Below are 57,671 nucleotides of genomic sequence, written 5' to 3' on the forward strand. Positions count from 1 at the left end.
ACAGCAAATAGAAAGCGAACACCTGATGAAAGCGCTGCTAGAACAAGATGCTCTAGCAACAGGGATTCTCACTAAGGCAGGTGTTAACCTCCAAAAACTGCGCGATCGCACTGAACAATTTTTTCAACGTCAGCCAAAAGTATCCGGTAGTAGCAGTTCTGTCTACTTAGGACGCAGCTTGGATACACTTCTAGATCGGGCAGACGGATATCGCAAAGAGTTTCAAGACGAATATATTTCAATTGAACACTTATTGTTGGCTTACGCTAAAGATGACCGCTTTGGCAAAGCTTTATTCCAAGAATTCGGTTTAAACGAAGGCAAGCTAAAAGATATTATTAAACAAGTTCGGGGGAGCCAAAAAGTGACCGATCAAAATCCAGAAGGCAAATACGAAGCACTGGAAAAATACGGGCGTGACCTTACAGAAGCCGCACGTAAAGGTCAGCTCGATCCAGTGATTGGGCGAGATGATGAGATTCGTCGCACTGTGCAAATTCTCTCTCGCCGCACTAAGAATAATCCTGTGCTAATTGGTGAACCAGGTGTTGGTAAAACTGCGATCGCTGAAGGGCTAGCACAGCGCATTGTCGCCGGTGATGTACCCCAGTCTCTCAAAGACCGCAAACTAATTGCTTTAGATATGGGTGCTTTGATTGCAGGGGCAAAATTCCGGGGTGAATTTGAAGAACGCCTGAAAGCAGTATTAAAAGAAGTTACTGAATCTGGCGGCAATATTGTTTTATTTATTGATGAAATTCACACTGTTGTCGGCGCTGGTGCAAGCCAAGGCGCGATGGATGCTGGTAACTTGTTAAAACCGATGTTGGCGCGGGGCGAATTGCGCTGTATTGGGGCAACAACTCTAGATGAATACCGCAAACATATCGAAAAAGATGCGGCACTAGAAAGACGCTTCCAGCAAGTTTATGTCGATCAACCTAGTGTAGAAGATAGCATTTCGATTTTGCGCGGCTTGAGAGAGCGTTATGAAAACCACCACGGGGTGAAGATTTCTGATAGTGCTTTAGTTGCCGCCGCCGTATTGTCGAGTCGTTATATTAGCGATCGCTTCCTTCCTGATAAAGCCATTGACTTGGTAGACGAAGCCGCCGCGAGATTAAAAATGGAGATTACCTCCAAACCTGAAGAACTCGACGAAATTGATCGCAAAATTCTGCAATTGGAAATGGAGAAGCTTTCGCTCAAAAAAGAAAGTGATGCAGCTTCTCGTGAACGTCTAGAAAAATTGGAAAAAGAAATTGCCGATCTCAAAGAAGAACAAAGAACCTTGAATAGTCAATGGCAGTCTGAAAAAGATATCATTGACAAAATTCAGTCTGTGAAAAAAGAGATTGAACGGGTCAACTTAGAGATTCAGCAAGCAGAACGCGACTACGACCTTAACCGCGCTGCTGAGTTGAAATACGGTAATTTAACTAGTTTGCATCGTCAATTGGAAGCAGTAGAAGCTGAATTGGCAAGCGCTCAAAGAAGTGGTAAATCACTATTGCGGGAAGAAGTCACAGAAGCTGATATTGCCGAAATTATTTCTAAATGGACAGGAATTCCCATCAGCAAGCTAGTGGAATCTGAAAAAGAAAAACTGCTGCATTTAGAAGATGAACTGCACCGCCGCGTGGTTGGACAAGAAGAAGCAGTCACAGCTGTAGCGGATTCAATTCAGCGATCGCGCGCTGGATTGGCTGATCCCAATCGTCCCATTGCTAGCTTTATTTTCCTTGGCCCTACAGGTGTGGGTAAAACTGAGTTAGCGAAAGCGCTGGCGGCGTATATGTTCGATAGTGAAGATGCGCTGGTGCGAATCGATATGTCGGAGTATATGGAGAAACACGCCGTTTCTCGTTTAATCGGTGCGCCTCCAGGATACGTAGGTTATGAAGAAGGCGGACAACTTACAGAAGCGATTCGTCGCCGTCCTTATTCAGTGATTCTTTTCGACGAAATCGAGAAAGCACACCCCGATGTATTTAATATCTTCTTGCAAATTCTCGATGATGGTCGCGTCACTGATGCCCAAGGTCATAAGGTGGACTTCAAGAACGCTATTATCATCATGACTAGCAACATCGGTTCGCAGTACATTCTTGATGTCGCCGGAGATAACACTCACTACGATGAAATGCGCCGTCGGGTAATGGAATCGATGCGGAATAGCTTCCGTCCAGAGTTCCTGAACCGGATTGACGAAATCATCATCTTCCACGGTTTAGATAAGAAGGAATTGCGGCATATTGTGCTGTTGCAAGTGGAAAGATTGCGCCAAAGATTGAGCGATCGCAAAATATCTCTCAAGCTCTCGGATGCTGCACTTGACTTTTTAGCAGAAGTAGGGTACGACCCAGTATATGGGGCACGTCCACTGAAGCGGGCGATTCAGCGAGAGTTAGAAACTCAAATTGCCAAAGCCATCTTGCGCGGCGAATTCACCGACGGCAACACCATCTTTGTAGATGTGCAAAATGAGCGTCTTTCTTTTAGTCGCTTACCTGCTGAGGTATTTACCAGCTAATTGAAGCTCATTTGACAAAAAAAGAAAGCATAAAGAACCCCACCCCGCCAAAGCTACCCTTTGTCTCCCCTCCCCGCAAGCGGCTACGGTGTACACACATCTCTGTACAGACCCAAAATCGTTGGAGATCCCCCTAAATTCCCCTTAAAAAGGGGGACTTTAAGAGACTTTTGCCCCCCTTCTTAAGGGGGGTTGGGGGGATCAAAAGGCTCTGGGGCAACTCTATAAGACTTGTGTGTACACCGTAGCCGCAAGCGGGGAGGGGTTGGGGGTGGGGTTCTCCGGGTTTGATAATCAAGCGGACATGATATTACGAATTATTTTGTCCCTTACAAAGTACTTGTCGCATTTTACGCATATTTGCAGGTAACTCTAAGTTCATCGCTTGTTGAATGAAAATTGATGGAATTGGAATCAGAGGTGTAGCTTGCACAGTATAAGAAAGTAAAGTGCCATTACCGCAATCTTTGAGTTCTAAATTAGCGTTAAAGTCCTCAAAAGTTCCTTTTTCCATGCGAAATTGAATTTTTTGCCCCAGCACTTCTACAACGTTGAGGTAAATTTCAACTTGAGCTGTGAAAAAGAAAAAGGCTTTTTGTGCTGCTTGGTACAGGCGCTTGACTTCGCCTCTATGTAATATTTCGCTTTTAGTAATATCGGGAAAATATTGTACCCAGCGGGGGTAATCAGTTAATTGCTGCCAGACTTGCGATCGCACCATCGGCACATACATCCAGGCAGTCACCGCGCCACCCCAGCTTTTGTGCGATCGCGTTTCTACTAAAATTTCACCCTCTACCAGCAACTTTTGCTTGTCTTGATTCCAAGCCATATCTGAACCTACAATAATTGAGTCTGATATATAAGATGCAGACATAATGATTTTAGTTACTCCTCAACTCATCCACCTAATAAAGTTGAAACTACAAGCCATAAAACTTGATTTAGATCCAACCCATTAAATTTTAGTTCCAGTGTAATACCTATCTTTCCCGGAAAGGGTTATTTTTTGGTAATTATTTCAGTCACTTTACTGGAAAAACTATATTTCTTATCAGAATTAACATAATTAGTACTTAAGTGAGTTTTATCAGAGGAATACTTGTAGATGAAAAACTGCGTTGTTAACAGTTAAGATTGCAGAAACACCAACTAATATCAAGCACTTTACCCCAACGTTTGGATAGCGTCTCTTGATTTTTACGTGTTATTTTTGATAAAACTGCAACTTCATCGTAAATTCATATTTTATTTATCTGTAATGTCTGTTGAGGTGAGAGAAAGAATAGGTGAGTCAATCTTCTTTAAATCGTAGATTAATCCAGATTTTCGGTATACTTCTCGGCATTAGCGTAGCCGTCTGGTTACTGAGAGGCTTTGGTATTCTCACTTTTATTCCAAGTGGAATAATTTGGCTACTGCTACTAGGGGCGATCGCGATCGGAGTTATCAGTTATGCCCAAAGAACATGGTGGCGTTTATAATTTCAGAAATCTACCCTTGGATAGATGCCATCCTAGATACGCTTTTTTCTGATGATTTTTATGTGGTAGCCCCGTTTAAGAATTGTAGAGTGCCTATTTTGACTCGCTGTCAAAAGTATTTAATACTGAAGCAATGGCAACAATTTACTAGGGGAAACGAGCATGGCAAAGTATATATGTACTCTTTGTGCCTATGAATATGACCCAGAAGTAGGCGATCCAGATGGCGGTATAGAACCAGGAACAGCTTTTAAAGATATACCAGATGATTGGGTATGTCCAACTTGTGGTGCGACAAAAGAGGACTTTGAACCTGCTGAAGAGTAAAGAGAACAGCTAGCCTAGAGAGTAGGTGCTGTAAAAGAGATATTTTTGAAATTGTTACCGTTACAAATTGTAGTTATTGGGGGCGGGGCAGCCGGATTTTTTGGCGCGATCGCTTGTGCTAAAGCCAATCCTCATGCAGAAGTTACTTTACTCGAAGCCAGTCGTCAACCACTGGCGAAAGTGCTAATTTCTGGTGGTGGACGCTGCAACGTTACTCATGCTTGCTTTGAGCCTGAAGAGTTAGTGCAAAATTACCCCAGAGGTGCAAAAGCTTTGCGGGGTGCTTTGACTCGCTTTGGCCCTCAAGAGACAGTAGCTTGGTTTGCTGCTGGTGGAGTCTATCTAAAAACTGAAGCTGATGGTCGGATGTTTCCTGTCACCAACAGTTCAGAAACCATTGTGGAATGTTTGATTAAAGCGGTGGCGAAATCTGGAGTCAAACTCCGTATCGGTACACACGTAACTTCAGTTACCACAGCAGATAAGGAGTTTGATATTCTTCTGAAGTCAGGAGAGACAATTAAATGCGATCGCCTGCTTCTTGCTACCGGCAGCAGCCTTGTGGGTTATAAAATTGTCAGAGAGTTAGGCCATAAAATTGAACCGCCAGTACCCTCGTTATTTACCTTCAACATTGTCGATCCTCAATTGAGGGAGTTAGCTGGAGTTAGCGTTAATCCTGCCCAATTGCGGTTATCGGCGGGCGGAAAATCCCAATTACAACAAACTGGGCCATTGCTAATTACCCACTGGGGTTTGAGTGGCCCGGCTGTTTTGAAGCTTTCTGCTTGGGGTGCGAGAGTTCTGCACGAAAGCCACTATCAAGCCACATTATTGATTAATTGGCTACCTCATTTGCAACAAGAACAAGTGCGAGAAAAAGTTTTAGCAGTTAAGGATGAATGGGGAAAGAAAGCGATCGCATTGCATCGCGGCGTTGATTTACCCCATCGTCTCTGGCAATATATCATTGCTCGTGTAGGTATTACCACAGAAGACCGTTGGGCAGAAATATCTAGTAAAACCTTAAATCGACTGCTGCAAGAACTTACTCAGGGACAATACTTAATCAATGGAAAAGGAGCCTTTAAAGAAGAATTTGTTACCTGTGGCGGCGTTAATCTCAAAGAAGTCAACTTCAAGACGATGGAAAGTAGATTAGTTCCTGGTCTTTATTTTGCCGGAGAAATCTTAGATATTGATGGCGTGACCGGTGGGTTTAACTTCCAAAGTGCTTGGACAACTGGGTATTTAGCAGGCGTAGCAATGGCGACTAGTAAATAGTCCTGCTATAGAAAGCGACACGAAGAGGAGTAATTTCTCTTTGTGTCAATTTGAACTTGACCAAATAATTACTAATTCGTAATCCGTAATGGGAAAATTGTCTTGCCATTGCAGATCAATTTTGAATACACCCAACAATGAAATTCAGCGAAATTCTCCGCCAATTTGGTGAAGCAGTCACCAATCATAGCCTGACTAGCAACCCAGACCATGACCCAGAAATTACAGGGGTAGCAGCCATTGATGAAGCTAGCATTGGTACTCTCAGTTACGTAGAAGGGGCAAAATTTGCGTCTTTTATCGGTAAGACTGATGCTAGTGCTTTAATTTTGTCCCAGGACGAAAAATTACAGGTGCTTGCACAAGAAAGCGGTATTGTCTGGATAGCGACCTCAGATCCGCGACTGTTGTTTGCCAGAGCGATCGCACTTTTTTACCAACCACATCGCCCCATCCCAGAAATTCATCCCACTGCTGTGATTCACTCTACGGCAAAAGTTGGTAATGATGTTTACATTGGCCCCCATGCTGTGATTCAACAAGGGGTAGAAATTGGCGATGGCGCAATTATTCATCCCAATGTGGTGATTTATCCAGATGCCAAAATAGGCGATCGCACCACCTTACACGCCAACTGTACCATCCACGAACGCACCCGCATTGGTGCAGATTGCGTGATTCACAGTGGTGCTGTCATCGGTGCAGAAGGCTTTGGTTTTGTTCCTACCCGGACTGGTTGGTTAAAAATGGAACAATCCGGCTATACAGTCTTAGAAGATAGCGTAGAAGTTGGCTGTAACAGCGCTATTGACCGCCCAGCCGTCGGGGAAACACGAGTAGGACGTAATACAGTAATTGATAACTTAGTGCAAATAGGCCACGGTTGCCAAATCGGTTCTGGCTGTGCGATCGCAGGTCAGGTTGGGATGGCAGGAGGTGTTAAACTAGGAAATCGCGTTATTTTAGCTGGACAAACAGGAATAGCCAATCAAGTGAAGATTGGAGATGGGGCGATGACATCTGCTCAAGCTGGAATTCACAGCGATGTTGCACCAGGAGAAGTTGTCTGCGGAACTCCAGCCATTCCTTATAAGCTATATCTCAAGGTATGTGCTGTTTATAGCCGCCTACCAGATATGTATCAATCACTAAAACAATTACAACGTAAATTTAAAGATAGCCCTGGCGACTAGAAGTCGCGGCTACACAGACAAAACCCACGCAGGTGGGTTTAAAAGTTTTTATTAATTATTCTTTGTTGGGAATTAGACCGCGCTGTAGGGGCAATTCATGTAGCCGAAGGCTTCCCGCAGGGTATTGCCCCTACCTTGCACTTGATAAACTAGAATCCTAACTTTTCCAGCACTGGCTTGGTGGAAACAACGTGGCGTTCTAAACCCAGTTCTTTTGGACTAACCCCAAGTGCCAAAGCAATCAACTGAGATAAATGCAACACTGGTAAACCTAGCTTCTGCTCAATAACCTTTTCTACCTCTGGCTGACGCGAATCTAAATTTAAGTGGCACAGTGGACAAGGTGTAACTATACAGTCAGCACCAGAAGTCAAAGCGTCTTGAATATGCATCCCCGCCATTTTGAAAGATTGGGTAGTGGCGTAGCTAGCAAGGGGCCAACCACAACATTGTGTCCGACCTCGGTAATAAATTGGGGTTGCACCCACTGCCCGAAACATATTTTCCATCGCTTCCGGTTGGAAAGGGTCATCATAAGGCATAGATTTTTGGGCGCGGAGGAGATAACAGCCATAAAAAGCCGCGCATTTTAATCCACTTAACTTCCGGGTGACACGTTTGGTAATTTCCTCTAAGCCGTAATCTGTTACCAAAGCGTAGAGAAGATGTTTAACATCGGTACTGCCGCGATAAGGCGAACAGCCTTCTTTATGCAGCAAACCATTAACCTGTTCAATGTAAGCAGGGTCAGTTGTTTGGCATTCTTTCAGGTGTTCGTTCACATGACCGATAACACCTTGACAAGTGCTGCAATGAGTAAGTAAGGGTAGATTTAATTCTTCTGCTAAGGCAATATTTCTGGCGTTAACTGTATCTTCTAGCAGTTGAGAATCTTCTTTAAATGTGCCAGAACCACAGCAAGCAGCCTTTTTAAGTTCAATCAGTTCAATACCCAGTGCTTGGGTAAGCGCTTGAGTTGACTGGTAAAGTTCCCGACAAGCCCCTTGGGCAACACAGCCAGGGAAGTAAGCGTATTTCAAGGTGTGAGGTAGCATAGAGATATGTTTGGGTTAGAGCGATCGCTCTAAACAATAACTGTTTTATCATTCCTTGTTAGCACCGAAGTTCTGATGTTTGACGTTCAGCGACCCTTTAACCATCTAGGTTCAAAGCCGCAGCATCTACATATTCTTATTGCTAGCAAGGCTTTAAATACTGATCGAGACATTGTAAAAAAAATTAGCAATAATTAGGCAACTGAAGCATCTACACGTATCGGCGATGGCGTAAACCGCTCCACTGCCCAAGTGTTCCTAAAAAACTTAGGCAATTTTTTTTAGAAGAAAGGTTTTCTAACAGAAAAACCCTTGGTAGTATACGGGCGATCACGCTTGACGATAAGATGTATATGCTCAAAACAATGTCTCCTCTAAAGAGTAGATCCTAGCAACTGGTTAAGGAATTTTAGTATTTATGAGCCAAACGGAACTTTTTGAAAAGGTCAAGAAAATCGTCAGTGAACAACTGAGTGTTGATGATGCTGCCAAAATCACACCCCAGTCAAAGTTTATGGACGATCTAGGAGCAGATTCCTTGGATACCGTTGAACTGGTGATGGCTTTGGAAGAAGAATTTGATATCGAAATTCCTGACGAAGCTGCCGAGCAGATTATCTCGGTTCAAGACGCAGTAGATTACATCAATAACAAAGTTACCGCATCAGCTTAACTGGGGATTGGGGATTGGGGATTGGGAAGATTTTTCTTTGTACCTAGTTACCCTTTGGGTGATGCTTCTAACGTCGCTAAGTCAGTCGCTCATGGGGCAGCCCTGCGGTCTTCTCTTTGAGACGATACGGGAAGGGTTTCCCCAAGTGCAATAACTGGCGTGTCTCCTAAAGTGATCTTGTGGCTTGGAAATCCCCAAAGCCATGCTGGCTCACCATTACCTACTCGCTAACCCCGAATTTTTTGCCTGCTGCTTTTTCGCCATTTTTAACTGAATCATGACAGATCATACACGTAAACGCGTTGTTGTAACTGGTGTTGGCGCGATTACACCTATAGGTAACACAGCAACAGAATATTGGAATGGATTATTAAGTGGACGCAATGGCATTGACTACATCACATTTTTTGATGCGTCTCGCCATGATTGCCGCATTGCTGGAGAGGTGAAAAACTTCGATCCACATGAGTACTTGGAGCGCAAAGAGGCCAAGCGCATGGATCGATTTGCCCAATTTGGGGTTGCGGCAGCAAAACAGGCTCTATCTAACGCGCAGTTAGTGATCAATGACCTGAATGCAGACCAGGTAGGTGTCATGATCGGTTCTGGCGTTGGTGGCATTAAGGTACTAGAAGACCAGCAAACTATCTACCTCAACCGTGGCCCCGATCGCTGTAGTCCATTCATGATCCCGATGATGATCGCCAATATGGCCGCAGGATTAACGGCAATTCACACGGGTGCTAGAGGCCCAAATTCCTGCCCTGTAACTGCCTGCGCTGCTGGCTCCAACGCTGTAGGCGATGCTTTTCGCTTAGTTCAAGGGGGATATGCCCAAGCGATGATTTGCGGGGGAACAGAGTCAGCTGTGACACCATTATCAATGGCTGGGTTTGCCGCCTGCAAAGCCCTCTCTTTTCGCAATGATGATCCGGCTCATGCTTGCCGTCCCTTTGACCGCGATCGCGATGGATTTGTCTTGGGTGAAGGTTCAGGAATTTTAATTCTAGAAGAACTCCAACACGCCCTAAGTCGCGGCGCTCACATTTATGCCGAAATGATCGGCTATGGTATGACCTGTGATGCTTACCATATCACTTCCCCCGTCCCTGGTGGACTTGGAGCCGCTAGAGCGATAGAACTAGCACTCAAAGACGCCGGGATAACTCCCGAACAGATTAGCTATATTAATGCCCACGGCACTAGTACCCCAGCTAATGATTCAACTGAAACCTCAGCAATCAAAAAAGCTTTGGGAGAACACGCCTATAAGGTGGCAATTAGCTCCACCAAATCGATGACAGGTCATTTATTGGGCGGTTCTGGAGGTATTGAAGCAGTCGCAACAGTATTAGCGATCGCTAATGACCAAATTCCACCGACAATCAACCTGGAAAATCCCGATCCAGAGTGTGACTTAGATTACGTGCCTAATTACAGCCGCGCCCAAAAAGTTGAGGTGGCAATATCCAATTCTTTCGGGTTTGGCGGTCATAATGTCACACTGGCCTTTAAGAAATACGTTTAAAACAAGTCAAAAGGCAGAAGATAGGAGGCAGAAGACAGGAGCCAGAATTCAGAATTCAGTAGTTTAATCCAACTCTGCTCGTTTGCTCAATGCCCCATGCCCAATGCCCAATGCCCAATGCCCAAAGTATCAGAAATATCATTCCGATATAAAGTAAGCGTTCAGCATGACCCAATTATCAGCTTGATTTATCACCAGAAACTCAGAAGATCCCGCTTGTCCATCGACAAGCGGGAATGGGATGATGAGGATACGTGGGGAATTTAAAATAACCCCAGGAAGAGAAACTACGAAGAGTGCTAACCCGTCGTTAAAAACAAGAGATTATGACTGTTGCAACCCAATCCCTCAAAGAATTGTCCCTCGAAGAACTTTGTATTAACTCGATCCGCTTTTTGGCTGTTGATGCCGTAGAAAAAGCAAAATCGGGACACCCAGGACTGCCAATGGGTGCGGCTCCTATGGCTTTTGTCCTTTGGGATCGCTTCATGAAGTTTAATCCCAAGAATCCCAAATGGTTTAATCGCGATCGCTTTGTCTTGTCTGCCGGTCATGGCTCGATGTTGCAGTATGCGCTACTGTACCTAGCAGGCTACGATAGCGTCTCCATTGAGGATATCAAGCAATTCCGTCAATGGGAATCCAAAACACCTGGACACCCCGAAAACTTCATGACTCCAGGCGTGGAAGTCACAACTGGCCCCTTGGGCCAAGGAATTGCTAATGGAGTTGGTTTAGCGATCGCCGAAGCCCACCTTGCCGCTAAATTTAACAAACCCGATACCAAGATTGTTGACCATTACACCTACGTAATTTTAGGTGACGGTTGCAACATGGAAGGGATTTCCGGTGAAGCTTGTTCTTTTGCGGGACACTTGGGATTAGGCAAACTCATCGCTCTGTACGACGACAACCACATTTCTATCGACGGTTCCACAGATGTGGCATTCACCGAAGATGTTTCCAAGCGCTTTGAAGCTTACGGTTGGCACGTTTTGCACGTTGAGAACGGTAATACCGATTTAGAAGCGATCGCCAAAGCAATTGAAGAAGCTAAATCTGTCACCGATAAACCTTCAATGATTAAGGTGACAACCACCATTGGTTATGGTTCTCCCAACAAACAAAACACTGCTGGCGTTCACGGCGCTGCTTTGGGTGCAGACGAAATTGCCTTGACTCGCAAAGAATTGAAATGGGAATATGAACCTTTCGTAATTCCAGAAGAAGCCCTCAACCACACACGCAAAGCAGTTGAGCGCGGCGCAGGTTACCAAGAGGAATGGAACAAAACATTTGCCGACTACAAAGCTAAGTATGCCCAAGAAGCGGCTGAATTTGAACGCTACCTAAACGGCAAACTCCCCGACGGTTGGGATAAGGTACTACCTACCTACACCCCAGAAGACAAAGGAATACCCACCCGTAAGCACTCAGAAACCTGCCTCAACAAACTAGCGGCAGTTTTACCTGAATTGATTGGTGGTTCGGCTGACTTAACCCACTCCAACTTAACCGAAATCAAGGGCAAGGGCGACTTCCAAAAAGGAGAATACCAAAACCCCAACATCCACTTTGGTGTGCGGGAACATGCTATGGGCGCAATCTGTAATGGTATAGCGCTGCACAGTTCAGGATTAATTCCCTATGGTGCAACCTTCTTAATCTTCACAGATTATATGCGTGCTGCCATCCGCTTATCCGCCCTTTCTCAAGCTGGCTCGATTTGGGTGATGACTCACGATTCCATTGGACAAGGTGAAGATGGGCCGACACACCAACCCATTGAAACTCTAGCTTCTTTGCGTGCCATTCCTAATTTATTAGTGTTTCGTCCCGCAGACGGTAACGAAACCTCTGGCGCTTATAAAATAGCGATCGAGAAAGCGAAGCAAAACGCTCCATCTCTGTTGGCGTTCACCCGTCAAAACGTCCCCAACTTGGCAGGTACATCAATTGAGGGCGTGGCAAAGGGCGGATACACCGTGGTGGATAGCGAAGGTACACCTGATATCATCTTGATTGGTACTGGTTCAGAATTGAGCCTCGCCGTTGGCGCAGCCGAAAAACTTAAAGCCGAAGGTAAGAAAGTTCGTGTCGTCTCGCTACCTTCATGGGAACTGTTTGAAGCACAGGATGCGGCTTATAAAGAGTCGATTTTGCCGAAAGCTGTCACCAAGCGTTTGTCTGTAGAAGCTGGCGCTAGTTTCGGCTGGCACAAATATGTGGGTACTGAAGGCGATTGCGTTAGTATTGATCGCTTTGGTGCTTCGGCTCCAGGTGGTGTTTGTTTAGAGAAGTTTGGCTTTAGCGTTGATAATGTGTTAGCTAAGGCTAAACAATTGTTGGGTTAATAGCAACAGAATATTCTCAAAATTTTGTAAGGTGGGCTGAAAGGCCCGCCTTTTTTTATGCAAAGGAGGACTGGGGGAGATTGTTTATAATTAAGATAATTAGTTAAATATTAGTAGGAAGTTATGCAAGAAGTTTTTAGCTATCATCAGGAACTTATCAATCGGATATCGCCAATTGTAGAAAATTTATTTAAAGGTAATAATTTATATTAAGTAAAGTTAAACCAACGGGAAATGATCCAAATGTTAGTTGAACTATTTAGAAAATTTTCACCAAAAGAAATGAGTGAAATTAAAGATGATGATTTGACAGACAGAATTGATAGTATTTTAGTTTTAGAGGCAGTTTTAGGTACGTTAAATGATTTAACACCGGAGCAAATAGCTATTTTTGACGCAGCAGTAGAAGGAAGATCAATAAGGTGAGTTATTTACTAGATTCAAATATTGTTAGTTATATCTTGAAGAGAAATGTAATTGTAGATCAGAAGTTTAAGGAAGTTCGCCGTCTGAAATAAGATGTGTTTATTAGTTGCATAACTTACTATGAAGTCAAACGAGGTCTTTTAGCTATCAATGCTACTAGACAGTTAGCTGAGTTTAATAAGTTTTGTCAAACCTATAAAATTTTATTAATAGATCATTTAGAGATTATTAAGCTAGCGTGTGAAATATATGTGGACTTACAACGCAGGGGCTTTACTATCCAAGAGCAAGATATATTGATAGGAGCTACAGCGATCGCAACGCTTGTCCGCTAAACTAAGGGAATTAAATATTAACCCCACCAGTTAGTTTAATTATTTTGTCAACTATCTTTAGATAGATACGGTAAACAATACACGATTTTTCATTACAAACCGCTTGCTAGTACTGGAAAAATAAAACTTTTATACCTAAAAATCTATAGTCCATCTTTAGTTTAATTTGTCAATGTGTAATCTCTATTATCGCCTAATGAGTCAGCAAGGCCTTCTGAAGACTTAATTTATATTCATGCTTTCAGGTGATGCAGTTATGACTTTATAAGTGCGATTATGTATATGTCCTCAAACAATAGATAGTTGCTGCTGTTCAATTGAAAAAGTATGATTTTCTATGACTCCAGTAACTTTGTCTTTATGCAATTGTTTGATGTTTTAAGAAGGTAACACAATGAATAATATCCTAAAACACACACTTCTACCTAGCCTCATGGCTGCAAGTTTAGCTGGTGTCACATTAGTTCCTGCTAAACCAGCTGCTGCTGATGACCAAGTATTAAGAGATGCAGGTATTGGGGCTGTTACCAATGTGGTCACCGGAGCAGTTAGAGGAAAGCGTAATGTATTAAATAATGCTGTAAGAGGTGGTGTCACTGGTGCAGCTGTTAATGGTGCAAATGGTCTGAGAAAGAATCGCCGTAACCGGAGCGTTGTTCAAGATGTCGGAGTTGGTGCAGGCGCTAGCGCAGTAACTGGCGCGATTACTGGTAATAGCAAAGATACCCTTGGAAATGCTGTTGATGGCGCAGCTGTAGGTGCAGCAATACATCTGCTCACTAATGGCAAATAATTTATAAATTCATCGGTTAAAATATTCCCAACCGCTAATGGGTTTCACTTGTAAACACTAGCAATTTATCCTTCCCCTAATCCCTCTGCTTTTTGGATGAGGAAATCCAACCCCCTTTACCTCGTAGGTAAAGGGGGTTGCTGGGTTAGATTTATATTGGGATGTATGCCATCATTAGGTTCAGATGACTTTATACTTAATAGTAAACTCTAGCCCTTCAACGCTTTTCTAAAGTTTCGGCGATAGGATTGATTTGTAATAAACAAAGCAGGCCATAGCAAAGATAAACCAATGCGATTGGTCAAAGTTGGATTAAAATTAGTCCGCGTAAACCCATTCCAAAACTTCCAAACGCCGCCTCCGTAAACTACTATCAAGGCAAAAATAATAAAGTTACCCATTCCTATCAACTCCGTTAGTAACTGACAGAATTTAAGTTAAGTTTTACCACACGAGGTAAGCACTTCATAACTAACACCGAGAAGGTATGACTAAGCTCCTCAGTCTTGAACATCTGAGTTCGTTAAACATACATTCTCTTATTCCAGTGTAGATTAGCCTCACGCATCGCAGCTAGTTCTCACTCGTGATATATTGGCTCAAAAGGCGTAAAAGCGTTATTTTTGCGGTGTTTTGGCAATATATGGTGCTTGTAAAAAATTGCTGTAGTTTTAACGAGATGTTTTTTTGCTATTGATTGCCACTCGATAACCCAAAGATTCATGGCGATATATATCAAGTGTAAATGTTGATTGCTTCAGTACAAAAAAGCCTATCTCATATTAAACTGCAAAATTATGTAACGCATTATCCTTATGCTTCATCTACCCAATAAAGATAATATCGTTCACTATCCACCCAGCCTCTCTGAAAATCTGTAAGCGGAGAAATCTTCAAATCATTACGGTTGACAGTAAGTTGATGATTTAAAATCAGCAAAATTTTCTTTTGCTCATCTTGATTTTTGAATATAGAATTAATTTGATTTAATATTTCAGCTTGCTCGACATCTTTGCGACCTTTTTTAAATAGGGTAAAGCTTCCCATTCTTTGAAGCTCAGGATAGTAAAACTTCCGATTAAGATAACCTGATAAAGGAGCCATATTTGCATCTCGACTGGCAACAATAAACTCATTATCTAATCCAGATTTTTTAATATATTGTGCTGTTTCCCGACTGGCAGAAAAAGGTACAACTAAATCTCTTGAAAAACTATAAATACCTCCCCCAAACTGGACACAAAAAATAAGCATCAAAGCGATATGATGCCATTTTTGAATAAATATAATTGAATTTGGACGAATAGAAAATTTATTGAGTAAGACGGTAGACTCTTGATAATAACTTCCCAGCCATAAAGCCGCTATCATAACTAAATAAAAATGCCCAAAATGCCGAGGCATACCTGTAAATCTCAAGTATGTAAAAGCAAATATTACACAATTACCTATAATATAGAAAAAGAAAGGAACTGGCTTTTTAGATAATTTAATTAATGTTAAAATCACAATAAATAAAGTAATTATTGCACAAACAATTAAATCCAGCCATTTTTTGTGTTGAGGAATAATTAATAAATAACTACCAAATATTCTACCTATACTTCTCAGGAAATGACGGATATCTAATTGCATTACCCAACCATTATTTAACCCACCATGAAGATAACTGTCTGTTGGAGGACTAATAATATAAATCGATAAAATAAACGAAAATGCGATAATTACAATACTTAAAAATAAATCGTATTTTTTGCTTTGATTAAAATACTGCTGGCGATGTTCACTATCAAAACAAAATTCAGCTAGCAAAGTCAATGACAAAGAAAATGATACTAGCAAACCATAAGCACTACTATTTGCTAATAAACCCAATAAAATTGCCAAATAAGCATAAGTTATTTTTCTTGAAGAAAAAAGTGTACAGAAGGCAAAGACAAATAACATACTAAAGGCATAGTTCCGAGAAATCAGAAGATATTCGTAAAAAGGAAAGAAACCAAATGAAAACAGAAACTTTTGTTGATAGTTAAAAGGACTATATAAGCAAAATAGAGTAACCGAGGCAACAGTAATTGCCAAATGAAAAATTTGCATAATAATAGGGTTATCAACTATTCTGATCAGAATTGCCAGAGAAAAATACCATAAGACAGGATGACCTTCATAACGAATATTTGCAATCAAATCCCCAAAAGACTCACTATCTCTGACAATAAGCCAGGGATTTAGTTCATCTCGCCACATTGAATGGTTGAGAATACCTATTAAACCAAGAACAGAAAAAATAATGATAATAAACCAAGGAGAATGAAAAGGTAATCTCGAAGTAAATTTGATGATTTTTGTGTTTAGCATTATTAGTTCAAAATGAGATTGATTGCATAAAAAAAATTTTAAAGATACTATCAAAATTTGAGGATAAACTTATTTATAAATGTTATCCTGATTATTGAACTATTAAAATCGATGTATTCTTCCTCATTTCTACTTATAAGTTTCTGGCATACCCACTGCTGATAAACCTGCGATCGCTCGTAAGTTTTGGCAACGGATCAAGTCGGTAAAATTTAAACTGGAACGCCCTTCAATTTTGGCTACTGCTTCAATTCCAGATAACAAGTGTTCCGCTGCTTCAGCTTCTGAATAACCACGCCGTTGTGCTATACGAATTGCTGCTGCATCGGCATTTAACTCTGACTCTTGAGATTTATTAGTCCGCCAGATCCGAAAAGCAGCGATCGCAGTTAATCCCCCGGCTACGGCCACACCTACCACATCTGACTGTGCTGCTTCCAGTAATCCGCCTAACAGCCCTGCCAGTACTACACCTTGATAAATGTTAGGTTTAAACCACTTTACGCCCGTTAACCAGCTAACCATCTGTAACAGCAGCAAGTCTCGTTGCGGCTTTGTCAGGCGACGCCACAAATCGAAATTAATATATATCGGTCGCGCCTGATTCCAGGGTTGGGGAAAGGAGGCGTCAATCACTTTTGCCTGTTCTGGCTTACTAACGATTTTTGTCGTCATTCGACCAGAAGCAGGCATCACATCTAACAAACGGCGAATTTCAACATTTGGCTCCATAAATTTAATTATTAGCCATAATGTGCATGGGAAGTATTTTAGTTATCATTAGTGTTAACCTTTGATTTGTGACATGCTCTGGCAATCTTTACTAAATGGTTATTTTATTAGTAAATGGCGGTTTGTGAATAGATTCAAATCAAGCTATAAGAATATTGATCAAGCAGTTTGATAGTGTGGCGGGATTTTATAGTATCCGTTTGCCGCTAAATTCAAAACCTCAAAGTTTTGGATAACCATTGCAACTACACTTGTAACTACATGGACGCTTTTGCTACCCTTCCGCCTGAATGGACGAATAAGGCAATACATGCCTATGAATTTTGCTGTCCTAATTGCCACTCAAGTAGCCGAGAAGCTGAAAAAGTTTGGCTAAATCGGCGATCGCCTGTACTTACAGAAAACCGTCGTCGCAAATGGCAAGAGTTTTACTACTGTCACTGTGGTTCTGCGTGGTGGGCTTGGAGTAGCGATCGCCCCTCAACAGATATATCTAGTCAGCCAGATTATAATCCCACATAGTTAATTTTCTTCCTGAACAAAAGCCCACCTCAAGGTGGGCTTTTGTTTATCTAATTTTGAACTTTATTTCTCATCACCAATTTTAGAAGCTAAAGGTAGTACGTAGAGTACCTACGTATTCAGTATCATTAGCATCGTTGTGCTCTGGATTGAAGATTACCAACAAGCCAGGTGTGACTTGAATATTATCAGAAACCTTGAACTTGTAAAGACCTTCTAAGTGATAAGATGTGCTGTCATCTAATTCAACATTGGCGGCGACATTTTTTATACTACCACCAGTAACTTTGGGTGGTTGACCAAAAATAACACCTAAGACGTTGCCTTTTCCACCAAAGTCTCTCAAAGCAAGTGCTCCAGCCCAGTACCAAATATCTGCGTCTGCACCCGCATTAGCACCATTCCTAGCATCGGCAGTTGTGTAACCTCCCCAACCACTAATAGCCAACGCAGAGCTAAGTTGGAAGGTAGCTTCTACACCGTAATTATTGGATTCAGTAGCAGTGTTATTCCCAAAAGGATTGTTTGCAAAAGTACTACCTGTACTTTGGAAGAGGTTGTTGGCAACAGTATTACCTTGATAAGTGCGGGCGTAAGTTAGACCAATATTAAAGGCTTTGGTGGGTTGGAAAGATAACTGACCAAAGATGGCATTATCGCCCTCCACCAACCCATTATTAAGTGTAGGATTATTAGCAGTCCTAGCTAGATAAGCACCACTCAAGCTGATAGCGCCGGTAGGATTGAAAGTAACTGTCAAACCAGCGCCACCTTGACCTTGACGATATATGGGGCTAAAACGTCCATAGCGAGATAAAGCACCTCTACCAGAGCTAGCAAAGTCAGGGTTGAAGTTATTAACGTTTTCATATAACTCAGCACCAGTAGCATCAACCTTGACACGCACTGCATCAGTCAAGTTGAAAGCATAGTTGACTTTATCGATCACAACAGAGTTGCCATTATCACCGTCAAAGCCCAAGCGGGTCATGTTAGTACCGCTCACACCATTATTAGGGACGATGTTGGCAGCATTCAGACGGATTTGCAACTGGTCTTTACCAGTGAAACTGCTGTACAAGTTCAAACGAACGCGGTCAGAAAAAGTGGTATTACTATTTAAATCTTCAGTAGGTTCGCCAGCAGGAACTGCTCTATTTTCACCAAAAACATCAGACACAGCGAAAATTGCTTCCCCAACCAGCTTTGTGGTAGTAGAGAACTGGTTCGCTTCCAACTCAGCAGTACGGGCTTCTACCGCATCAACACGACCGCGTAGAGTTGCTAGTTCAGCAGAAAATTCTTCTTGTAAGCGCTGTAAAGTAGCCAGGTCTTGTTTGCTGACCAAATCGGCAGTAGCGGTAGCAATCAGTTCGTTAACCCGATCTAAACAGGCATTCAAACCTGCGGCAAATTCATAACGGGTTAAAGCACGGTTACCACGATAGGTTGCGTTGGGATAACCTGCAATACAGCCGTAGCGTTCAACTAGGGATTGTAAAGCTTGGAATGCCCAATCTGTGGGTTGCACATCCGAAAATTGCGAAACTGATGTTACCTGACTCATGTTGTTATCTTGAGCTTCAGATAACTGGGCAACATTTGTTACTTGTTCGTTAACTTCAGCAGCTAAGGCGCTATTGGCAGCAAAAAATGTCGCAGCTACAATAACCGGACTAACCTTAATAAGATTCCAGAATTGTTTTGTCATGTTATTACTCTCACTCACACCTACATTATCCAGTAATAATAAAATGCTTATGGCACTTTATTTTCGGGGATTATACACACAATCACAATCATGATTATACTTTATCACCTGTGATTATTACAAGCAAGTCGGTTAGCATAGTGCTGAATCATAATTTTTAATTAATTTATTTGGTAACCGCAAAATAATGCGGCGTTTGTGACGTAAAACTGTTCCTTCTTCTTCCAATTGTTGTAGGAGTCGGGTAACTGTTACTCGCGTGGTATTTAACACTTCAGCAATATCTTGATGAGTAACATTTAGATCAATTAGCTTGCCCTTATCTACATCACGTCCAAATTTTTCACTTAACCACACTAAAAACTGCCATAAGCGTAGCGAAACTGGTTTTCGATGCACAATGCTTAGTAGATTTTCTGCCTGTTGAATATGAGATAACAAAGCATTAATATCTTGATGCCACAAATCAGGTGGCACAATGCTTATTTCCACACCTGTGAGACATTCAATCTGGTAGGGCTTGACTTTAGACAAAGGATAACCAATCAGATCCCCCAATCCCCAATAACCAAGAGTGATGAATGTTCCATTTTCACTCCACGTTAAGGTACGAACTGCACCGTGCTCAATCCGCCAAAGTACATCATCTTGAAGTGGAATTACTTCCCGACGAGTAAATATCTGCTGGGGTAATTGTCCGCTCAAAGCAGAGCTATTTGACACAGCAGAAGAGTTTGAAGTAGGAGTTGTGGAATACATCATTAACCGTAACTACATAATTATCAGGGAATCTCGCTATTTACAATGATTAAGAAACTCTAATAATTTGTATCAAACTTTACCTATATATCTGAAGGTGTCTTTTTTTCAACCAGAGCTAGAGACTAGCTCAAAATTTTCTGATGGAAACAACTTATGCTTTGAGGGATTTATTAGCTAAGATAGAGCAGAATTTTTAAGTTATTTATCTCCTAATTTTAATTGTGCAAGTTTAAGAACAGGTAAGCTTTTAGTAAAATATTTAGTAAACTTACTTTTTAATTACTTAGTATTTTCTTAAGGCTTAGTAAGTATTTAGGCACACATACAGTAGTTTTCCTTTGCATGAAATACAAAGCTACGGGTTTTAAGACAGTCGCTACAGTTCTATTTTTACTTTCTAAATGACCCTTGTATGATGTCCGCTTGATTACTTATTAAACCTGAAGAACCCGACAACGTGAGGTTTTGGAGGACTTTTGGCTAATCGGATAACTTATGTGTACACCGTAGTCCGGCGGGGAGGGGTTCTTTTATGATGGGTAGTTTGGCGGACATGAAATAAGGCGTGGTAAAAGCCACGGTTTTACGCAAAGCTGTGCTAAGTAGCTTGAGTCGTCAGCCTTTATTTTGTAGAGATAGTGGCTTTAGCCTAAGGACTGATAAACCGTCAATTAAGAGCGTTGACCGGTGACAATATATGATACCCTTTGACCAATATTAGTTGCATGATCTGCCATGCGTTCCAGACAACGAATTGCCAGTGCTAACAGCACAATTGGCTCGACTACGCCTGGTACATCGCGTTGTTGGGCTAAAGTCTGATAAACGCGATCATATGCATCGTCTACGGTATCATCTAAGTGCTTTAAACGACGTCCACCGCCTTCATCTAAATCTCCCAAAGCCTTCAAGCTAGTTGCTAGCATCGACTGCGCGTGAAGAGACATAGCTTCAATGTCGGGCATTGACGGATGAGGCGCATAAGGAAAAATTTTAATTGCAATCTCAGCTAAATCCTCAGCATAATCGCCAATGCGCTCTAAGTCTCGCACTAGTTGCATAAAGGCACTCAAACAGCGCAAATCTTGAGCTGTAGGCGCTTGCAACGTCATAATCGCCGTACAGTCTGATTCGATTTGACGATAAAAGCGATCAATCTTTTTATCTAATCGAGGAAGTTCCTCAGCTGCTGTTAAGTTACGAGCAAATAACGCTTGGTGGCTGAGGCGAAATGATTGTTCTACCAAAGCACCCATGCGTAATATATCGCGTTCTAAGCGCCTAATGGCGCGTGCGAGTTGAGGTCTTTGAGGATTAGGACTATGATGGACAGCTTTCACACTTGTTGTCTCAAAGGTGAAGAGAAGAAGATACTATTAACTATAGTCTTGGCTTAAAGAGTTTGCCATAACTTCACAAAATTGGATTTGCATCCACGCACCACCAGTTTCTGGATGGTTCATAGCTTTGATTGAACCACCGTGGGCGAGAATAATTTGCTCAACGATCGCTAAACCTAAACCATTGCCAACGATCGCCCCTATAGAGTTACCATCTTGTGAAGAATGGGTTCGAGCCTTATCTCCTCGATAAAATCGCTCAAAAATGTGAGGTAAATCTGCCTCAGAAAACCCAACTCCAGAATCAATAAGATTTATTTCGAGGATTGAAGAAGCGGCATCATTATCCTTTGTTGATAAGATTTTTGCTTCAACGCGAATACTTGTACAAGGCAGACTGTACTTAATGCTATTGTCTAGCAAGTTGAGAAAAACCTGATAAATACGGGCTTGGTCTGCCTTAATCCAAAGATTTTCTGGGCCAGAATAAGAAAGAGACAGATGTTGACGCACTGCCAAGGGTTCTAATGTTTCCCAAACAGATGTAATTAGCGATCGCAATTCTACAGCTTTGGTTTGCAATTGCATGGTTGGGTTTGCCTCCATTTGGGTGAGGTCTAGCCAGCTTTGCACTAAGTTAATCAGTCGATCAACTTCTTGCATCAAGCGGTTAACCCAGCGATTTAGAGGTGGTTCCAAGCGCGTTTGTAAAGTTTCCGCAACCAAGCGAATTGAAGTCAAGGGCGTTCTAAGTTCATGCGCTAGATCAGAAAAAGAGCGATCGCGTACTTTATTTATATCTAATAGGGGTTGACGATTTTCTAAAAAGACTCCTACTTCACCATTAGGTAAAGGCAAGCTAGATGCCCGCAAAGCCAAAGATTTTATTGTTTGCATCTCTGCCGCATCATCACGAGATGGATGAAATATCCACTCGCCTATCTGTGGTTTTTGACAATCACGAGTTTGCTCAATTAAATGATCAAGTTCATAAGACCTTACCAACTCCAGTAACAAGCGCACCTGTTCTGGTTGCCACCTTTGCAAATATAAAATTTCCTGCGCCTGCCGATTGCACCACAGCAGTTGATTTTCCTCATCCACCTGCAAATATCCCAGTGGTGCAAAATCTAAAAGGTCTTTGTAAGTTTGCAACGACTGCTGCAAATCTTGCTGTTGCTGCTTCACCATCGCTATTTTCTGCCGCAACCCAGGAATCAGTAGCAGTCTCATCTTGTGATAATGCGAGGTTAACGGTTGGAGTAAGCGCCTCAGGTAGCGGTTAAGTTGAACCTGTTGCCAAACCCAAAACCCAATGCCTACCGCTAAACCTAGAAAAAATCCCAATAAAAGCATTTGAGTTGTTAGTTTTTTGGTGATTACTAAAAACTAACAACTATCTAAACTAATTATCCAAACCTATAGCCAAAACCTCTTACAGTCACAATATATTCGGGATGACTGGGGTCTTGCTCTAATTTTTCGCGCAACCACCGAATGTGAACGTCTACGGTTTTACTATCACCGACGAAATCTGGACCCCAAACCTGATCTAGCAATTGCTCCCGTGACCACACCCGGCGGGCATAACTCATAAATAATTCCAGCAGGCGGAACTCTTTGGGGGAAAGACTCACCTCTTGACCACGAACCAACACACGACATTCTTGGGGATTCAAGGTGATATCCTTAAATTTTAATACTGGGAGTTGTGGTAAATTACTTAGGCGTTGGCGACGGAGTAAAGCACGACAACGAGCTACTAACTCGCGCATACTAAAGGGTTTAGTCAGGTAGTCATCTGCTCCGACCTCTAACCCCAGGACGCGGTCAGTTTCACTACCCTTAGCACTGAGCATTAAAATAGGTACTGGGTTTCCTTGATGACGCAGCAAACGGCAAATATCTAGCCCATTGATTTGAGGCAGCATCAAATCAAGAATGAGCAAATCAAAGGGAAGTTCCCCTGAATTGGTTTCAAAACTTTTGAGATACTCTACAGCAGACCGTCCATCGGGTGCTGTTGTCACCCCATAACCTTCCTCTTCCAGGGCTACAGCTAGCATCTCCTGGATTAATTCTTCATCTTCTACTACTAGAATCCGGCTGGCTTGTCCAATATCGGTTCTAGCAGAATATTTGGTCGATTCAGTGGTATACATTGATATCACAAAAGTCTGGGACTGTGCTTGTATCAATTGGAATGATTGAATCTATTATCTCGCCTTACTGCAACCGTGCTTCCACTAGGGTTAATTCTTTTAGATTTTCTTTACAAAAAGTAACATACGTCACAGCACCCTTTTAAGCGGCTTCCAAAAATCAAAAATCAATGTGGCTGCAAACTTCTAATAGTCTGACGCAATTACATGAAGGGTTGTCTTGACAAAAGCAGATGAAGTTGAGTATATTTTCTTTAGTACAAAAATACTACACTTAATCAAAGGAAAACTATACAGCAGTTTTCTTTTGCATGAAGTACAAAGTTATGGATTTTGAGGTAGGAGATAAAAACTCTTTATATTCAGATGCGTGAATCCTGCATTTTGTACCTCACTTACTTGCAATCTGCTATATCTGAAAAGCATAAAGACATATATGTGGAAAATTTGTACTTCCTAAGTGTCTTATGGTGATGATTTCCGTATTTACACGGCGTTAAAAATGTTGATTTAAAAGCTACTCTGATGTCTGCATAGGGTAGTTCTTGGTATGGCTTGCTACCCAATATATCATTGCCTATTGAAGGGAGTTGGAAGATGACTACAGTTGGAGTCAAGGACAGCAAACAACAACTAATGCAAGCATTTCAACAAATTATTATTCAAAGAAAAAAGCTGGAATCCAAAATAGCAACCAAACAAGAGCAAGCAGAAAAGGCAAAAAGTCAAGAAATTCTGTAAGCAGCCTCTGCATATACAGTTGATAGTATTGTTAAAGGTTTAGCTGATTTACAATTAGAGTTTGGCAGTATTCTCAATGCATTATCTGAAAAACTAGCTCAGGAAAATTCCAAGTTAGATGAATTGAACCGAGCTATAGAAATTGAAACTCAACGTCTACAAGAGCTTCAACAAATCAGAGTTGTAGCAGATACTCTAGATATTTTAAGTCAAGAACACCAAGAAAAATTAAAAACCCTAGAACAAGATATTATCAGCAAAAGAGAAACACTAGAGAAAAAAATTACAATCAGGCGCAAAGAATGGCAAAAAGAGCAAGCAGAGTATGAAGAACAACTCCAAGCATATAACGATTTATTAGCTAAAGATCGCCAGCAAGAACAAGAAGAATCCCAGTACAAGTTAGAAACTACTTGGCAGTGAAAGCTATTGAAGGTACTTCAAATGTTAATTCATATCAGCCAATTAAAGAGATAGCTTTAGAACAAGCAAAGACTCAAGCTAAAAACAAATAAGCTGATTTATTTTTGATAAAAATTGTAGAGACTTAATTTAAGTCTCTACAAGGAGCTATAACGCTTTTTATTCAGTTTTATCTGGTTTGTTGATATCCACTGGAGGTTGTGCTTTCTTCTTCTTTGTTGCGTTAACCTGTGTTTGCTTAAATGTCTGATTGGAATTTTGTTTTTGACTAGACATAATGCTATACTAAATTTTAAAATTTTCTACAATGTTATCTACATTACAGGTATTGTGGATTACGGAAACATATTGTAGAAAATTTCAGGTCTGTACTTATCCTTTAACTCAATCTCTCTGGTTTTCCTCGTCACTAGCCCTTTCTGGGCAACTTGAAGGCGCTGACGCTTAGTTAATTCAGAACCAGCAAAAGGCGAAATAGCTCTGCGAATGGTAATTTCATCAGGATTGGCACTAAAGTCAATTACTTCCAAAGAACACATAGCATCTGCTTTTGTCCATCCGTGACTTTCAAGTAGCTTAATAGACTCTAATTTATCGAAGGTAGGAGGCGGTGTTTCGACTACGCTCAACAACAGGGCAGGGGTCATTAAGTGCAGATGAAGTGACTCCCTGCCTCCTGTCTCCTACAATCAGGTTTGCTGAAGATAAATTATGTATCATATATTACTATATTATTAGTACATTATCTTTCTAGCAAGAAACCGGATTCAAGCATAACGGTAACTTTACTAAACTTATCAATACTGGAGACTACCTAGTTTTTTGTAGTGGGTGATGGAGATTTAACAAACATCGCACCGCAATACAGGTTTTCTCTTTCTAAAACAAAGCAGTCTCATTATGTACAGTGTATAAGGTCAGTTGTTTAGATAATTTTTTATTGAAAACCCCTTGCTTACCTAGCCAAAAAAAGCTATCTCTGAATGCAAGTTGGTATCATTGTGCAAGACTAACCTAATCTAGTAGCGATCGAGTTACGATCTTGTCAGACCCTTTTTTGATTTGAGAAGCCCTATTCCAGAATTTTCTGGTTAAAATAGTATATCTGTTCTACTCAAACTCCCAGAGCAACACTCCTTAAAACCATATATTTAGAGGCATTAGAGACAAGAATGGCTATCAACACCGATACTTCAGGCAAGCAAAAAGCGCTGACGATGGTGCTCAACCAGATTGAGCGCAGCTTTGGAAAAGGAGCAATCATGCGCCTGGGCGATGCCACCCGGATGCGGGTGGAGACTATCTCCAGTGGAGCGCTTACCCTAGATTTAGCATTGGGTGGTGGTTTACCCAAGGGGCGGGTAATCGAAATTTATGGGCCGGAAAGTTCCGGGAAGACTACAGTAGCGCTACATGCGCTCGCCGAAGTGCAAAGAAATGGCGGTGTTGCAGCCTTTGTTGATGCAGAACACGCCCTTGATCCTACTTATGCTGCGGCATTGGGTGTAGATATTGACAATTTGCTGATTTCCCAACCTGATACAGGCGAATCAGCTTTGGAAATTGTCGATCAGCTTGTTCGCTCTGCTGCGGTTGATATTGTAGTCATTGACTCAGTAGCAGCACTGGTTCCCCGTGCTGAAATTGAAGGCGATATGGGTGACGCTCACGTTGGCCTGCAAGCGCGATTAATGAGCCAAGCCCTACGCAAAATTACGGGCAATATTGGGAAATCTGGTTGTACAGTAATTTTCATTAACCAGTTGCGGCAAAAAATCGGTGTTACCTACGGTAGCCCAGAAACTACTACTGGCGGTAACGCATTGAAATTTTACGCTTCGGTACGCTTGGATATTCGCCGAATTCAAACCCTGAAAAAAGGTACAGAAGAATTTGGTAACCGCGTTAAAGTCAAAGTTGCTAAAAATAAAGTAGCGCCGCCTTTCAGAATCGCTGAATTCGACATTATTTTTGGTAAAGGTATTTCTACCTTGGGTTGTCTTGTCGACTTAGCAGAAGAAACTGGCATTATTGTCCGCAAAGGAGCTTGGTATAGTTACAACGGCGATAATATCTCTCAAGGACGAGACAACGCCATTAAGTATCTAGAAGAAAAGCCTGAATTTGCTGACGAAATCAAGAAACTGGTGCGTGAAAAATTAGATAAGGGTGCTGTTGTTTCTGCTAACTCTGTAGCTAAAGCCAGTGAAGAAGATGAAGAGGAAGATATCGATTTAGAGCCAGAAGAATAAAAAATGCGGATTTATTAATTTGCAACTTTTAATATGTAGTGGGTTACATAGACAACTAACCCACTTTTTTAAAAGTATTGATGAGTTATAGCAAGCTTAACAAAATGATTGCTCCTATATGAGGAGCAATCATTTTATTTTTATAAGCGCTATAATGTCCAAATTTTTAGCTGGGATTGTATGGTATTTGTCTGCTAAAAAAGCGGTCTAAAATTTCTGATTTCTGTTCTAAACTGAAGCCGTCATAACAATCTTCAAACTTTTCAACTAGTGCATAATTTTTGAAAATCTCTGAATTATTACCTAGTTTTTCAGTTAAAGGTTTTGGTCTGGTACGGGCATAAGTAAGCATTTCTATTTAATTATTATTACAAATCAAATAGGATGGCTATATCATATTTAATTGGTCAATTCTGAATAAATCTGTGAGCTTTTAAACTCACAACAAGCCTCGTTTACCATTGGGGCGCACGGTCATCCAATTTGTTTTTGCTAGTGCTAGCTGCTCATCAGAAATTTTGGCACTGCTGAGATTAGCACCACACAGATTAGCTCCTCGAAGATTAGCATTGCTGAGATAAGCATTGCTGAGGTCTGCGCCTCGCAGGTCTGCCCCTTCTAAATCAGCATGGTTAAAGTATGCTTTGCTCAAATTAGCATCCTTGAGGTTTGCTCGAGTGAGACTGGCTTTGCTAAAGTCACTATTGTGGAGATTAGCTCCTTGGAGATTGGTTTTTTGTAATTGAGCAGAATGGAAATTTGTTTGGGATAAGTCAGCACCTTGTAGATTCAGCAAACTTAAATTATGTAGGGCAAAATCCCGCCTTCCCTTCAGATAGGCTGTTAATAAACCTTGGGTATCTAATTTACGCTCAACTTTAGATTTTTGAATTTGCGAACCATTACTGTTGCTGTTGCTGTTGCTGTTGCTGTTGCTGTTAGCTAAAGTAGTTGATTTGGCCATTCCAGAACCCTGGTGTAATCCAGCCGCTTCCGCTGCCTTGGCTCGTCTAGCGCGAATTGCTGCGGCTACCTGTGCTACTCCTACACTGGTAACAGCAGCAGAAGGGTTGCTACATAAAACAGCAGAATTTTCTAGGTGATTGTGTGTTCGCTCTTTAAACCCGGTATCAGATTTAATCAGTAAACCCTTGGCCAAACTTTCTAAGTATGGTTCTATTTCCAATGCTCTGAGAACTTCTGCTGCTGACTGATAGCGACTACGCACAGACACGTCTAACATTTTTCGCAATACATTGCTCAAGTGGTCACTCACTTGCACAAGCTGCTCCCACATCATCTCGCCAGTATTGGGATTATAATCTAAATCTTTAGGAGTTTTACTAGTCAATAAATAAATGCATGTCACCCCCAATGCATAGATATCACTGGCGTAGACTGGACGCATAGCCATTTGCTCTGGTGGCGCAAAACCAGGAGTACCAATGGCATATGCAGTTAATGCTGTCTGTCCTGATTGATTTGTGGCACCTTGGCTAACTTGGTTTTTGACCGCACCAAAGTCGATGAGTACCATTCTGGCATCTTGAGTGCGGCGAATTAAGTTGGCTGGTTTAATATCACGGTGAATTACCTTTTGCTCGTGGATATATTGCAGTACTGGCAAAATCTCGCTCAAAAATTGCTTGACTCCAGTTTCGCTCAAGATACCGTTAAGTTTGACCTCTTCTTGTAACGTATCACCACTAATGTATTCTTGAACTAAGTAAAATTGTTCATGATCTTCAAAATAATCTAATAATCTTGGTACTTGAGGATGATTGCCAATTTTACCTAGAGTTTTGGCTTCTCGCTCAAAGAGTTCTCTGGCCATCTGTAAAACGTGTGGGGCGCTTCCTGATGGGCGTAATTGCTTAATTACGCAACTCGGTTCTCCTGGTAAGCCTTGGTCATGGGCTAAGAAGGTAGCTCCAAAGCCACCCTGACCTAATGGTTTGATCACCTGATAGCGATCGCGCAACAGTAGTTGCGAGCCACAAGACTGACACCTTTGGCTATATACCAAATTTTCTGGATTGGGACAGATAGGATTTAAGCAGTAGCTCATGCACTGTCAACTCGCTGCACGAATAATCACGGTGAGTGTTATACTCTCCTTCAATTATTTAGATATTGATCAACTCTTACAAGGTAATTTTTGCTGGAAATTCTTTGAAGATTTTCTAAAGTTTAACTGAGATTACGTAAATTTATCGTCAAAAGAAGATAAGTATTATACTTATACTGTCAAACTTATTTAGATTAATTTATACCATATACCAATTTGTGATAACGCTCTCTTAAAGCTTGTTATCTTTGGAGCGATAGCGCAGCGATAACGCTGCGTTATCGGTCTACAGCCTTTTTCCTAAAGGAGACACTAAACGAACGGCTATCCTAGGGTGGGCGTCTTAGGCTAGCATCAAGGGATCAGATCGCACTGGCTCGCTTACAGAAAATCGCTGTAGAATTTTGGATGCCCAAGCTTGGAGGGAGTTCAAAATCATGTCCATTAGTCGTTAAGAAACTATTAGCTGGCTTTCATATTCACACTAATAAGTTGTTCTAAAAGTGCAAGAACATCACTGCGGCTGAGTTTCTCTTTACCATTAGCAAGGGCATCAAGAGTACCATTAGCTAAAGTTAAGGGAATTTGACAAAAATCCAAGGCTGGCCCGGTAGGAAGTTCTTTGGTGTAAGCTTCTGCCAGAGCTAGATTGCGCCGCGCATACTCTTGCATATTTGCTGCACTCCAACCCTGTGGGAAAAAGTCTACCCCACGCCCTAAATCCTCAGTATGGTTACGCAGGATATTAACTGCTTGTAAACCCCGACCAAACCCAATCGCCTGAGTACGGTTAGTTTGCGTTCCATCGTACCAAGTCCATAAGTCCGATAGTAACAATCCCACTGCACCTGCAACCCCAAAGGTATAACGGTCTAAATCAGATTCTGTGTCAATTTTCCAGTTTCTTTCTGCCCAGTAAGCCATCCGGTCTGCCATTGCAGCAGTGGCATCCCAAATTCGAGGTGCAATGGTTTCTGGTGCTAGCATCAACCATTCTCTAATCCTTAGAGTTACTTCTTCTAAGGTATGCTCATATCCGCTAAATCCTGCAAAGAAAGCATCTACCGCGAAGCCATCAACCCCTGCCTGTAATGTCAGGCTAATCGCTCTTAACAGCTTTGCTTTAGTAGGATTATCTAGTTCGGCATGATCTTCAATTTCATCAATGGCACGCATACACAAATATGCTGATGCTACTGCTTCTTGTAATTTTGGCGGTAAAAGATTAATTGGGATATAAAAAGTTCGGCTAGTTTCTTTGAGGATTTGCAATGCATCTCTACGTAAATTCATGTTTTCACTCCCCGCTTGATTTTTGCACCACATGAAATTTGCAGTTTTTTGATGATACTGGATATAGTTTTGACTAAACCTTAAAAACTATAGACTATAAGATACGCTAGTATTTCATCTAAACATTAGTAGTTTTTGGTGTTGCAATTAACAAAACTCTCAAATTTATGAAAGTCTAATTTAGTATATAGGGTTTTGGTCGCAAAAATCGGTAATGTGCCGTTTGATATAGCTATCATAAAGTTTTAGTGTGTATATAAAGAATTATGCTAATATTTGGTTTATTAGCGCGAAATATTTCTATGAGCGAACATCCATTTTAGGGATTTGAAAGTGTTTTAAGTCTGCGTTAATTTGACTAACAAATTGTAATCATTGTATATATAAAGACAATTTAGGAAAAGTTGACAACGGATAACAGTAATTGTACGCACCTTTAGATGCGAATGGCTGCTTGTCGACGAGTTAGTGTAAGTTAAATTAGACATGGAGGGCTGTAATGCCTGGGTTGAGCTATGTCCACGCTTGCTCAGTTACAGTGTGAACCTGCTTACTGTCTAAGGTGGCATCAATTGACCATAAGCGAGAATAAATAAGAATTTCCTGCATATTTACGAGATTGACAATAAAAAAGTGGGCTGTTTGCCCACTTAATCAAATATTTGTCAATATTTAGCCTCTCATATCATGTCCGCTAAATTACCCATCAGAAAAGAACCCCACCCCCAACTACTCCCGGCTTGCAGGGAAATTAGCTCAAGCGCAGCTTTAGCGGGGTGGGATTTCAAGTATTATCAAAGAAGGCAGTCTAATGAAAAAAATCTCAGCGCCATGCATGAAAATATGGTAGCTTCCACTCGTTCTAGCGCCGATTTCAAAGTGCCAACGTAATCACTTACTAACAGCTAATATTAGACCTTCATGGGCTAATATTGCTTGAGGAAAGGCAGATTTAATATCGACTTGAACCTGGTCAATAAAATCATCATGGTCATCTGGGTGATGATGAGAAATGGCTAGCCGTTTAACGCCAGCATTCAGAGCTGCATTCACCCCAGCTTGCCAAAGTAAATCAGCAGAGTCATGGTTGTGAGACGTAGGAGGAGTGTAAGTGGCATTGGCAATTAGCAAGTCAACACCTTGAATAAACTGTAAAATCCGCTCTCGCTCCACTTGATCAGCATTTTGGTGTAAATCTGTGACGTAGGCAACACTATAATCTTGCCAAGTAACTCGGTAGCCAACTGACCTCTGAGTTTGATTGATTAATGCAGTTGTAATGGTTACATTATCTAGTTTCACCTCACTATCAGGAGTGAGATTGTAAAACTGTAATTCCGACTGCATTACTTGTAAAGGGTAAGGAAAGTGTGGCTGGAGCATCTGGTCGTACAGACATTGTTTGATTGAGGCTCCATTTGATGCAGCTGTGCCGTAAATGTGAAAACAATTTTCTACAATAAATGCTGGAGCAAAAAAGGGAAAGCCTTGAATGCGATTTGATTGACAGTTGGTAAAAAATAAATGGGCTTCTATTGGCTGTTGCAGTTCTTGCCAAGTTTTACCCAGTATGCGTAAGCCAGTACCGCCATCGAAAATCAAACGTTTACCTGCTACGTGCATTTCTACACAAGCAGTATTACCACCATAACGACTGGTATTGCTACTTGGAGTGGGAATCAAACCTCTTACACCCCAAAATTGCACGATAAATTTACCTGCTGGGCTACTTGGCAGGGTAGATGACTTTTCAGGTGTGTAGCTCTGGGAACCCGACAACTCAAAATTTGACATTTTCCTTGAAATTAGACCTTACTGAGCAGGTCATCATAGTGCCGCACTTCCAACAGGCTGTTTTTTTCGTCCACAATGACTACTGTAGGAGAGTAACTTTTTAACTCTTCTGGAGTGAACTGCCCGTAAGTCATTATAATCAGGCGATCGCCAATAATGCCTAGACGTGCAGCACCCCCATTTAGCTCAATTACTCCTGAATGGGCTGGAGCTGCGATCGCATAGGTAATAAAGCGCTGACCGTTGGCACTATTAACTACTTGCACCTGCTCATAGGGTAAGATGCCAGCTTTTTCCAAAAGCATTTCATCGATGCTGATACTACCCACGTAGTTGATATTCGCCCCTGTCAGGGTGCAGTTATGAATTTTTGCCAAGAGGAGAGTGCGCTGCATTTGGGTTTGGGGTTAGTGGCAGTTTTTACAATCCGTAACAACCGAAATTTGTCAAAGTGAGGAGTTAAGACTGAGTTGTTAAAAGTGAGGAATAAAAATTTATAACTCTTAACTTCTAACTCTTAACTCCTAACTCCTAACTCCTCTATTATCCTCTATAAGCTTTGACGGATTTTTCTACTAAAGGTGCAACCTTATCCACATCTTGCCAACCGAGAATTTCAGTCACCTTTTTTTCCAAATTTTTATAACTACGGAAAAATTCGGCAATTTCATCTAAGCGGTGTGGTGCTAAGTCTTTCAGGGATTTGACCTGAGTGTAGCGCGGATCTTTGTCAGGAACACAAAGAATTTTCTCATCGCGATCGCCACCGTCAATCATCTCTAAAAAGCCAATTGGTCGTGCAGCAATAATACAGCCTGGAAAGGTTGGTTCGTCAATTATGACCATACCATCTAGGGGATCGCCATCATCAGCTAAAGTATTGGGTACAAAGCCGTAGTCGTATGGATATTGTACCGATGAATAAAGTACTCGGTCTAGAGCAAAAGCTTCTAGTTCCTTGTCGTATTCGTATTTATTTTTACTTTTGCCAGTAATTTCAATCAGAACGTTGATTAGGCCAGGTTTCGGTTGGGCAGGAATACGAGATAAATCCACAAAAAACTCCTCTGATAACAGTGAATCATGGGGGCACTCAGTCAGCTTCGCTCCCCGTGTAGAATTTTAGGGCAATATGGATCTCTTCTTAAAGTATTCATTTTCTGGGATGGGCATTGGGCATGGGCAAGAGGACTTGGGGACAAGGAGAATTGGGGACAAGGGGAAAGACTTGTTTCAAGTTCTCTTCTCACCTCTTGTCCCTTTGTCCCCCTCATCTGCCTCATCTCCCCCTGCTCCCCACTCTTCTTGAAATAGAAAAAGGGTTGCGAAGTTTATTCGCAACCCTTTTTCTAGAGAGTATTATTCTCTCCCATCCTTGATTACTGTTAAAGGGATTTCTGCCCCTATTGTGTCAATACAATTGAAACCTGGAGTCACACAATACAGATTTAGCTTATTCCTGATGAACTACATTCACATCTACAGAGGTTGTCACAAAATCAGTTTTTTCCTTTTTTGTAGCTTTTGTAAAGCTTTATCAATCTTTCTTTCCTTGTAGGTTTTGGATTAGGGGTTGCTGGTTATTTTGAACATCAGTTGAAGAATAATGAGCGATGACAAATACGGGTAAGATGAGAGTCAACAGCGCGATCGCAGTTCCCACAATGTCTGCCAAACGTTGGGAATATGTATCGGTATTGGCAGACTGACTATTTGAATTCATACAAAATTGAAGTTCTTCGTAACACTGTGATAGGTCTAATCTCTGATTGAGAGTATTAATGCTATTTTAGCTAGTTTTAAACTGTAAAATGTGTAGAATTCTACAACTTAAACTAGTTATACAAGTGTCATAATAGCCTTTTTGTACATGGACTTCTTAATACAAAGTTACAAGTAAACAAATAATGTTTTATTTTGTAATTAATATTTTCAGATGTTTCCCTGTATAGTGTAATGCTTCGCATACACAAAGCCAACTTTGACAGCATCATAAATTACATTTTTTCGCTGCTTAAAGATTAATTAGCAAAACATATTTGTCTGATACTTCATGAGTATAACATTCTAAAAAGCCTTTGATAAGGTCATTTTACTGGAATTGCTAATTTGTGATACAGGACACAAAACCGCAAAAGCACTGGTAGATATTCAGTGCTTTTGATTCTTATACGGTAGTTATACACACAAATATTTCGTACCACAGAAAGAATGGTCAAAATAATTGTTGCAATCAACGATAGCTACGAATAAATACTGTTGCATCAAGTGTGTTGGGCAGTATGGATTCAGTGATAGCACTAAACTAATATTTCAGAATTTAAATTATTAAATATATTCAATATCACAGTTTTTTTGTCAATCTATATATAGATAGAATAAACAATTTTTAGAAGATGGGATAGGAGTGTAGAGAGCTATTGTCAAACTTTGCACATATCTGAACAAGATTGTATAACAAATTAATTAGCTAAAAAAACCGCCACTAACTATAATAGGGCGGTCTAGTTAAGCAATCGGAGGGTAATTACAGATTACTCTGCTAATAAATAAAATTGCTGTAACGAATGCACTAAATTGGGCATGGGCCAGAAGAGGCAGAGGGGCAGGGCAAAGGGCATTGGTGTCAACTTAACGATCCTGGGTTTCAAAACTTTGATTTGACCTTAGTCCGCGGAGGCGGACTTTGCCTGTGTAGCCGCGAATTCCATTCGCCAAGGCTTAAGTTTTCACCAATGGGCGAAGGGTGCCCCTTGTTTCCTGCTCCACTTCGGCTACGCTCAGTGACCACCTGCTCTCTGCTCTCTACTCCCTAGTACAGTACGGCGTAAAAAAGCAGACCATTAAAAAGCCCTAAAGAGCTTATTCCATAAAACTTTTGAATTTTGATTTTTGACTTCCGCCTTGCGGTACTAGTTCCTTCCGTAAACACTCATCGGTTCCTTGATAAATCGGGTGTAAAGATGCTTGAACGTAGACTTAATTACGCGAGGCATACCAAAATCAATGGGCATCAACTTGTCTGGTAGTCGCCAATCTTCTATTTTCAAGAAGTCAGGATTTAAATGCGGAAACTCTATGCCAGCTAGTTCTGGACAAACTCCTAGTCTTTGGGAAGCTGCAACTGTGGGCACTTGTTCAGGAGAAACATTGAGGATTTCTACCATTGCCCGATCTAAGGCAAATACATCTGATGCGGCTGCTAAAATCCCTAGCTGGCGAGGTTCACCATTACTGGGGCCATTTCCTTCATGACCGATGATGCCATCTAATATGGTTAAGTTAGGGTTAATTGCCTTGGCAGTTTCTACTAACATTTCACCAAATCTATTCGCGTCTTTTCCAGCTTCCATGTGCCACCAAGCTTTCATTTTGCCGGGAACGCAACCAAACAAGTTTTTTACACCTAGTGTTAATGTCAACTGCATATGTGATTTCACTTTAGGCAAGTTAATCACTACGTCTGCTTCCATTGCTTCTTTAGACAGCCGCAGATGGTTAAAATTATCACTGACGGTTTGGTAACGCTGACCATGAAAATCGATGATGGGAAGATTGAGTTCTTCTAAAATCGGCAGATAGCCGTTTGCCACTGCTACGCCCTTAGCACTGCCAAAAGCAGGACTATCGCCCAAAAATGGCTTGCCGCCAACCTCAATTACCATCTGGGCAACTTCGTAAACTAGTTCAGCACGGGTGATACACTCTTTCCCAGGACGCGTCCCTGTAAGTAAATTCGGTTTGAGTAAAACGCGATCGCCTTTTTTCACAAATGCTGCCATTCCTCCAAAAGGTTCCAGGAGAATGGCTAAGGATTCTCGTAAAGCCTCTCGTTCGTAGGATGTAGCCCGAATGAGACTAACAGATGGTTTTTGAGTTTGCATGGATGAATTGGGGAGTAGGGAGTGGGGAGTGGGGGAGATGAGGGAGTAGGGGGAGTAGGGGGAGCAGGGGAAGCAGGGGAAGCAGGGGAAGCAGGGGAAGCAGGGGAAGCAGGGGGAGAAGAACTATTAATTATTGTCCAATGCCCCATGCCCCATAATCTATTATTCTGTTCTAAGCGGTAAGATACCACTCATTTGTTCTAGATTTAACACTGTGGCTAAGTCTGCTTCACTCATCAATCCGCGTTCTAAAACAATCTGCCGTAAAGATTTACCAGTTTCTAAAGATTCTTTGGCGACAGCTGCGGCATTTAAATAACCGATGTGGGTATTTAGTGCAGTTACTAAAGCTAAACTGCCTTCGGCATAAGCTAAACAACGTTCCTTGTTCGCAGTAATTCCCTGGATGCAGCGTTCGGTGAGTGCGGCGATGGTATTACCCAGAATTTCGATACTGTGAATCAAGTTATAGGCAATCAATGGCATCATCACATTTAATTCTAATTGTCCGGCTTGGGCGGCTAATGCGATCGCACTATCGTAACCCATCACCTGAAAACACACCATTGATGTCATCTCTGCCATCACTGGATTATATTTCCCTGGCATTATCGAGGAACCGGGTTGCACTGGTGGGAGTTGAATTTCTTTCAAGCCAGTTTTTGGCCCCGAATCCATCAATCGTAAATCGTGAGATATTTTGGCTAAATCTTGCGCTAAGTTGCGTAAAGCACCAGAAACATTTACAAATGGAGCCATACTCTGCATAGCTGCCATGAGATGGGGCGCAGGTTCTAATGGAGTATGAATTAATTCTGAAAGAACTTCTACCACACGGGCGCGATAAAGAGGATGAGTATTTAATCCTGTTCCGGCTGCACTACCTCCCAAACCCAGCACCATCAAATCACCAGAGGCGGTGTAAATCCGGTTTTGGTGTTCTGTGAGGATTTGTGCCCAAGCACGAAAATTTTCACCCAAACGCACGGGTACTGCATCTTGTAAGTGGGTTCTGCCAGATTTGACGATATTTTGAAATTCTACAGCTTTGTTTTCTAAGGATGCGATCGCACCATCTATTGCTGGGTGCAATGTCTTGGATAATGCCAATAATCCACCAATCCGAATGGCGGTAGGAATCACATCATTGGTAGACTGCCCATAATTAACGTGATCGTTAGGACTAACACGTTTATAATTGCCTTTTTCTTCACCAAGAATTTCTAAGGCGCGATTTGCCAGAACTTCGTTGACATTCATGTGGTGGGATGTTCCAGCACCCGCCTGATAAACATCCACGACAAATTGATCTCGGAACTTCCCAGCCAGGATTTCATCAGTTGCTTGGATAATCGCCTGACTAATATCTTCGGGGATGCAATTCAGTTCTCCATTTACAATTGCTGTAGCTTTTTTAATTATTAGGCAAGCATCTACGTAAGTATTTAGAGGCTTAATCCCGCTAATGGGAAAGTTTTCGATTGCCCGCAGTGTTTGAATGCCGTAATAAAAGCTACTAGTAATTTGGCGATCGCCCATCGAATCGTGTTCGATGCGGAATTGAGAGTCTGTGTGTTCAGTCATAGTATTGTTTTAGGAGAGCTACAGAAAACAGATTTTCCCACGCAGCCACACTCAGATACACTAATCTGCATAGATTTTGCATATTTGCTTGAGCGAAGAGGCAGGGGAGCGGGGAGCAGGGGGCAGGGAGAATAACATTCTAGAATTCCCCTGCCTTCATGGTTTCAGAGTCATCTCCATTTATGGATGGAGTTTCTCCCCTGCCCCCTGCCCCCTGCCTCTTTTTGGCTGCTTGTTGCTTTACACTTGTTAATCTTGAAGTTTGATTTGTGAATTCCCTATGACCATACCCAACTGGATTACTTTCTCTCGCCTATTGGGAATACCATTTCTGCTTTACGGTTTATATAATCCTACACCTCAAGCTCAGTGGATATGTTTGGCGATTTTTCTTGTTGCTGCATTAACTGATTGGTTAGACGGCTATTTGGCGCGGAAACTCAACCAAATTAGTGAATTGGGTAAGTTTCTCGATCCCTTAGTGGATAAACTTCTGGTACTTGCGCCGTTGCTGGTTTTTATTGAACTAGGAAAAGTGCCAGCTTGGGGAGTGTTTTTGATTTTAGCGCGAGAATTAGCGATCGCTGGTTGGCGGGTGAATCAAACGACGATTACCGGGGCGAATATTTGGGGTAAACTCAAAACTGTTAGTCAAATAGTAGCGATCGCACTTTTGATTGCGCCTCTAGGTGAAGTGTGGCAAACTCCCTCTCTGATTGCCTTTTGGGTTTCTGTCGCCTTGACTTTAATATCTGGAGGTATTTATCTTTTGCCGCAAAAAGCTAGGACTCATGAAACAACAACATAATATGTAATTTCAGAAATAATTCAACAGAATTTTATAGGAGTTCTGAGGTATAGTTCTTATTCTTAACTCCAAACTCCAAACTTCTAACTTTTTTCATGCCATCTAAAATCTTACCACCGCCCCTAAAACCTGGAGACTTACTACGAGTAATTGCCCCTAGTGGTGCTTTGCGAGAATTTGAGGCATTTGAACGGGGTATAGAAATTTGGCGATCGCGTGGTTATCGGGTAGAAGTCAGTCCTCAGATAGATGACAAATGGGGCTATCTGGCAGGAACGGACGAAACTCGTCGTCAGCAATTAGCAGCAGCATGGCAAGATCCTGATTGTCGTGGTATTCTCTGTACCAGAGGCGGTTTTGGTAGCACCCGCATTTTAGAAGATTGGAATTGGCAACCAAACTCAGTCCTTCCCAAGTGGCTTATAGGCTTTTCTGATATCACAGCTTTATTGTGGAGCCTTTATATAGCAGGAATTTCTGGTGTTCACGCTCCCGTGCTGACGACTTTAGCAGATGAGCCAGATTGGTCAATTGAGCGATTATTTGATTCGGTAGAAGGTCGTCCTCTCGCTCCTCTCAAAGGTTGCGGTTGGGGTGGTGGTGCAGTGAATGGCACTTTGCTAACTGGTAATCTCACTGTGGCTACTCACCTTTTGGGTACACCAATCCTGCCACACCTGGATGGTGTAATTCTGGCGTTGGAAGATGTCACAGAAGCACCCTATCGCATCGATAGGATGCTGACGCAGTGGCGTTTAAGTGGTGCTTTATCTCAAGTCTGCGGTATTGCTTTGGGCGGTTTTACTCGCTGTGAAGCGCCGCCAACTGTGTCTAGCTTCAGTGTAGAAGAAGTATTGCGCGATCGCTTGGGTGATTTGGGTATTCCGATTGTTTCTGATTTGCCTTTTGGGCATGATAATCCAAATGCTGCATTGCCAGTGGGTGTAAAAGCAACTTTAGATGGGGATGCGGGAATATTAGTGATACCTACGGCGGCAAGCTACGCGTCATAGTTTACCGCAAATATTATTCATTTTTTCAGGATTTTTTGGAACCATTGTTCTACGCGATCGCCCATAGCTTCTAAAGAGTATAGAGTTTCTGCTTGCTGGCGACAAGTTTGGCGGTCAATTTCGTCCAAACGCTTAATCGCTTCTACTAAAGCTTGGACACTATCAGGTTCCACCAAAAAACCAGTTTTTCCTTCTTGGACAATTTCTGTTAAACCACCCCGACGATAAGCAATTAAAGGTACTCCACAAGCAAGCGCTTCTATTGCTACATTTCCAAATGCTTCTATCCAACGAGGAGTGACTAATAGTGCCTGACATTGACCTAACTCCTTTTGTAGCTCAACCGTTGGTAAAAATCCTATATATTCTATGGGAGCATTAGGGTAATCTTGACAAATCTTTTCCCAGTAAGATATATCCTGTTTTAATCCGAATATTTTCAGTTTAATACCAGTGATTTCTGCTGCTGCTACTGCATCTTCTAGTCCTTTCTCAGGAGCTATTCTACCTACCCATGCCAAGCTCTGAGTCGGTTTCTGGCAAAACTGATAAATAGATAAATCCATGCCATTTAATAGACAAATACACCGTTTTGCAAATGTGAAAGTTGCTGCCTGTGTTTGACTGTGAACACCGATAGTACCCGGAAATTTGACTGCTACTTGTTCAATAATCTCATCCATTGCATCTGTCAAAGAACCCATACTGATCAGATGTGCGATCGCACAGTTAAAATATGGTGTTAAATATAATGGCAACCAATCATAAGCAAAATTAACAATCAAATCATAATCGGCTTGAACTTGGCGAGCATAATCCCACATATTTGCTAAAACAGAATTTTTATGCAACAAAATCGGATCACTAGGACTCTGATTTTGGGCTGGTATCTGTATTAGTTCTCCGGGAATTTCTCTAATAGGTAAACAATTGCTGATAGACCCTTCCGGTGCAACAATTTCTAATTTATGCCCTCGCCGCAGCATCTCTATAGCAATATTAGATAGGGTTAATTCTACTCCCCCTCCTAATCCTGAACCTAGCGGGCCCATTGGGGTAGACATAAATAATAATTTATGGTACATTTCCGTCGTTAATCTATTTTCCTAAACATCATTCTTTCCATTTAAACAACGTACTTATTGGGTTTCGCTATGGCTCCACCCAAAAAATATGTAATTAAATCCAACTTTGCTTACGGTAGCAGCGAGTTGTAATCAGGTAAGGATGAAAAACCTCTAAAAATTTACTCTGAAGTGTATGAAAAAATGTTTCTACTAGTTTAGGATCATCTAAATGGAAAGGAAATTCTTGATTGAAACCTTTAAAGAAATGCCAATTCACTATCATTTTACCTTCAGAATTCAAAGATTGATAAAATTCTAATAACTGCTGGTTAGGATCTGGTAAATGTTCTAAAACATCAAAACATAAAATTGTATCAAATTTTTCTTTAGCAGGGATTTCAAGAGGACAAATTATTTTTTTGCTCAGTCCCATTTTCTCTGCTCGATACTGAACAAAATCACGATTAATCGGATTAATATCATAATAGATTACTTGCTCAACTTTTGGGCAAAGAGCAGCGCCAAGGGAATGAGTTCCTATTCCACCACCAAAATCTAACACTCTTCCTTGAGCATGATCTGCAATCAACCGCAACATATCTCCAAAATAAGCAGAACTTGATAAATGCCAAGCCCCCAATTCAAACAAATAAAGTTCTCCTACTTTCTCACGATAGAAAGCAGTTGCTTCTTCCCAATTAAAATCTTTGTGTCCTAAATTCTTTATTTCCTCTTGTCCTGCGGCTAACTTTGTCTCTATGGTTTCCCGATCTAAATTTAAAAAACCTTGTAGATGATGTTTTAATTCAAATGAATTTTCTAAAAAGCTACTTAAGAGAGAAGGCGTAGTAGAGTTTACCATAAAAAATTATATTGCAATCAAATCAACGTATTCTATTTTAGAATAAATGTATACCACTTTGATTTATTACCCCTCGTAAACATTGAGATAGAATTTGGCATGAAAGCTACCCTTTTCCAATCCCAAATTCAGAATTTTTCCCGCCAGTTAACCAATTCTGTTTTGCGGCTTTCGCTGATAGTAATTATTCTGAGTATATTTTTTATATTTTTATATGGTTGTCAGGGAACAATCCAAAAGAATGATAAAGTAATTCATTTGAGTCTATGGCAATCAATCAATCCTCCTGCTAATCGGGATGTATTTAACAAACTAGTAAATAAATTTAATCAGACTCATACTGATATTAAAGTTGAATCTATCTTCATAGGTCAACCCCAATTGCCAAAAATATTAACAGCAGTTGTGGGCAATACATCTCCAGATATTCTGTCATTCGATCCTCAATTGACAGGTCAGTTTATGGAACTAGGGGCAATTCAACCTTTAGAAGAATGGTTGGACAAATTGCCATTGAAATCGGAAATTAGCCCCAACCTATGGGAAGAATTAAAATTAGACGGTCATCTTTGGTCAATCCCACTTTATACAAGCAATTTAGGCATTTTTTACCGACCTAAACTCTTTCAAGCTGCCGGAATTACGCAAATTCCTAAAACTTGGGAAGAGTTAAGGGAAGTAGCCAAAAAATTGACCATAGACCGAAATGGTGATAACAGACCTGAACAATACGGAATGTTATTGCCTTTAGGAAAGGAAGAATGGACTGTCTTTAGTTGGTTCCCCTTTTTATTGACCACTGGTGGAGAGATTGTAACAAATAATCGTCCAAATTTGATGAATGCGGGAGCGATCGCAGCCTTAAAATTTTGGCAAGACATATTAAAAGATGGTTCAGCAACCCTCTCCTCTCCAGAGCGAGGTTATGAAGAAGACGCTTTTATTGCAGGTCGCGTTGCAATGCAGATCACAGGCCCTTGGACTTATATAATGAAGTCCAATGTTGACTTTGAAGTATTCCCCATACCTGCAAGTGTGAAACCTGCTACGGTGACAGCCACTGGAAATATGTATTTGATGAAGACTACGCCAGAAAGAGAGCAAGCCGCGCTCAAATTTTTAGAGTATGTTTTAAGTGAAGAATTCCAAACAGAATGGAGTATGGGGACGGGTTTTTTACCAGTTAACATCAAATCTGTCCAAAGTCAGGCTTATCAAGAATTTCTCCAGCAAAAACCTGTCTTGAAAGTCTTTATTGACCAAATGTCTATATCAGGTTCTCGACCAATCATTCCTGGCTATAGTCGCTTGTCTGACAGTTTAGGGCGAGCCATCGAAGCCACTATGCTAGGCGCATCTCCAGAAAAAGCACTCAAACAAGCTCAAGCAAACCTCGATTCAATTTGGGATTCCCTACAATCTAGATGAAATGTAAAATCCTAAATTAAGGCTTCCTTTTTACCCAGAAATTTCACTCCGGCGGTGTAAATTTTTTTTCAAGGTACACAAGCCAATTGCTGGTATAATTCCCAAGATTATTGCTGTCAATCCTTGTCCACTCCAATACAATATAAGACTCCGATTAGCTTCTGGAATCAGGTTTTGCACAATAAAAAGCAACCAAACCAAAATACTAATTAATAAGAAAGAGATTGAAGGTAAAAAATTCCACCACCAAATCCCTGTTGTATATCGCCTCAGTACCAGCCATTGGCAAAGCCCCAGCCAAATACCAGAAATTATATATGCGATCGCAGACACAAATGCAAAAATAAAAGTTTGTTCAGGAGATAAAGTTTCATTTAACGATAAGGCAATAGTTGAAATATAGTTAATCCAGGCTGTAGAAACGCCGTTGGCAATTAACCAACCTACACTAGTAGCAAATAACCACTGCCAACCTGGTAAATATCGGTAAAGGACAAGGCTTTGGTCAGCAGCGAAAATTACAGCGAATACAACATTACTGATACTCCTGACCAAAATATTCCATGTTTGTGGTTGGATAACAACACTAGGTGAGCTTTGGAGAATAATTTTCTCTAAGGCGATACTAGCAACGCCACCCACAACCCATCCGATCAGGGTCATTAAGGTAAACTGAATAAAGAACCTCTGTCGCTGCGATCGCGGAATCAAAAACTTTCCTGGGTTAGGCTCATTATTAGCAGATGCAACATCATCGGGACTGTTAGAGTCAGTTTGCATATAAAGTTAGGGGAGTAGAGAAAACACAAAAGAGTGACGAAATTCTTTTATATTCCACTTTCATTGTTAATTCTTGTTTTATCCCTCTCTCGACCCCGATTGCCCTTTTGAGGTAAACCTGCTGAAAAAGGGTAATCCCAGAATGATAAGCTAAACAGTGGCATAAAAATGTGACTTAGGATGAAGTAATAAATGGGTGTTTATTCAACGACTCCTCATCTCTTAAGGGCTGCTCGTGGTGAAGTAGTAGATCGTCCCCCTGTATGGATGATGCGACAAGCGGGACGATATATGAAAGCATATCGAGACTTAAGAGAAAAGTATCCTTCGTTTCGCGATCGCTCCGAAATTCCGGAAGTAGCAATTGAAGTTTCCTTGCAACCCTGGAAAGCCTTCCAACCAGACGGTGTAATTTTATTTTCTGATATTGTCACCCCATTACCTGGTTTGGGGATTGACATGGATATTGCCGAAGGTAAAGGGCCAATCATTCACTCGCCCCTCCGCACTCAAGAGCAAATTGATCGTCTGCATCCCTTAGAACCAGAAGCAGCTCTACCATTCATTAAGACAATTTTGCAAGCGTTGCGCTCCGAAGTAGGCGAGAAATCGACAGTGTTAGGCTTCGTGGGTGCGCCGTGGACTTTAGCAGCTTATGCAGTTGAGGGAAAAGGTTCTAAAACCTATTCCATCATCAAAAACATGGCATTCTCAGACCCAACGATACTGCATCAACTGTTAACTAAATTAGCAGATGCGATCGCCATTTATGCCCGCTACCAAATTGACTCTGGCGCTCAAGTTGTGCAAATGTTCGATTCTTGGGCGGGTCAATTGAGTCCTCAAGATTATGACACCTTTGCTCTCCCTTATCAGAAGCGAGTTTTTCAGCAAATCAAACAAACTCATCCTGAGACACCTTTGATTTTGCTAGTTAGCGGTAGTGCAGGTGTGTTGGAAAGAATGGCACAATCTGGCGCTGATATAGTCAGTGTAGACTGGGCAGTGGATATGGCAGACGCACGGGCAAGATTGGGCAAACAAGTCAAAGTTCAAGGAAATCTTGACCCAGGTGTGTTATTCGGCTCTAAAGAGTTTATCCGCGATCGCATTCATGATACCGTTCGCAAAGCTGGTAACTGGGGTCACATTCTCAATCTCGGCCACGGTGTTTTACCAGAAACTCCTGAAGAAAATGTCGCTTTCTTCTTTGAAACAGCAAAGGAACTAAACCTTGCAGGAGTTAAGGGTTAGGAGTTATGAGTTATGAGTTATGAATTAGGAGTTATAAACTGTTAAGTTATAAGTTTCAAGGTGCAAAGTTATTTTTTTATTCTTAACTTCTCACTCCTAACTCCTAACTTAATTCATAGCTTCTGATTCGGAACTTTTAACTTCATTTTTAACTCTTCACTTTTAACTCTTTACTTTTAAAAAATTTTTTATGAGCCAGAAACGGATTTTAGTGACTGGTGCAAGTGGTTGTGTAGGTCATTATTTAGCAGAAGCCTTAATTAAGGAAACAGATCACGAACTGTATTTGTTAGTTAGGAATCCAAAGAAACTACAAGTTGATACTAACTTCCGTTCAGGTATCAACGTTTTGCAAGGTGATATGCAAAATATTCGCCAATTTGGCGATTTGCTATCCACAATTGATACAGCAGTACTCACAGCCACAGCTTGGGGTGGTGAGCAGACATTTGATATTAATGTCGTCAAAACTATAGAGTTGATGGAACTGCTAGATCCAGAACGTTGCCAGCAGGTGATTTATTTTTCAACAGCTAGTGTTTTGGATCGCTACAATCAACCATTAAAACAAGCAGGGGAGATTGGGACAGATTACATTCGTTCTAAATACGAGTGCTTACAAAAAAAAGAAAAATTAGCGATCGCACCCAAAATTACCACGGTATTTCCCACTGTAGTATTGGGCGGTGATGCGAATAAACCTGATTCTGCTGTCACATCTGGTATTACAGAAGTAACGAAATATATTAATTTGATTCGCTTTTTAGAAGCAGATGGCAGTTTTCACTTTATCCACGGACGAGATATTGCCACTGTAGTGCGATATTTAATTGATCATCCTGTCAAAAATGATCAACCACGTTGGCTTGTTTTAGGTCAAGCACCATTAACTGCTAATCAAGCAGTGAAACAAGTTTGTGCTTATCTGGGCAAAAAGATTTACTTTCGCATTCCCATATCTATAGTATTGGCTAATTTGATTATTGTTCTGTTCCGCATTCGCATGGCTGCTTGGGATAGATTTTGCATGAACTATCGGCATTTCATCTATGAAAAATTCATCAATCCCGATAGTTTCGGCTTGCCAAATTATTGTGCAACCATGACTGATGTTTTAAAAATTAGTGGTGTTAAACGTGCTGATTAATAAAATATCTATTATTTGTTAATGATGGCAGTCATTTCTTGCAAAGTTAAGCCGACACAAGCTGCCAGTTCTTCCAACGCTAATCGTTCGCGTGTGTTTGCTTCTAACATAGATGTTGCAGCTGCAACGTAATCAGCATTAGCAAGATGATTGACATTCTTAGGAAAAGTTGTTTGGGAATAAAGGCTGGCAATGCCGGAGCTTCGAGTAAATTTTTGTATTTGATAAGTGGCAATTAGAGATGCTTGGCTGGCTCGGAGATAGGCAACATAATATTGCACAATAGCTAATCTTTTTTGCTGTCTAGCTTCTTTCCAACGAGCTTGCAAAACAGGAAGCTGCTTAAATGTACTGATGAATTTGATCGGGTCTACTGTGACAGTTAAGGAAAAGCTGTTTTCACGCTCAGATGACGAATCGGGTGATGTTGAAATTGTAGTTAGAGCCGGAGATAATTCGATAGCTACAACATCCCTAAAAGCATTCAATCCCATTGCAGCTTTTGTTTCTAGCACTTGAGCTGAGTTGCTTTCAGCAATAGCTACTAATTGCTCAATGATTTTGAGATCCTACTGTGTAATTTCAGTTTGAAGCAGGTTAGGCTGATTACCATAACTGGACTTATCTTCGGATGCAACTACAGGAAATGTAGTATTGACAAATGTAATGGCAAGGAGAATTTTGAAACTTTGTGCAAAAGCTTTTGAGAGCCATTGTGCGATCATCTGATTGATTTATTCTGAAGCGCTACACTTATTTTTTAATTTGCTTCTCTTTTCACAATACCGCTAAATGAGAATATTTTCTATAAATGTATAGTCTTTTTCAATAAAATAGTCAATATTAAGATGATAAAATCTGTCTGTAAAGCCTTGTAATCAAAGGTTATGGCATCTATTCAGGATTCTAGGCAATTAAGATTCATTACAAATTTTAGTGATAGTATTTAATATCTCTAGCGATCGCCTGTGACAGTTGCATAATTCCTATCGATATGTATTTAGTTTGTAACCTGGTCGTAATTAGAGAAACTAGAAATGTGCTGACTCCTGTTTCAATATGCTTTTCTTTTTGCTGATTTGCTGCAATAATTTCAGTCCCTAGTTGCCCATTTGAGCCAAAAATATCAGTGCTAAAATAAAACAACTTTAATAAAAAGTCAATAGCCCTTTATTTCCGTTAGAGTGGGATAACAATCAAAGTGTGAGGATTGATACTACATGCGAATCTTGTTAGTGTATCCAATATTTCCCAAAACCTTTTGGTCTTATGAAAAAATTTTGGAGTTAGTTAATCGCAAGGTTTTATTACCACCTCTGGGTTTAGTAACAGTGGCGGCGATTCTGCCCCAAGAATGGGAATTCAAGCTAGTCGATCGCAACATCCGCCCAGCAACAGAAGAAGAATGGGCGTGGGCAGATGTGGTAATTTTCTCCGCAATGATTGTCCAGAAACAAGATTTACTTGACCAAATCCAGGAAGCAAAAAAACGTGGCAAGTTAGTCGCAGTAGGCGGCCCCTACCCTACCTCTGTACCTCACGAAGTTGAAAATGTTGGCGCTGATTTCCTGATTCTGGATGAAGGGGAAATTACTCTCCCCATGTTTATTGAGGCAATTCAACGGGGAGACACATCTGGCACTTTCCGCGCTACGGAAAAACCTGATGTGACAAGCACACCAATACCCCGCTTTGATTTATTAGAATTGGATGCCTATGACATGATGTCGGTACAGTTTTCGCGCGGGTGTCCCTTCCAGTGCGAGTTTTGCGACATTATTGTTTTATACGGGCGCAAACCACGCACCAAAACCCCAGCGCAACTGTTAGCAGAGTTAGATTGCCTCTATGAATTGGGTTGGCGGCGGGGTGTATTCATGGTGGATGACAACTTTATTGGCAACAAGCGAAATGTGAAATTGTTGCTGAAAGAGTTAAAAGTTTGGATGGCAGAACACAAGTATCCCTTCCGATTTGACACTGAAGCTTCAATTGACTTAGCCCAAGACGCAGAAATGTTGGAGTTGATGGTTGAGTGTGGTTTCTCGGCGGTGTTTTTGGGAATCGAAACGCCGGATGAAGATAGTTTGCAAATGACCAAGAAGTTTCAAAATACTCGCAGTTCTCTAACTGAGGCAGTGGAAGCTATCATCAGAGCAGGATTGCGCCCAATGGCTGGGTTTATTATCGGGTTTGATGGTGAAAAAGCAGGCGCAGGCGATCGCATTGTCCGCTTTGCAGAACAAGCAGCGATTCCCTCAACTACCTTTGCGATGTTGCAAGCGTTACCTAACACCGCGCTTTGGCATCGCCTGAAAAAAGAAGGGCGACTGCGGGAAAATCAAGATGGTAACATCAATCAGACAACATTGATGAACTTCCTTCCCACCCGTCCCCTGGAAGAACTGGCACGAGAATATATTGAAGCATTTTGTACTTTATATGACCCAGTACAGTACTTAGATCGCACCTATCGTTGTTTCTTAATGATGGGTTTACCGAGTTGGAAAGCGCCAGCAAAAATGCCAGAGTGGGTGGTTGTAAAAGCGTTATTACTTGTAATTTGGCGACAAGGCATCAAACGGGAAACCCGTTGGAAGTTCTGGCATCATTTGTTTAGCATTCTCAAACGTAACCCTGGAGTTATTGAGCATTACCTTGCTGCTTGTGCCCACAACGAGCATTTTCTAGAGTATCGCCAAATTGTGCGCGATCAAATTGAAAGTCAGTTAGCTGAATATCTAGCACAGGGTGCAGAAAAACCTTATGTACTAGTAAAGGAAAAAGCTGAGGAAAAAGCTGAAGCGATAGTCGGTTAGGTGTTGTAACGGTTAATAGTAAGAATTTATTTTCTCTCTTCTGTAACTCTTTTTTTAAGGATTGGTAGAATTACAGTCCATAATTTGAGAGTTACGGAAGCAGTAGTGCTACAAAGTTAGAGGTACTATGAGTACCTCTAACTTTTTTAGGCTAATTTCTAGCTTATAATCGCACCTGCGAAATGTGGGTAATTAGCTGGATATTTCGACTTCAAATGAAGTTTTTCGACGATTTTCCCACAAAATCAATACCTAGTTAGTAACTAGTTCGTCTGGTTTTTTTGCATTTGGCGATCGCGGTGATTTCCGTCCAGAAAGATCGTACAGTAAACCCATAAGTGCAGGTACAACAGTAGGAGTCAAAATCGTAGAAAAAGCCAGACCACCTGTTAAGACAATGCCTAACCCCTGGTATAACTCTGAACCTTGACCTGGTAAAACCGCTAACGGTAACATCCCCAATACACTAGTTCCAGCAGACATGAAAATGGCCCGTAGGCGATCGCTTGTCGCATTATATAAGGATGCATCATAATCCTCACCTGCTTGCTGAAGCTGCAAGGCGCGATCAACCAGCAAAATGGCGTTGTTAACAACCACACCTGTAAGGATCACAAATCCCAAGGCTGTAATCATATCCAATGCCACATTCATTCCCGGAATCAGGTTAGCAATCACTAGGCTCAATAGTGCGCCACTCATACCCATCGGCACTGTTGCCATAATCACCACTGGGTAGAGGAATGAGCGATACAAAGCCACCAGTAACAAGTAAGTAATCAAAATCGAAAATGCAAAGGCAGCAGCTAATTGACCAACAGTTGTTGCTAACTGATCTGCTGAACCTGACAGTTCTAGCCGATAGCCTGTTGGTAAACTGGCACGCAGAGGAGCCAGAATTTCCTCTTCGGTACGTTCTACCAGCGTAGCAAGGGGGGCATCTGGTGCAAGGGAAACAGTGAGACTAATTGAACGCTCTAAATCAACGTGGTTAATGGCATCGGCTCCCGTTGTTTCACGAACTTCGGCAATATCGCCAAGTTGTACTTGTCGTCCTTGTGCATATAAAGGCAATTGTCGTAGCTGCTCTGGCGTTTCCACAGCAGTGTTTTGTAGTTCCACCGAGACATCTAATTCTTCTTTGCCATCAATGTAGTCAGAGGCAACTCGACCACCCAAGGCTGCTTCTACCATCGAACCAATTTCCGCTTCTGAAAGTCCTACTTCGGCGATGCGTTCGCGGTTGGGAATCACTTGTAATTCTCCTGCACCCAATACAAAGTTTGAGCGCACATTCTGAACCCCTTCAAGCGATCGCAATTTCCCGGTAATTTGCTTTTCTAAGTCACCAATCTGATTTAAATCAGCCCCAACAATATCCACTTCAAATTCTTTACCCGGATCGCGGAAGATAGAAATTCGTGTTGGGATTACAAAACGGTATCCAGGAAAGTTACTGCTTTGGGCGCGTAACCGATCCACCATGTCAGCGAGTCCCGTAGTCGTGGCAAACTCTGGTTTTAAGATAGTTGCAATCCCGCGCAGTGCGCCTGGACGGTCAACATACATGATGCGCTCAACTTCTGGTTGCGATCGCAGAAATTTTTGCACAGATTCAGATTGCCGAATCGCTTCGGGGATACTGGTTCCCGGCAAAGGTTCCGCCCGCAATACAACTAAGTTACGATTTCCTTCGGGTAAATAATCGGCAGGTGGTAACAGAAAAATACTAGCTACTAATAAAACAATCGGAATCGACAGCACAATTAATCTGCGACGAATATGCCTACGTCCCAGTGACCAACTAACGGTAGCGGCGAGAAAGTTTTCCAGTTTGCCTTGGAAATGACGAAACACCGCAGAGGTTTTAGCCACCATGCGCTCAAACCAATTACCGCCCCGATATTCTCCACCCTGCATCATTTGCATCGCTTCCGATTGTTTCAGGAACAATCCCGATAGCATTGGTACTAAAGTTAATGCCGCAAATAGCGAGAATAGAGAAGAGGCAGAAAGAGTGATCGCCATATCGGTGTAGAGTTGTCCTGCTTCACCCGTCACCATTAACAGCGGGACAAACACGACTATGTTACTCAAAGTAGAACCGAGCATTGCGCCCCAGACTTCCTGAGTACCATCGATTGCTGCCCGAAGTGCGTTTTTGCCCTGCTGCATATGGGTAAAGACATTCTCAATTACAACAATTGAGTTATCCACCACCATGCCCACAGAAAACGCTAGTCCTGCCAAACTGATGATGTTCAATGTTCGTCCAAATGCAGACATAACAATGAATACAGCAATTGTGCCAATAGGAATAGTTATGGCAACTACAGCAACGGTTCGCATCGAACCCAGGAATAGCAACAAGACAATTATTGCTAGCAATCCACCACTAACCAAGTTCTCTTGAACGAAAGCCACAGATTGGTTAATATATTCGCTTTCATCGTAGTTGTAGACAAAGCGAATTCCTTGATTTTCCCTGTCGAACTCAGTTTGTAATGCTGCAATTTCCGCCCGGACACCTTTGGCAATTTCAGGCACATTCGCCCCAATTTGACGAATCACACCTATCGCCACCGCAGATTTGCCGTTGAACATTAACGCACTATCTTGCGGTTTGCGTCCCATCTGTACTTGTGCCACATCTCGCAAGTAAACTGTGCCCGATTGGTCACGTCGCAGCACAAAGCCTTCAATTTGTGATAAATCTTGCGATCGGCTGATTGTGCGGACTCGATATTCCCGTCGTCCTAGAATTAATGGCCCACCCCGAATATCGCGGTTGTTTTGTTGAAGAACTTGTACTACATCGCCAATTGCCAGGTTGCGATCGCTTAGTGCTTTCGGATCAACCTTCACCTCGACTTCTCGTTCTTGTCCACCCACTAACAAAAATTGTCCAGTTCCTTCGACTCGCCGCAAACGGGGAATCACCACTTCGTCTGCTAAGTCCCGATAACGGTCTGCATCTGGTTTAAATCCTTCTTTGGTATCAAAGGGAATCCACATCATCGGTGAACTGTTACCACCCACCAGTTCTACATTCGATTCCTGCGCTTCTGGAGGCAAGCTTTCCACCTGTTGCAAGCGGTTGAGAACATCTATCATCCGTTCTCTGGCGTTGGCATCCTGAGCAAATTCTAAGGTAATGCTGCTGCGTCCAGCACGAGAAGTACTGCTAATTTCTTGGACACCTAGCACCTCTTGCATCTGTTCTTCGATGGGGCGGGTAATCAGGTCTTCTACTTCTGTTGGCCCTGCGCCCGGATAGGTAGTTGTGATCGTAATCTCAGGGCGATCGCCTCCTGGTTGCAATTCTAGGGGTAACTTTAGTAGGGAGAACACCCCGAACATTCCTAGCAAGCAAAACAAAACAAAAGTTCCATGTCGCCAACGAACGGCGGTTTCAATAAAATTCATATTAATTAGTAATTCAGAAAGTCATATTTAAACTGGGTTTCCAGTATTTTGAAGAAGGAAAGTTAAAGGAGAAAGAGACGATTCTTCCTCTTTAACCGACTTCTGCAAGAAGTCTATGGAAGTGTGGTACAACCTATGTTTTAACAAGAGAGGTAGGAGGATTTGATGGACTGGAATTAGACTGGGTTGAAGCCTCATCTAAATTACAACCTCCTGCCTTCTGCCTCCTGCCTCCTGCCTCCATCACGTTGGATCAACTATCTTTACAGGCGCACCATCTTGCAATCCATCACCGCCACGTAGCACAATGCGTTGACCGGTGCGTAAAGTGGGATGAAAAATTGCGACATTTTTACCCATGTCAGAAACCATCTCGACTGGAATTTGTTTAGCTTTGCCGTCAGCAACTGCAAAAACTAGCCACTCGTTTTGCCTTCTGGTTAATGCATCTCGTGACACCACAAAGCTAGAGCGGTTCGAGGGCATATTTAGGTTGCCTGCGATCGCCATTCCTGGTATTAATCCTGTGGGGGGTTTGTTAATTTGGACACGCACACGCTGGCGACGGGAAGCAGTTTCGGCAGAAGGGACTACAGCAGTGATGGTGGCGCGTTGTTTCCATTGCGGTAGGGCGCGAGTTGTGAGATCGATTGTCATACCTGGGGTAACTTTACCACTGAGTTCTTCGGGTAACTCTAGGAAAATATCGAAGCGATCGCCCGCTACTAAGGTGACAATTTGACCAGAACTTTGTACCAAATCACCGTTACTGATATGGCGAGTCTGCACTATACCCGATTCTGATGCCAAAATTCGAGTTCGCTGGCGGGCTAATTCTGCTTGAGCTAAGGTGGCTTTTGCTGCTTCTACATTTGCTCGTTGAGCGGCAATTTCTTCTTGAATCGGCCCAGCTTTCGCTTCAGCAAGTTCTGCTTCGGCTTCTAATCGTTCTCCTTGGATGTTAGCCAATTGTGCTTGGGCTTCCACTAACAATCTTTGAGATAAAGCGCCCTCTTTAACAAGATCGCTAGTACGTTTCAGGTTATCCCGTGCTTCCAGTTCTCGCGCCTTCGCAGATGTAACAGCCGCTTGCCGTTGAGCAATGATTTCAGGACGAGTACCAACTTCCAAACGTGCCAGATTACTTCGTTGTTGTGCCAGTTGCGCTCGTGCTTGGCTAATTGCCAATTGCTGATCGGTATCATCAAGTAAAGCGATCGCCATGCCTATTGTCACGCGATCGCCCGGTTGCACTGAAATTTGCTTGACAATTCCACTAGTTTGAGCGCGGATTGTTGACTGCTGAGTGGCTTCTACTTGTCCCAACAACTGGACACTTCTTGTAGCACTTCCAGTTGCCAGAGAGATTGTTTCAATTGGTTTTGGAGGTGGCCCTTGCTGTTGTGCAACAGAAGAACGTGGTGCGCCACCAGGAGCGAACATCCGCCAGAGGATAATGCCACCAGTTGCCAGAAATAAAATCAGCAATCTCCAGAACCAAGGTTTACGCGAACGAGTAGGTGCTAACTCAGAAGGCACAGAACTATCTGATTGGGTTTCAACCGTTGAAACTTGATTTTCAGAAGTATCCATAGCAATTAACGGTGGGCTACTGAGGGTTAAGGGCTAAAAATTAACCTTTGAAAGTGAACAATGAATAGTCAAATGTTCGCTATCAACAGTCAATTATTTAGATATAAGTAAAATTACGTTACCTTTCTTGTAGTTTATTAGATAAATATGACAAAGAAATGTCAAGGTTAGTGAGTGTCATTTGTCATTCGACTCAACTATTAGTTCTTTAACGCGATCGCGTGGTAAGCCTAACTCTTGACTAAGAGCAGTTTCAAGTTTACTTATATCAGTTATTGGAAATTCAAATACTATCCTTGTAAGAACTGAGTTATTGGTTTTAACGTTAACCCGTGAAATTCCTTTTTCGGGGAGAATTTCGACCTTAATCGCTACTATCCTTTTCATAATCTGTCGTGCCGATTGAGTATCTGCTAGCAGATATTTTTTAGTGAGATTGGAGCGACTTAAAATCCGATCTCCTACAAAGCCGCTCCCCAGCCAAAAAACTAACCCAATCAATGGCAAGGACAACCAAAACACAATGCCTAACGATCGCAACGCTTGAAAAAGTTGAAGTTGCTGCATGGAAGGTATAAGGTTGAGTGTTTCCCCTCGCTTTTGCGTCATCCTTTTACCTTAATCTAAAATTAGCAAGGAAAAATTACGGCAACCTGAGCAAATGGGATGTTGATCTTACTAGTCGAAGATGACCCATCGCAGTTAGAGCCACTACGGGCAGCCTTATTAAAGGTGGGGCATACAGTTGATGCGATCGCTGATGGGGAAACAGCACAGTGGTTTGCTTTTCGCAAAGACTATGACTTGCTGATTCTAGATTGGATGTTGCCTAAAGTGAGTGGCGTAGAATTGTGTCAAGTATATCGACAAGCAGGTAAGCTGGCTCCTGTATTGATGCTGACGGCGAAAGACACGATTTTAGATAAGGTAATGGGTTTAGATGCTGGAGCCGATGATTACTTAGTAAAACCTGTGGATGTTCTAGAGTTATTGGCACGAGTTCGGGCGCTAGGACGGCGATCGCCCATGTGGCAAGGAGATATACTTAGCTTGGGCGAGTTGGAACTTCATTTATCCACTTTGACGCTCGAACTTGGTTCGTTGACAACTCAACTTTCTAGCCGGGAGTTTCAATTGATGGAGTATTTAATGCGTCATCCCCGTCAGGTCTTATCTCATAACCAGATTGAGCAAGCCCTTTGGAGCTGCGGAGAGGAACCAGAAAGTAACGCGGTTACTACCTTGGTTCGCCGCCTGCGCCAGCGCCTACAGACTATTGGTGTCAAAGATTGGATAGAAACAGTGCATCGCATGGGCTATCGAATAAATCCTCCAAATTTGTGAAGGGATGAGGGAGATGAGGGAGGGATAAAAATTAATAACCAGTGCCCAATGACAAATGACAAATGACGAATGACAAATGACTAATGATTAATGACTAATGTTTGATCATAGCCGTCGTAATCTTGCTCACTGGTTTGCCCTGTCAATGGGTGGAATTTTGTTCGCTTTTGCAGGGGTGGGCTATTGTCTGAGTGTAGAAGAACAATTGCGGGTTTTTGACGACGAACTATTTTCACAAAGTAAAGCCTTCGCTACTAAAACCCAATACTCACTTTATCAAAGTCAATGGCAAAATCAGCGCACCCAGACTCCTGTAGAAAGCGGTGTATCGTTGAATGGCGGGCTAATCTACGCACGGTGGTATAACTCTAATAAACAACTTTTACAGTTTATCGGTTCATCAGGTGGCAAACAGTTGAGCGCGAAACCTGGATTTCAAACGTTAGAAGTACCAGTAGGCTCAGAATCATCTAGTACAAAAACCTGGATTCGCCAAGTTACACTTCCTGTTTTGGAAGGTAAGGTGCTGATTGGCTACTTCCAAACAGCAACTCCAATGAACTCTCTACGCATTGGACTGAACCAAGCCCGCTTGTTTCTGACTTTCGGGGTTCCCGTGACCTTTGGTGTAATAGGTATCACAGGTTGGTTTTTGGTTGGATTGGCAATGCGACCAAGCCTTCGTGCTTATCAGCAATTGCAGCGATTTACAGCCGATGCTTCTCATGAACTACGCACACCCGTTGCTACGGTATTGAGCAATGCTCAAGTTGCCCTGATGCCTCCCGAAGACCCCTTGGAGCAAAGATTGCGGTTGCAAAATATCGTCCGAACTGCTAAGTCCATGAGTACGCTGATCAATGATCTGCTTTTTTTGTCGCGTTATGATGGCTCGCTTGCAGAAACCGTATTAAAATCCGTTGATTTGTGTGAAATATTGCGATCGCTTGCTCAGGAGTTCGCAGCCCTTGCTCCTGCCCGAAGTCTCAATTTCAATGCTCACCTTCCAGAGCATCCGCTCATTTTAAAAGCCGATGCTAATTTGCTCAAACAAGCTGTGATTAATCTACTGACTAATGCCTTTAAATACACACCAGCAGACGGTAAGGTACAATTACATCTTTTTATCCAGTCTCACTACGCGGTAATTCAGGTCAAAGATAACGGGATTGGTATTCCATCGACTGATTTGCCACATATATTTGATCGTTTTTATCGTGTAGATACTATCCGATCTCGGCAAACAGGCGGCTTTGGACTCGGACTTGCGATCGCTCAACAAATTGTGCAACGATCCGGTGGGCAAATTACTGTAAATAGTATGCTAGGTCAAGGCTCCACATTTCAAATTAGCCTTCCCCTGAAACTTTGATTCTGACTCACTTCGGCTAAATTCATCGGCCTCCTAAATTCTAGCTTCTGAATTCTTCACCTATTGCGATCGCGTTCTAAGTCATCAATCACTTTTTGCAAATACCACTCGTCTGACATCCCAGGATAATAATTTTGCTTTTGCTGAATTAATCGTTCGGCAATTTCCCAATATCCTCCAACCATTCGCAAAAGTCGCTGACGTAGCAGGTTATCTTTTTGCTTTTTTGACTGTGGACTAAATTTTTGAATTTTTTCTAGGCTACTTAAGACTTGTTGATAATTTCCCCAATCTTCTTGTTCACAAAAAATACTTGCCGCTCGTTGATAATCTTCCAGAGCACTTTGTATTTCTTCTATGCAAGTAAAAGCAATGCCGCGATTGTAGTAAGCTTGAGCATCATCAGGGTTTATTTGCAGCGCTTGGGTATAATCTTTTATTGCACCAAGATAGTTACTCATTGCCCGATAGGCATTGCCTCTGGCAATATAGATTAAAGGATCTTCCGGTTGCATCTGGAGTGCTTGGTTAAGATCCGCGATCGCACCTTGATGATCTCCCAATACAGAACGTGCTTTACCTCGGTTGCGATAAACAATTGCATCTTGAAAATTTAGTCCCAATGCTTGATTAAAATCAGCGATCGCTTCTCGATAATTCCCCATTTTGCAACGCACAACCCCACGGCAGCAGTAAGCTTCGGTAAAGTAAGGTGTCAATTGTAAAGCATGATTAAATTCCTCAATTGCTCCAGCGTAGTCTTTTCGCCTAGCTTTTTCCAATCCTCTATTGTAGAATTCGTCATTCATGGCATTTGTTTAGTTGATTGAGTTAGTTAATATTTTAATTATTCAGCGTGCCTTTGCTTCATTCTTGTGTATTGAAAAATGCATCAGGAAAAATCTGTGGTTACTCTGGACTTCTGCTTCCGGTTTGTGAAGATATCGGACTAGCTAACAGGGCTAACGAGCAAACATATAATATTATTACTTACACATTTATTATATGTGGACTGGATACAGTTCCGATTCTAGGTAATATAACGATAGAAAAAATTATAGCTTTATTAATTTATATGCCAACTTTAGCCATCAAGTTAAATCAACCACTATCAGCACGATTATTTCCAATTACAAATAAAAAACTG

General features: G+C 41.8%; 49 protein-coding genes and 3 pseudogenes (2 of these 52 cut by a window edge). 24 read left to right on the forward strand and 28 right to left on the reverse strand.

From position 1 onward, the window contains the following. A protein-coding gene (gene clpB / locus H6G26_RS08785; RefSeq protein ID WP_190728885.1) for an ATP-dependent chaperone ClpB crosses the window boundary here: on the forward strand, nucleotides 1–2,533 show its 3' portion. 86 nt of this gene lie to the left of the window's left edge; only the last 2,533 of its 2,619 coding nucleotides appear in the window; its start codon lies beyond the left edge, outside the window; it ends in the stop codon at nucleotides 2,531–2,533. Nucleotides 2,534–2,843: 310 nt separating this feature from the next. On the opposite strand, the gene H6G26_RS08790 is transcribed toward clpB, so the two are convergent. Then, nucleotides 2,844–3,410, reverse strand: coding sequence for an SRPBCC family protein (locus tag H6G26_RS08790; protein WP_190728886.1), 567 nt, complete (start codon nucleotides 3,408–3,410; stop codon nucleotides 2,844–2,846). 412 nt (nucleotides 3,411–3,822) lie between these two features. On the opposite strand from H6G26_RS08790, the gene H6G26_RS08795 reads away from it, so the two are divergent. The 4 genes from H6G26_RS08795 to lpxD all read left to right on the forward strand — a co-directional run bounded on the left by H6G26_RS08795 (nucleotide 3,823) and on the right by lpxD (nucleotide 6,821). Then, nucleotides 3,823–4,017: a hypothetical protein gene (locus tag H6G26_RS08795; protein ID WP_190728887.1), complete on the forward strand. Its 195-nt coding sequence runs from the start codon at nucleotides 3,823–3,825 to the stop codon at nucleotides 4,015–4,017. A gap of 162 nt (nucleotides 4,018–4,179) precedes the next feature. After that, on the forward strand, nucleotides 4,180–4,344 hold the full coding sequence (gene rd, locus H6G26_RS08800) for a rubredoxin (RefSeq protein ID WP_190728888.1): 165 nt from the start codon (nucleotides 4,180–4,182) through the stop codon (nucleotides 4,342–4,344). 51 nt (nucleotides 4,345–4,395) lie between these two features. After that, nucleotides 4,396–5,628 carry an NAD(P)/FAD-dependent oxidoreductase gene (locus H6G26_RS08805; protein WP_190728964.1) on the forward strand — a complete coding sequence of 411 codons (1,233 nt, stop codon included), beginning with the start codon at nucleotides 4,396–4,398 and terminating at the stop codon, nucleotides 5,626–5,628. Between the two features lie 137 nt (nucleotides 5,629–5,765). After that, nucleotides 5,766–6,821 carry a UDP-3-O-(3-hydroxymyristoyl)glucosamine N-acyltransferase gene (gene lpxD, locus H6G26_RS08810; RefSeq protein WP_190728889.1) on the forward strand — a complete coding sequence of 352 codons (1,056 nt, stop codon included), beginning with the start codon at nucleotides 5,766–5,768 and terminating at the stop codon, nucleotides 6,819–6,821. 149 nt (nucleotides 6,822–6,970) lie between these two features. Here the strand turns inward: lpxD and H6G26_RS08815 are convergent, their stop codons facing one another. Beyond that, the gene (locus H6G26_RS08815) at nucleotides 6,971–7,876 is read right to left on the reverse strand and encodes a CoB--CoM heterodisulfide reductase iron-sulfur subunit B family protein (RefSeq protein WP_190728890.1); all 906 of its coding nucleotides are present in this window, start codon (nucleotides 7,874–7,876) and stop codon (nucleotides 6,971–6,973) included. A 418-nt stretch (nucleotides 7,877–8,294) separates the two neighbouring features. Here H6G26_RS08815 and acpP point away from each other — a divergent pair, with 418 nt between their 5' ends. The 6 genes from acpP to H6G26_RS08845 all read left to right on the forward strand — a co-directional run bounded on the left by acpP (nucleotide 8,295) and on the right by H6G26_RS08845 (nucleotide 13,985). Next, entirely contained in the window at nucleotides 8,295–8,549 is a 255-nt protein-coding gene (acpP, locus tag H6G26_RS08820) for an acyl carrier protein (RefSeq protein WP_190728891.1), read from the forward strand. A 277-nt stretch (nucleotides 8,550–8,826) separates the two neighbouring features. Continuing rightward, nucleotides 8,827–10,077, forward strand: coding sequence for a beta-ketoacyl-ACP synthase II (gene fabF / locus H6G26_RS08825; RefSeq protein ID WP_190728892.1), 1,251 nt, complete (start codon nucleotides 8,827–8,829; stop codon nucleotides 10,075–10,077). Nucleotides 10,078–10,403: 326 nt separating this feature from the next. Beyond that, complete coding sequence (gene tkt / locus H6G26_RS08830) at nucleotides 10,404–12,431, forward strand: transketolase (protein ID WP_190728893.1); 2,028 nt, start codon at nucleotides 10,404–10,406, stop codon at nucleotides 12,429–12,431. 243 nt (nucleotides 12,432–12,674) lie between these two features. Next, entirely contained in the window at nucleotides 12,675–12,857 is a 183-nt protein-coding gene (locus tag H6G26_RS44235) for a hypothetical protein (RefSeq protein ID WP_347242448.1), read from the forward strand. 95 nt (nucleotides 12,858–12,952) lie between these two features. Then, complete coding sequence (locus H6G26_RS08840) at nucleotides 12,953–13,192, forward strand: hypothetical protein (protein WP_190728894.1); 240 nt, start codon at nucleotides 12,953–12,955, stop codon at nucleotides 13,190–13,192. A gap of 394 nt (nucleotides 13,193–13,586) precedes the next feature. Beyond that, nucleotides 13,587–13,985 (forward strand): hypothetical protein, encoded by a 399-nt coding sequence (locus tag H6G26_RS08845; RefSeq protein WP_190728895.1) that lies wholly within the window; start codon nucleotides 13,587–13,589, stop codon nucleotides 13,983–13,985. 209 nt (nucleotides 13,986–14,194) lie between these two features. On the opposite strand, the gene H6G26_RS08850 is transcribed toward H6G26_RS08845, so the two are convergent. The 3 genes from H6G26_RS08850 to H6G26_RS08860 all read right to left on the reverse strand — a co-directional run bounded on the left by H6G26_RS08850 (nucleotide 14,195) and on the right by H6G26_RS08860 (nucleotide 17,075). Next, nucleotides 14,195–14,386, reverse strand: coding sequence for a hypothetical protein (locus H6G26_RS08850; RefSeq protein WP_190728896.1), 192 nt, complete (start codon nucleotides 14,384–14,386; stop codon nucleotides 14,195–14,197). Between the two features lie 412 nt (nucleotides 14,387–14,798). Beyond that, nucleotides 14,799–16,343, reverse strand: coding sequence for a hypothetical protein (locus H6G26_RS08855; RefSeq protein ID WP_190728897.1), 1,545 nt, complete (start codon nucleotides 16,341–16,343; stop codon nucleotides 14,799–14,801). Between the two features lie 129 nt (nucleotides 16,344–16,472). Beyond that, entirely contained in the window at nucleotides 16,473–17,075 is a 603-nt protein-coding gene (locus H6G26_RS08860) for a DUF3318 domain-containing protein (protein WP_190728898.1), read from the reverse strand. 261 nt (nucleotides 17,076–17,336) lie between these two features. Between H6G26_RS08860 and H6G26_RS08865 the strand changes: the two genes are divergently transcribed. Next, complete coding sequence (locus tag H6G26_RS08865; RefSeq protein ID WP_190728899.1) at nucleotides 17,337–17,597, forward strand: hypothetical protein; 261 nt, start codon at nucleotides 17,337–17,339, stop codon at nucleotides 17,595–17,597. An 82-nt stretch (nucleotides 17,598–17,679) separates the two neighbouring features. Here the strand turns inward: H6G26_RS08865 and H6G26_RS08870 are convergent, their stop codons facing one another. The 5 genes from H6G26_RS08870 to H6G26_RS08890 form a co-directional block, all read right to left on the reverse strand. Continuing rightward, a complete protein-coding gene (locus tag H6G26_RS08870; RefSeq protein ID WP_190728900.1) occupies nucleotides 17,680–19,308 on the reverse strand; it encodes an iron uptake porin in 1,629 nt (542 codons plus the stop codon). A 132-nt stretch (nucleotides 19,309–19,440) separates the two neighbouring features. Continuing rightward, nucleotides 19,441–20,070 carry a Crp/Fnr family transcriptional regulator gene (locus tag H6G26_RS08875; protein WP_190728901.1) on the reverse strand — a complete coding sequence of 210 codons (630 nt, stop codon included), beginning with the start codon at nucleotides 20,068–20,070 and terminating at the stop codon, nucleotides 19,441–19,443. A 671-nt stretch (nucleotides 20,071–20,741) separates the two neighbouring features. Continuing rightward, a complete protein-coding gene (gene phoU, locus H6G26_RS08880; protein WP_190728902.1) occupies nucleotides 20,742–21,410 on the reverse strand; it encodes a phosphate signaling complex protein PhoU in 669 nt (222 codons plus the stop codon). Nucleotides 21,411–21,446: 36 nt separating this feature from the next. Further along, nucleotides 21,447–22,766, reverse strand: a complete 1,320-nt coding sequence (locus H6G26_RS08885; protein WP_190728903.1) for a PAS domain-containing sensor histidine kinase — start codon at nucleotides 22,764–22,766, stop codon at nucleotides 21,447–21,449. Nucleotides 22,767–22,819: 53 nt separating this feature from the next. Further along, nucleotides 22,820–23,572, reverse strand: a complete 753-nt coding sequence (locus H6G26_RS08890) for a response regulator transcription factor (protein ID WP_190728904.1) — start codon at nucleotides 23,570–23,572, stop codon at nucleotides 22,820–22,822. A gap of 597 nt (nucleotides 23,573–24,169) precedes the next feature. Here H6G26_RS08890 and H6G26_RS08895 point away from each other — a divergent pair. Continuing rightward, nucleotides 24,170–24,727: pseudogene (locus H6G26_RS08895) on the forward strand (hypothetical protein); the annotation flags it as partial. 344 nt (nucleotides 24,728–25,071) lie between these two features. Here the strand turns inward: H6G26_RS08895 and H6G26_RS08900 are convergent. Continuing rightward, nucleotides 25,072–25,383 (reverse strand): hypothetical protein, encoded by a 312-nt coding sequence (locus H6G26_RS08900; RefSeq protein ID WP_190728905.1) that lies wholly within the window; start codon nucleotides 25,381–25,383, stop codon nucleotides 25,072–25,074. A 525-nt stretch (nucleotides 25,384–25,908) separates the two neighbouring features. Between H6G26_RS08900 and recA the strand changes: the two genes are divergently transcribed. Further along, a complete protein-coding gene (recA, locus tag H6G26_RS08905; protein WP_190728906.1) occupies nucleotides 25,909–26,988 on the forward strand; it encodes a recombinase RecA in 1,080 nt (359 codons plus the stop codon). Between the two features lie 439 nt (nucleotides 26,989–27,427). Here the strand turns inward: recA and H6G26_RS08910 are convergent, their stop codons facing one another. The 7 genes from H6G26_RS08910 to H6G26_RS08940 form a co-directional block, all read right to left on the reverse strand. Then, nucleotides 27,428–29,056 (reverse strand): serine/threonine-protein kinase, encoded by a 1,629-nt coding sequence (locus tag H6G26_RS08910; RefSeq protein WP_190728907.1) that lies wholly within the window; start codon nucleotides 29,054–29,056, stop codon nucleotides 27,428–27,430. 462 nt (nucleotides 29,057–29,518) lie between these two features. Continuing rightward, complete coding sequence (locus H6G26_RS08915) at nucleotides 29,519–30,349, reverse strand: phytoene/squalene synthase family protein (RefSeq protein WP_190728908.1); 831 nt, start codon at nucleotides 30,347–30,349, stop codon at nucleotides 29,519–29,521. Between the two features lie 891 nt (nucleotides 30,350–31,240). Beyond that, nucleotides 31,241–32,143 (reverse strand): MBL fold metallo-hydrolase, encoded by a 903-nt coding sequence (locus H6G26_RS08920; RefSeq protein WP_190728909.1) that lies wholly within the window; start codon nucleotides 32,141–32,143, stop codon nucleotides 31,241–31,243. Between the two features lie 11 nt (nucleotides 32,144–32,154). Then, nucleotides 32,155–32,538 carry an aspartate 1-decarboxylase gene (panD, locus tag H6G26_RS08925; protein WP_190728910.1) on the reverse strand — a complete coding sequence of 128 codons (384 nt, stop codon included), beginning with the start codon at nucleotides 32,536–32,538 and terminating at the stop codon, nucleotides 32,155–32,157. A 148-nt stretch (nucleotides 32,539–32,686) separates the two neighbouring features. Continuing rightward, the gene (locus H6G26_RS08930) at nucleotides 32,687–33,199 is read right to left on the reverse strand and encodes an inorganic diphosphatase (RefSeq protein WP_190728911.1); all 513 of its coding nucleotides are present in this window, start codon (nucleotides 33,197–33,199) and stop codon (nucleotides 32,687–32,689) included. 481 nt (nucleotides 33,200–33,680) lie between these two features. Beyond that, a complete protein-coding gene (locus H6G26_RS08935; RefSeq protein ID WP_190728912.1) occupies nucleotides 33,681–33,866 on the reverse strand; it encodes a hypothetical protein in 186 nt (61 codons plus the stop codon). A 1,189-nt stretch (nucleotides 33,867–35,055) separates the two neighbouring features. Beyond that, nucleotides 35,056–36,027 carry a DUF362 domain-containing protein gene (locus H6G26_RS08940; protein ID WP_190728913.1) on the reverse strand — a complete coding sequence of 324 codons (972 nt, stop codon included), beginning with the start codon at nucleotides 36,025–36,027 and terminating at the stop codon, nucleotides 35,056–35,058. Nucleotides 36,028–36,048: 21 nt separating this feature from the next. Here H6G26_RS08940 and H6G26_RS08945 point away from each other — a divergent pair, with 21 nt between their 5' ends. Further along, complete coding sequence (locus tag H6G26_RS08945) at nucleotides 36,049–36,210, forward strand: hypothetical protein (protein WP_190728914.1); 162 nt, start codon at nucleotides 36,049–36,051, stop codon at nucleotides 36,208–36,210. Here H6G26_RS08945 and H6G26_RS08950 read toward each other — a convergent pair. Next, nucleotides 36,190–37,611: an aspartate ammonia-lyase gene (locus tag H6G26_RS08950; protein ID WP_190728915.1), complete on the reverse strand. Its 1,422-nt coding sequence runs from the start codon at nucleotides 37,609–37,611 to the stop codon at nucleotides 36,190–36,192. The two genes, H6G26_RS08945 and H6G26_RS08950, sit on opposite strands and share 21 nt — an antisense overlap. A gap of 280 nt (nucleotides 37,612–37,891) precedes the next feature. Between H6G26_RS08950 and pgsA the strand changes: the two genes are divergently transcribed. Continuing rightward, entirely contained in the window at nucleotides 37,892–38,419 is a 528-nt protein-coding gene (gene pgsA, locus H6G26_RS08955) for a CDP-diacylglycerol--glycerol-3-phosphate 3-phosphatidyltransferase (protein ID WP_190728916.1), read from the forward strand. Between the two features lie 95 nt (nucleotides 38,420–38,514). After that, nucleotides 38,515–39,432, forward strand: a complete 918-nt coding sequence (locus H6G26_RS08960) for an LD-carboxypeptidase (protein WP_190728917.1) — start codon at nucleotides 38,515–38,517, stop codon at nucleotides 39,430–39,432. A 17-nt stretch (nucleotides 39,433–39,449) separates the two neighbouring features. On the opposite strand, the gene H6G26_RS08965 is transcribed toward H6G26_RS08960, so the two are convergent. Next, entirely contained in the window at nucleotides 39,450–40,496 is a 1,047-nt protein-coding gene (locus tag H6G26_RS08965; RefSeq protein ID WP_347242449.1) for a glycosyltransferase family 4 protein, read from the reverse strand. Between the two features lie 115 nt (nucleotides 40,497–40,611). Next, nucleotides 40,612–41,361 (reverse strand): methyltransferase domain-containing protein, encoded by a 750-nt coding sequence (locus tag H6G26_RS08970; RefSeq protein ID WP_190728919.1) that lies wholly within the window; start codon nucleotides 41,359–41,361, stop codon nucleotides 40,612–40,614. 99 nt (nucleotides 41,362–41,460) lie between these two features. Here H6G26_RS08970 and H6G26_RS08975 point away from each other — a divergent pair, with 99 nt between their 5' ends. Then, entirely contained in the window at nucleotides 41,461–42,789 is a 1,329-nt protein-coding gene (locus tag H6G26_RS08975; RefSeq protein WP_190728920.1) for an ABC transporter substrate-binding protein, read from the forward strand. Nucleotides 42,790–42,819: 30 nt separating this feature from the next. Here H6G26_RS08975 and H6G26_RS08980 read toward each other — a convergent pair whose 3' ends face one another. Beyond that, nucleotides 42,820–43,569, reverse strand: coding sequence for a hypothetical protein (locus H6G26_RS08980; protein WP_190728921.1), 750 nt, complete (start codon nucleotides 43,567–43,569; stop codon nucleotides 42,820–42,822). A gap of 192 nt (nucleotides 43,570–43,761) precedes the next feature. On the opposite strand from H6G26_RS08980, the gene hemE reads away from it, so the two are divergent. Both hemE and H6G26_RS08990 read left to right on the forward strand, forming a co-directional pair. Next, nucleotides 43,762–44,823 carry a uroporphyrinogen decarboxylase gene (gene hemE, locus H6G26_RS08985; RefSeq protein ID WP_190728922.1) on the forward strand — a complete coding sequence of 354 codons (1,062 nt, stop codon included), beginning with the start codon at nucleotides 43,762–43,764 and terminating at the stop codon, nucleotides 44,821–44,823. Between the two features lie 190 nt (nucleotides 44,824–45,013). Then, nucleotides 45,014–45,970, forward strand: coding sequence for an NAD(P)-dependent oxidoreductase (locus H6G26_RS08990; protein WP_190728923.1), 957 nt, complete (start codon nucleotides 45,014–45,016; stop codon nucleotides 45,968–45,970). An 11-nt stretch (nucleotides 45,971–45,981) separates the two neighbouring features. Here the strand turns inward: H6G26_RS08990 and H6G26_RS08995 are convergent, their stop codons facing one another. Together H6G26_RS08995 and H6G26_RS42445 are read right to left on the reverse strand one after the other, a co-directional pair. Continuing rightward, entirely contained in the window at nucleotides 45,982–46,485 is a 504-nt protein-coding gene (locus H6G26_RS08995) for a hypothetical protein (RefSeq protein ID WP_242053643.1), read from the reverse strand. Between the two features lie 54 nt (nucleotides 46,486–46,539). Further along, complete coding sequence (locus H6G26_RS42445) at nucleotides 46,540–46,695, reverse strand: hypothetical protein (protein ID WP_242053644.1); 156 nt, start codon at nucleotides 46,693–46,695, stop codon at nucleotides 46,540–46,542. A 495-nt stretch (nucleotides 46,696–47,190) separates the two neighbouring features. Here H6G26_RS42445 and H6G26_RS09000 point away from each other — a divergent pair, with 495 nt between their 5' ends. Further along, on the forward strand, nucleotides 47,191–48,789 hold the full coding sequence (locus H6G26_RS09000) for a B12-binding domain-containing radical SAM protein (protein ID WP_190728924.1): 1,599 nt from the start codon (nucleotides 47,191–47,193) through the stop codon (nucleotides 48,787–48,789). Between the two features lie 252 nt (nucleotides 48,790–49,041). Here H6G26_RS09000 and H6G26_RS09005 read toward each other — a convergent pair whose 3' ends face one another. The 3 genes from H6G26_RS09005 to H6G26_RS09015 form a co-directional block, all read right to left on the reverse strand. Further along, complete coding sequence (locus H6G26_RS09005) at nucleotides 49,042–52,215, reverse strand: efflux RND transporter permease subunit (RefSeq protein ID WP_190728925.1); 3,174 nt, start codon at nucleotides 52,213–52,215, stop codon at nucleotides 49,042–49,044. A 243-nt stretch (nucleotides 52,216–52,458) separates the two neighbouring features. Next, the gene (locus tag H6G26_RS09010; protein WP_190728926.1) at nucleotides 52,459–53,808 is read right to left on the reverse strand and encodes an efflux RND transporter periplasmic adaptor subunit; all 1,350 of its coding nucleotides are present in this window, start codon (nucleotides 53,806–53,808) and stop codon (nucleotides 52,459–52,461) included. Nucleotides 53,809–53,985: 177 nt separating this feature from the next. Then, nucleotides 53,986–54,417: a hypothetical protein gene (locus tag H6G26_RS09015; RefSeq protein ID WP_347242450.1), complete on the reverse strand. Its 432-nt coding sequence runs from the start codon at nucleotides 54,415–54,417 to the stop codon at nucleotides 53,986–53,988. A gap of 57 nt (nucleotides 54,418–54,474) precedes the next feature. Between H6G26_RS09015 and H6G26_RS09020 the strand changes: the two genes are divergently transcribed. After that, the gene (locus H6G26_RS09020; RefSeq protein ID WP_190728927.1) at nucleotides 54,475–55,152 is read left to right on the forward strand and encodes a response regulator transcription factor; all 678 of its coding nucleotides are present in this window, start codon (nucleotides 54,475–54,477) and stop codon (nucleotides 55,150–55,152) included. Between the two features lie 97 nt (nucleotides 55,153–55,249). Then, on the forward strand, nucleotides 55,250–56,524 hold the full coding sequence (locus H6G26_RS09025; RefSeq protein WP_190728928.1) for an ATP-binding protein: 1,275 nt from the start codon (nucleotides 55,250–55,252) through the stop codon (nucleotides 56,522–56,524). Between the two features lie 56 nt (nucleotides 56,525–56,580). Here H6G26_RS09025 and H6G26_RS09030 read toward each other — a convergent pair. Then, nucleotides 56,581–57,324: pseudogene (locus H6G26_RS09030) on the reverse strand (tetratricopeptide repeat protein); the annotation flags it as partial. Nucleotides 57,325–57,377: 53 nt separating this feature from the next. Between H6G26_RS09030 and H6G26_RS09035 the strand changes: the two are divergent. Further along, nucleotides 57,378–57,671: pseudogene (locus H6G26_RS09035) on the forward strand (DUF711 family protein) (its annotated part continues 62 nt past the right edge of the window); the annotation flags it as partial.

Source organism: Nostoc sp. FACHB-888 (assembly GCF_014696655.1).
In the GTDB taxonomy this organism is placed as follows: Bacteria; Cyanobacteriota; Cyanobacteriia; order Cyanobacteriales; family Nostocaceae; genus Nostoc.

Excerpts from the sequence above, each read along its gene's own strand:
- H6G26_RS08790 (WP_190728886.1), bottom strand. The coding sequence starts at position 3,410 with ATGTCTGCATCTTATATATCAGACTCAATTATTGTAGGTTCAGATATG.
- rd (WP_190728888.1), top strand. The coding sequence starts at position 4,180 with ATGGCAAAGTATATATGTACTCTTTGTGCCTATGAATATGACCCAGAA.
- lpxD (WP_190728889.1), top strand. The coding sequence starts at position 5,766 with ATGAAATTCAGCGAAATTCTCCGCCAATTTGGTGAAGCAGTCACCAAT.
- H6G26_RS08815 (WP_190728890.1), bottom strand. The coding sequence starts at position 7,876 with ATGCTACCTCACACCTTGAAATACGCTTACTTCCCTGGCTGTGTTGCC.
- acpP (WP_190728891.1), top strand. The coding sequence starts at position 8,295 with ATGAGCCAAACGGAACTTTTTGAAAAGGTCAAGAAAATCGTCAGTGAA.
- fabF (WP_190728892.1), top strand. The coding sequence starts at position 8,827 with ATGACAGATCATACACGTAAACGCGTTGTTGTAACTGGTGTTGGCGCG.
- tkt (WP_190728893.1), top strand. The coding sequence starts at position 10,404 with ATGACTGTTGCAACCCAATCCCTCAAAGAATTGTCCCTCGAAGAACTT.
- H6G26_RS44235 (WP_347242448.1), top strand. The coding sequence starts at position 12,675 with ATGTTAGTTGAACTATTTAGAAAATTTTCACCAAAAGAAATGAGTGAA.
- H6G26_RS08845 (WP_190728895.1), top strand. The coding sequence starts at position 13,587 with ATGAATAATATCCTAAAACACACACTTCTACCTAGCCTCATGGCTGCA.
- H6G26_RS08850 (WP_190728896.1), bottom strand. The coding sequence starts at position 14,386 with ATGGGTAACTTTATTATTTTTGCCTTGATAGTAGTTTACGGAGGCGGC.
- H6G26_RS08855 (WP_190728897.1), bottom strand. The coding sequence starts at position 16,343 with ATGCTAAACACAAAAATCATCAAATTTACTTCGAGATTACCTTTTCAT.
- H6G26_RS08860 (WP_190728898.1), bottom strand. The coding sequence starts at position 17,075 with ATGGAGCCAAATGTTGAAATTCGCCGTTTGTTAGATGTGATGCCTGCT.
- H6G26_RS08865 (WP_190728899.1), top strand. The coding sequence starts at position 17,337 with ATGGACGCTTTTGCTACCCTTCCGCCTGAATGGACGAATAAGGCAATA.
- H6G26_RS08870 (WP_190728900.1), bottom strand. The coding sequence starts at position 19,308 with ATGACAAAACAATTCTGGAATCTTATTAAGGTTAGTCCGGTTATTGTA.
- H6G26_RS08875 (WP_190728901.1), bottom strand. The coding sequence starts at position 20,070 with ATGATGTATTCCACAACTCCTACTTCAAACTCTTCTGCTGTGTCAAAT.
- H6G26_RS08885 (WP_190728903.1), bottom strand. The coding sequence starts at position 22,766 with ATGCTTTTATTGGGATTTTTTCTAGGTTTAGCGGTAGGCATTGGGTTT.
- H6G26_RS08890 (WP_190728904.1), bottom strand. The coding sequence starts at position 23,572 with ATGTATACCACTGAATCGACCAAATATTCTGCTAGAACCGATATTGGA.
- H6G26_RS08900 (WP_190728905.1), bottom strand. The coding sequence starts at position 25,383 with ATGACCCCTGCCCTGTTGTTGAGCGTAGTCGAAACACCGCCTCCTACC.
- recA (WP_190728906.1), top strand. The coding sequence starts at position 25,909 with ATGGCTATCAACACCGATACTTCAGGCAAGCAAAAAGCGCTGACGATG.
- H6G26_RS08910 (WP_190728907.1), bottom strand. The coding sequence starts at position 29,056 with ATGAGCTACTGCTTAAATCCTATCTGTCCCAATCCAGAAAATTTGGTA.
- H6G26_RS08915 (WP_190728908.1), bottom strand. The coding sequence starts at position 30,349 with ATGAATTTACGTAGAGATGCATTGCAAATCCTCAAAGAAACTAGCCGA.
- H6G26_RS08920 (WP_190728909.1), bottom strand. The coding sequence starts at position 32,143 with ATGTCAAATTTTGAGTTGTCGGGTTCCCAGAGCTACACACCTGAAAAG.
- panD (WP_190728910.1), bottom strand. The coding sequence starts at position 32,538 with ATGCAGCGCACTCTCCTCTTGGCAAAAATTCATAACTGCACCCTGACA.
- H6G26_RS08935 (WP_190728912.1), bottom strand. The coding sequence starts at position 33,866 with ATGAATTCAAATAGTCAGTCTGCCAATACCGATACATATTCCCAACGT.
- H6G26_RS08940 (WP_190728913.1), bottom strand. The coding sequence starts at position 36,027 with ATGCAAACTCAAAAACCATCTGTTAGTCTCATTCGGGCTACATCCTAC.
- H6G26_RS08950 (WP_190728915.1), bottom strand. The coding sequence starts at position 37,611 with ATGACTGAACACACAGACTCTCAATTCCGCATCGAACACGATTCGATG.
- pgsA (WP_190728916.1), top strand. The coding sequence starts at position 37,892 with ATGACCATACCCAACTGGATTACTTTCTCTCGCCTATTGGGAATACCA.
- H6G26_RS08960 (WP_190728917.1), top strand. The coding sequence starts at position 38,515 with ATGCCATCTAAAATCTTACCACCGCCCCTAAAACCTGGAGACTTACTA.
- H6G26_RS08965 (WP_347242449.1), bottom strand. The coding sequence starts at position 40,496 with ATGTCTACCCCAATGGGCCCGCTAGGTTCAGGATTAGGAGGGGGAGTA.
- H6G26_RS08970 (WP_190728919.1), bottom strand. The coding sequence starts at position 41,361 with ATGGTAAACTCTACTACGCCTTCTCTCTTAAGTAGCTTTTTAGAAAAT.
- H6G26_RS08975 (WP_190728920.1), top strand. The coding sequence starts at position 41,461 with ATGAAAGCTACCCTTTTCCAATCCCAAATTCAGAATTTTTCCCGCCAG.
- H6G26_RS08980 (WP_190728921.1), bottom strand. The coding sequence starts at position 43,569 with ATGCAAACTGACTCTAACAGTCCCGATGATGTTGCATCTGCTAATAAT.
- hemE (WP_190728922.1), top strand. The coding sequence starts at position 43,762 with ATGGGTGTTTATTCAACGACTCCTCATCTCTTAAGGGCTGCTCGTGGT.
- H6G26_RS08990 (WP_190728923.1), top strand. The coding sequence starts at position 45,014 with ATGAGCCAGAAACGGATTTTAGTGACTGGTGCAAGTGGTTGTGTAGGT.
- H6G26_RS42445 (WP_242053644.1), bottom strand. The coding sequence starts at position 46,695 with ATGATCGCACAATGGCTCTCAAAAGCTTTTGCACAAAGTTTCAAAATT.
- H6G26_RS09000 (WP_190728924.1), top strand. The coding sequence starts at position 47,191 with ATGCGAATCTTGTTAGTGTATCCAATATTTCCCAAAACCTTTTGGTCT.
- H6G26_RS09005 (WP_190728925.1), bottom strand. The coding sequence starts at position 52,215 with ATGAATTTTATTGAAACCGCCGTTCGTTGGCGACATGGAACTTTTGTT.
- H6G26_RS09010 (WP_190728926.1), bottom strand. The coding sequence starts at position 53,808 with ATGGATACTTCTGAAAATCAAGTTTCAACGGTTGAAACCCAATCAGAT.
- H6G26_RS09015 (WP_347242450.1), bottom strand. The coding sequence starts at position 54,417 with ATGACGCAAAAGCGAGGGGAAACACTCAACCTTATACCTTCCATGCAG.
- H6G26_RS09020 (WP_190728927.1), top strand. The coding sequence starts at position 54,475 with ATGTTGATCTTACTAGTCGAAGATGACCCATCGCAGTTAGAGCCACTA.
- H6G26_RS09025 (WP_190728928.1), top strand. The coding sequence starts at position 55,250 with ATGTTTGATCATAGCCGTCGTAATCTTGCTCACTGGTTTGCCCTGTCA.